The organism is Stenotrophomonas sp. STEN083 (genome assembly GCF_056759195.1).
Window position 1 is genome coordinate 1 of sequence record NZ_JBRRCU010000036.1, and the last position, 42,079, is coordinate 42,079.

The 42,079-nt window shown below is 63.9% G+C and carries 36 protein-coding genes; 27 read left to right on the forward strand and 9 right to left on the reverse strand.

Annotated elements, in window-relative coordinates; all coding sequences use genetic code 11:
• Nucleotides 1–109: 109 nt before the first annotated feature.
• The 3 genes from ACVOK8_RS11865 to ACVOK8_RS11875 form a co-directional block, all read right to left on the reverse strand.
• A complete protein-coding gene (locus ACVOK8_RS11865; protein ID WP_481566979.1) occupies nucleotides 110–421 on the reverse strand; it encodes an H-NS histone family protein in 312 nt (103 codons plus the stop codon).
• 399 nt (nucleotides 422–820) lie between these two features.
• The gene (locus ACVOK8_RS11870; protein ID WP_481566980.1) at nucleotides 821–1,561 is read right to left on the reverse strand and encodes a GntR family transcriptional regulator; all 741 of its coding nucleotides are present in this window, start codon (nucleotides 1,559–1,561) and stop codon (nucleotides 821–823) included.
• Between the two features lie 16 nt (nucleotides 1,562–1,577).
• Nucleotides 1,578–2,822, reverse strand: a complete 1,245-nt coding sequence (locus tag ACVOK8_RS11875; protein WP_481566981.1) for an acetyl-CoA hydrolase/transferase family protein — start codon at nucleotides 2,820–2,822, stop codon at nucleotides 1,578–1,580.
• 134 nt (nucleotides 2,823–2,956) lie between these two features.
• On the opposite strand from ACVOK8_RS11875, the gene ACVOK8_RS11880 reads away from it, so the two are divergent.
• Genes ACVOK8_RS11880 through ACVOK8_RS11900 form a run of 5 tightly spaced genes read left to right on the forward strand, consistent with a single transcriptional unit; the run spans nucleotide 2,957 to nucleotide 9,749 of the window.
• Nucleotides 2,957–4,315 (forward strand): MmgE/PrpD family protein, encoded by a 1,359-nt coding sequence (locus ACVOK8_RS11880; protein WP_481566982.1) that lies wholly within the window; start codon nucleotides 2,957–2,959, stop codon nucleotides 4,313–4,315.
• Entirely contained in the window at nucleotides 4,315–5,706 is a 1,392-nt protein-coding gene (locus ACVOK8_RS11885; RefSeq protein ID WP_481566983.1) for an MmgE/PrpD family protein, read from the forward strand. The genes ACVOK8_RS11880 and ACVOK8_RS11885 overlap by 1 nt, the downstream gene beginning before the upstream one ends.
• Nucleotides 5,703–7,100: a phenylacetate--CoA ligase family protein gene (locus ACVOK8_RS11890; RefSeq protein ID WP_481566984.1), complete on the forward strand. Its 1,398-nt coding sequence runs from the start codon at nucleotides 5,703–5,705 to the stop codon at nucleotides 7,098–7,100. The genes ACVOK8_RS11885 and ACVOK8_RS11890 overlap by 4 nt, the downstream gene beginning before the upstream one ends.
• A 10-nt stretch (nucleotides 7,101–7,110) precedes the next feature.
• Complete coding sequence (locus ACVOK8_RS11895) at nucleotides 7,111–8,508, forward strand: amidase (RefSeq protein ID WP_481566985.1); 1,398 nt, start codon at nucleotides 7,111–7,113, stop codon at nucleotides 8,506–8,508.
• The gene (locus ACVOK8_RS11900) at nucleotides 8,505–9,749 is read left to right on the forward strand and encodes a CaiB/BaiF CoA transferase family protein (protein WP_481566986.1); all 1,245 of its coding nucleotides are present in this window, start codon (nucleotides 8,505–8,507) and stop codon (nucleotides 9,747–9,749) included. The genes ACVOK8_RS11895 and ACVOK8_RS11900 overlap by 4 nt, the downstream gene beginning before the upstream one ends.
• Before the next feature lie 413 nt (nucleotides 9,750–10,162).
• Here ACVOK8_RS11900 and trmL read toward each other — a convergent pair whose 3' ends face one another.
• Both trmL and ACVOK8_RS11910 read right to left on the reverse strand, forming a co-directional pair.
• Nucleotides 10,163–10,642 carry a tRNA (uridine(34)/cytosine(34)/5-carboxymethylaminomethyluridine(34)-2'-O)-methyltransferase TrmL gene (gene trmL / locus ACVOK8_RS11905; protein ID WP_481512403.1) on the reverse strand — a complete coding sequence of 160 codons (480 nt, stop codon included), beginning with the start codon at nucleotides 10,640–10,642 and terminating at the stop codon, nucleotides 10,163–10,165.
• A 37-nt stretch (nucleotides 10,643–10,679) separates the two neighbouring features.
• Nucleotides 10,680–11,084 (reverse strand): hypothetical protein, encoded by a 405-nt coding sequence (locus tag ACVOK8_RS11910; RefSeq protein ID WP_481553608.1) that lies wholly within the window; start codon nucleotides 11,082–11,084, stop codon nucleotides 10,680–10,682.
• 351 nt (nucleotides 11,085–11,435) lie between these two features.
• Between ACVOK8_RS11910 and ACVOK8_RS11915 the strand changes: the two genes are divergently transcribed.
• From ACVOK8_RS11915 to ACVOK8_RS11935, 5 genes are all read left to right on the forward strand, one after another.
• Nucleotides 11,436–14,291, forward strand: a complete 2,856-nt coding sequence (locus tag ACVOK8_RS11915) for a M16 family metallopeptidase (RefSeq protein ID WP_481566987.1) — start codon at nucleotides 11,436–11,438, stop codon at nucleotides 14,289–14,291.
• Nucleotides 14,292–14,542: 251 nt separating this feature from the next.
• Complete coding sequence (locus ACVOK8_RS11920) at nucleotides 14,543–14,860, forward strand: DUF4156 domain-containing protein (protein WP_481566988.1); 318 nt, start codon at nucleotides 14,543–14,545, stop codon at nucleotides 14,858–14,860.
• Nucleotides 14,861–14,981: 121 nt separating this feature from the next.
• Nucleotides 14,982–15,998 carry a 3-oxoacyl-ACP synthase III gene (locus tag ACVOK8_RS11925; protein WP_296252970.1) on the forward strand — a complete coding sequence of 339 codons (1,017 nt, stop codon included), beginning with the start codon at nucleotides 14,982–14,984 and terminating at the stop codon, nucleotides 15,996–15,998.
• 240 nt (nucleotides 15,999–16,238) lie between these two features.
• Nucleotides 16,239–17,132 carry an alpha/beta fold hydrolase gene (locus ACVOK8_RS11930; protein WP_481566989.1) on the forward strand — a complete coding sequence of 298 codons (894 nt, stop codon included), beginning with the start codon at nucleotides 16,239–16,241 and terminating at the stop codon, nucleotides 17,130–17,132.
• 551 nt (nucleotides 17,133–17,683) lie between these two features.
• The gene (locus ACVOK8_RS11935; RefSeq protein WP_481566990.1) at nucleotides 17,684–18,373 is read left to right on the forward strand and encodes a phospholipase D-like domain-containing protein; all 690 of its coding nucleotides are present in this window, start codon (nucleotides 17,684–17,686) and stop codon (nucleotides 18,371–18,373) included.
• A 240-nt stretch (nucleotides 18,374–18,613) separates the two neighbouring features.
• Here ACVOK8_RS11935 and ACVOK8_RS11940 read toward each other — a convergent pair whose 3' ends face one another.
• The gene (locus tag ACVOK8_RS11940; protein WP_481566991.1) at nucleotides 18,614–19,045 is read right to left on the reverse strand and encodes a YkgJ family cysteine cluster protein; all 432 of its coding nucleotides are present in this window, start codon (nucleotides 19,043–19,045) and stop codon (nucleotides 18,614–18,616) included.
• A gap of 104 nt (nucleotides 19,046–19,149) precedes the next feature.
• On the opposite strand from ACVOK8_RS11940, the gene oleC reads away from it, so the two are divergent.
• The 4 genes from oleC to ACVOK8_RS11960 all read left to right on the forward strand — a co-directional run bounded on the left by oleC (nucleotide 19,150) and on the right by ACVOK8_RS11960 (nucleotide 22,888).
• The gene (oleC, locus tag ACVOK8_RS11945) at nucleotides 19,150–20,793 is read left to right on the forward strand and encodes an olefin beta-lactone synthetase (RefSeq protein WP_481566992.1); all 1,644 of its coding nucleotides are present in this window, start codon (nucleotides 19,150–19,152) and stop codon (nucleotides 20,791–20,793) included.
• Nucleotides 20,794–21,082: 289 nt separating this feature from the next.
• A complete protein-coding gene (locus tag ACVOK8_RS11950) occupies nucleotides 21,083–21,469 on the forward strand; it encodes an endonuclease domain-containing protein (RefSeq protein WP_481566993.1) in 387 nt (128 codons plus the stop codon).
• 175 nt (nucleotides 21,470–21,644) lie between these two features.
• Nucleotides 21,645–22,631: a 2-alkyl-3-oxoalkanoate reductase gene (oleD, locus tag ACVOK8_RS11955; RefSeq protein ID WP_481566994.1), complete on the forward strand. Its 987-nt coding sequence runs from the start codon at nucleotides 21,645–21,647 to the stop codon at nucleotides 22,629–22,631.
• A 101-nt stretch (nucleotides 22,632–22,732) separates the two neighbouring features.
• Nucleotides 22,733–22,888 carry a DUF1328 domain-containing protein gene (locus tag ACVOK8_RS11960; protein WP_282269396.1) on the forward strand — a complete coding sequence of 52 codons (156 nt, stop codon included), beginning with the start codon at nucleotides 22,733–22,735 and terminating at the stop codon, nucleotides 22,886–22,888.
• 75 nt (nucleotides 22,889–22,963) lie between these two features.
• On the opposite strand, the gene ddlA is transcribed toward ACVOK8_RS11960, so the two are convergent.
• Nucleotides 22,964–24,067, reverse strand: coding sequence for a D-alanine--D-alanine ligase (ddlA, locus tag ACVOK8_RS11965; protein ID WP_481566995.1), 1,104 nt, complete (start codon nucleotides 24,065–24,067; stop codon nucleotides 22,964–22,966).
• A gap of 275 nt (nucleotides 24,068–24,342) precedes the next feature.
• Here ddlA and ACVOK8_RS11970 point away from each other — a divergent pair, with 275 nt between their 5' ends.
• Genes ACVOK8_RS11970 through ACVOK8_RS11980 form a run of 3 tightly spaced genes read left to right on the forward strand, consistent with a single transcriptional unit; the run spans nucleotide 24,343 to nucleotide 27,397 of the window.
• Complete coding sequence (locus ACVOK8_RS11970; RefSeq protein WP_282273235.1) at nucleotides 24,343–24,993, forward strand: ubiquinone biosynthesis accessory factor UbiJ; 651 nt, start codon at nucleotides 24,343–24,345, stop codon at nucleotides 24,991–24,993.
• A complete protein-coding gene (gene ubiB, locus ACVOK8_RS11975) occupies nucleotides 24,990–26,657 on the forward strand; it encodes a ubiquinone biosynthesis regulatory protein kinase UbiB (protein WP_481566996.1) in 1,668 nt (555 codons plus the stop codon). The genes ACVOK8_RS11970 and ubiB overlap by 4 nt, the downstream gene beginning before the upstream one ends.
• Nucleotides 26,654–27,397 (forward strand): pseudouridine synthase, encoded by a 744-nt coding sequence (locus tag ACVOK8_RS11980; protein WP_481566997.1) that lies wholly within the window; start codon nucleotides 26,654–26,656, stop codon nucleotides 27,395–27,397. The genes ubiB and ACVOK8_RS11980 overlap by 4 nt, the downstream gene beginning before the upstream one ends.
• A gap of 402 nt (nucleotides 27,398–27,799) precedes the next feature.
• On the opposite strand, the gene ACVOK8_RS11985 is transcribed toward ACVOK8_RS11980, so the two are convergent.
• Nucleotides 27,800–28,324, reverse strand: coding sequence for a DUF2059 domain-containing protein (locus ACVOK8_RS11985; RefSeq protein WP_481566998.1), 525 nt, complete (start codon nucleotides 28,322–28,324; stop codon nucleotides 27,800–27,802).
• 311 nt (nucleotides 28,325–28,635) lie between these two features.
• Here ACVOK8_RS11985 and ACVOK8_RS11990 point away from each other — a divergent pair, with 311 nt between their 5' ends.
• The 8 genes from ACVOK8_RS11990 (at nucleotide 28,636) to dcp (ending at nucleotide 39,413) form a co-directional block, all read left to right on the forward strand.
• The gene (locus ACVOK8_RS11990; protein WP_481566999.1) at nucleotides 28,636–29,697 is read left to right on the forward strand and encodes a HEAT repeat domain-containing protein; all 1,062 of its coding nucleotides are present in this window, start codon (nucleotides 28,636–28,638) and stop codon (nucleotides 29,695–29,697) included.
• Nucleotides 29,694–31,217 carry a glycosyltransferase family 2 protein gene (locus tag ACVOK8_RS11995; RefSeq protein WP_481567000.1) on the forward strand — a complete coding sequence of 508 codons (1,524 nt, stop codon included), beginning with the start codon at nucleotides 29,694–29,696 and terminating at the stop codon, nucleotides 31,215–31,217. Before ACVOK8_RS11990 ends, ACVOK8_RS11995 begins: the two co-directional genes overlap by 4 nt.
• 17 nt (nucleotides 31,218–31,234) lie before the next feature.
• Complete coding sequence (locus tag ACVOK8_RS12000) at nucleotides 31,235–32,512, forward strand: YaiO family outer membrane beta-barrel protein (RefSeq protein ID WP_481567001.1); 1,278 nt, start codon at nucleotides 31,235–31,237, stop codon at nucleotides 32,510–32,512.
• A gap of 14 nt (nucleotides 32,513–32,526) precedes the next feature.
• The gene (locus ACVOK8_RS12005; RefSeq protein WP_481567002.1) at nucleotides 32,527–34,887 is read left to right on the forward strand and encodes an LTA synthase family protein; all 2,361 of its coding nucleotides are present in this window, start codon (nucleotides 32,527–32,529) and stop codon (nucleotides 34,885–34,887) included.
• Complete coding sequence (locus tag ACVOK8_RS12010; RefSeq protein WP_481567003.1) at nucleotides 34,884–35,819, forward strand: hypothetical protein; 936 nt, start codon at nucleotides 34,884–34,886, stop codon at nucleotides 35,817–35,819. Before ACVOK8_RS12005 ends, ACVOK8_RS12010 begins: the two co-directional genes overlap by 4 nt.
• 268 nt (nucleotides 35,820–36,087) lie before the next feature.
• The gene (gene arfB, locus ACVOK8_RS12015) at nucleotides 36,088–36,519 is read left to right on the forward strand and encodes an alternative ribosome rescue aminoacyl-tRNA hydrolase ArfB (protein ID WP_481567004.1); all 432 of its coding nucleotides are present in this window, start codon (nucleotides 36,088–36,090) and stop codon (nucleotides 36,517–36,519) included.
• A 3-nt stretch (nucleotides 36,520–36,522) separates the two neighbouring features.
• Nucleotides 36,523–37,125, forward strand: a complete 603-nt coding sequence (locus ACVOK8_RS12020) for a 1-acyl-sn-glycerol-3-phosphate acyltransferase (RefSeq protein ID WP_481567005.1) — start codon at nucleotides 36,523–36,525, stop codon at nucleotides 37,123–37,125.
• Nucleotides 37,126–37,238: 113 nt separating this feature from the next.
• Nucleotides 37,239–39,413, forward strand: a complete 2,175-nt coding sequence (gene dcp, locus ACVOK8_RS12025) for a peptidyl-dipeptidase Dcp (RefSeq protein ID WP_481567006.1) — start codon at nucleotides 37,239–37,241, stop codon at nucleotides 39,411–39,413.
• A gap of 114 nt (nucleotides 39,414–39,527) precedes the next feature.
• Here dcp and ACVOK8_RS12030 read toward each other — a convergent pair whose 3' ends face one another.
• The gene (locus ACVOK8_RS12030; RefSeq protein ID WP_481567007.1) at nucleotides 39,528–39,854 is read right to left on the reverse strand and encodes a hypothetical protein; all 327 of its coding nucleotides are present in this window, start codon (nucleotides 39,852–39,854) and stop codon (nucleotides 39,528–39,530) included.
• A 161-nt stretch (nucleotides 39,855–40,015) separates the two neighbouring features.
• On the opposite strand from ACVOK8_RS12030, the gene ACVOK8_RS12035 reads away from it, so the two are divergent.
• Both ACVOK8_RS12035 and ACVOK8_RS12040 read left to right on the forward strand, forming a co-directional pair.
• Entirely contained in the window at nucleotides 40,016–41,080 is a 1,065-nt protein-coding gene (locus ACVOK8_RS12035; protein ID WP_481567008.1) for a linear amide C-N hydrolase, read from the forward strand.
• 52 nt (nucleotides 41,081–41,132) lie between these two features.
• Nucleotides 41,133–41,894 (forward strand): porin family protein, encoded by a 762-nt coding sequence (locus tag ACVOK8_RS12040; RefSeq protein WP_481567009.1) that lies wholly within the window; start codon nucleotides 41,133–41,135, stop codon nucleotides 41,892–41,894.
• Nucleotides 41,895–42,079: the final 185 nt, after the last annotated feature.

A 42,079-nucleotide genomic window follows, 5' to 3' on the forward strand; every position in this document is an offset into this window, starting at 1 on the left:
ACTATTTAAACCCACTGGGGGGGGGCGGCCCTCCGCCCAAAAAACCCGGGGCGGCGGGGGGGGGTACCGTCCCCAACCCCCACGCGCACCCCGGTTTTGCCGTTCTGACTCAGCCGGGCTTGAACAGCTTGCGCTTGCCGGTGAGTACCTTTTCCTTCGGGGTGAGCTTGGCCACGCCGGGGATCAGGAAGTCGGTGGCGGTCTGCCCGAAGCGGATCTTGGAGGCCAGCCAGAGCGGCATCTTGCCGCGGCCGGTCCAGGTGTTCCAGCGGTTCTCGGGGTCGCGGTACTTCGGTTTGACCTTCGGCCCCTTACGCTTGGCTGGCTTGCTCTTGGCTGCGACGGTATCTGCGCCGGGACCGAACAGTTCCTCGATCGTATAGCCGGTCTGCTTGGCCAATGCGGTGAGTTTGCGCCTCACCTTTTCTGCAGGTTGACGTTGGGTGAGCGCTTTGTGCCTGTCCTGTGCGGCGCGGATGAGAGTGTTCAGCTCTCGAAGATCAAGAGGGGTAAGGTCGATACTCATGGCGTAAGCGTCAGTTTTTGGCTGCGGGGTGTCAAGCCGAAGCCGTGGGTTGCCGGCGTTGTCAGCGCAGTCGTCGAGGTCCGGAACGCCGCCGAAGGGGGCGGGGCTGGCCGGCCCGCCGGGTATGTAGCCCTGCTGAGCGTAGCGCGCCCGCAGCTATTGGCGGTCTTTCTGAAATACACCGGATGCCGGCTCCCCTGGGCTGCCTAAATGGTGGCGACGGCGCACAAAAAACCCGATGGCAGCGCTCTGGCATCGGGTTTCGGCTGACGCAAAACGCAGGCTTGGCATCAATCAGCGGTGATTGCGCGAAAGCACCATCGAGTATGCAAACCGGCCCGGCGGATGCAGGCTGACCGCGATCAGGATCAGGCGGTCATTGGCATCGCGATAGCGGCGCTGCACGCGCATCGCCGGTTCGCTCTTCTTGATGTCCAGCAGCTTGGCGTCGGCTGCATCAAAGGAAGCCGCGTCGAATACCTGTTCTACTCGCGACAGCTTGGTCGGGTCGAGGAACTTGGCCAGTGCACGCGCAGCGCCGGTCACATCCAGCAATTTCTCGGTGGGTACGCCGGTGCGCACCGGGATCAGCATTTCGGTGACGGCGATCGGTTCGCGGGTCTGTTCTTCCAGGCGCAGGCAGTGCAGGCGCAGGTATTCCTTGCCTTCGTGGATGTCCAGGCGCTGCGCCATCGCATGGTCGGCCAGCTTGCGCTCGGCCTCCAGCACCTGCAGGCGGGTGCTGTTGCCGTACTGCATCAGCAGGTCGACTGTGTCGATCTCGTGTTCGTAGCGCATCGCCGAGTTCTGCGCGATCACCCGCGTGCCAGCGCCGGGGCGGCGCTGCACCAGGCCGGCGCTGATCAACTGCGCCAAGGCCGCGCGTGCGGTGTGGCGGCTGACGCTGAAACGCTCACATAGCTCCAGTTCGGTGGGTAGCAAGGTACCAACGGCGTACTCGCCCTTCTCGATTGCCGCCTGCAGTAGGTCGCCCAGTTCGGCATAGCGGGGCTTGCTGCGTCGCGTACCAGTCATATGTACAGATCCTTGTTCAAAGTCTGAGCGAGAGTTCCTGCCAGCTGCGCTGCAGGGGTTCACGGTGTTCGGGTGCGGCGATGGCGATCAGGGCCTGGGCCCGTGCATGGACGTCGAGGTGGCGTAGATCGGCTACGCCATGTTCGCTGACGATGCAGTCGGCATCTACGCGGGCAAGGCTTACGGGACCGGTGGGTAGCATCGGCACGATCCTGCTTTCGCCCTTCGGGGTACTGGCAGGGAGTGCAATGATGCCGCGACCAGCGGTCGATTGGCGAGCGCCTTGCAGGAAATCAGGCAGGCCGCCCACACCACTCAGTTGGCGTCCAGACAGGAACTCGCCGTTCACCTGGCCCAGCAGATCCACCGACAACGCGCTGTTGATGGCGGTCAGGCGCGGGATACCGGCCAGTACGTTGTGGTCGTGGGTATGGCCGACCTCGCGGAAACTGATGCTGCGCGGGGCGATGTCATACAGCGCCTGTGTACCCAGCGCGACGCCAGCCACCACGGCATCCGGTGCTGCCGACAGTGCGCCGGATTCGAGCAGGCCAAGCAGCCCGTCGGAGACCATGCCGCTGTGGATGCGCAGGTTGCGCCGCTCGCGTACCGCGCGCAGCACCGCCGATTGCAGGCGGCCCAGGCCGAGCTGCAGTGTCGCGCCATCCTCCACCAGGGTGGCAACCTGTGCCGCAACCGCATCCATTGCGGCATCGGCAGGCGGGTCGGGAATGGCCAGCAACGGCGCATCCTGCTCGATGGCGGCGGTGATCCGCGACAGCGGGATCGACGACCCACGCGTACGCGGCATGCGCGGGTTGATATGCGCGAGGATGCGGGTCGCGCGGGGCCAGGCCGCCGGGGTGAAGTCGCAGGCGATGCCCAGCGAACAGTTGCCGTCCTCGTCCGGCGGCGCCACCTGCACCAGCACGGTGTCGAAGGCCACCCCTTCGCGCAGCCAACGCCAGGTGGCGGTATAGGTCATCGGCAGGTAGTCGACGCGGCCCGCCAGCCACGAACTGCGCAGATCACTGCTCAGGAAGATCGTGCGCTGGCGTGCCTGCGGGTGCAGTCCGGCAAAATCGAAGGTGTTGACGGTGGGGATGTGCACGCCGGTGAAGCGCAGCCCGCCGCAGTGTTCGGCGCCACTGCGCAGCCAGTGTTCGAACAGCAGGGAATGGCCGGCACAGCCGGGCGCGAAGACGTCGGGTCCTTGCCCGAGGTAGTCGAAGAAAGTGTCGGCATCCAGAATTCGGGGCATGGGGCTGATTGCGGCGTTCGGGAGACGGATCATATGATATGTCCGGACAAAGTCGGTTATGCTCTTTTCACGCGGTTGCTGTTCCCACCACCCAAACCCGCTGTTGCGGGCCTGCACCGAGACCTCATCGCGCGATGACCACGCCTGTTGCCAGCCTTACCGAACAGCTCGCCCAGCGCCTGCAACGGCCGGTGGATGCCGCCGCCCGTGAGCGTGCCGCCTTGCTGTTGGTCGATTGGCTGGGCTGCGCCCTGGCTGCGTTGCGCTATCCGATTGCCGCCCAGCTGCAGTCGGTGGTGCAGGCGCAGGCTGGCGGCAATGTGGTGGCCCTGGGCGCTGGCCGCCGCAGTGCAGCCGACGCGCTGCTGCTCAATGCCGCGCTCGGTAATGTGCTGGAAATGGACGATGTGCACCGCGCTGCCATCCTGCATCCCGGCCCGGTCGTCATCCCGGTCGCGCTGGCTGCAGCACAGGCTGAAGGCGCGGATGCGACGGCGCTGCTCGATGCGATCGTGCGCGGCTACGAAGCGACCATCCGTATCGGCCGTGCGCTGGGCAAGGCGCATTACCGCTATTGGCATCCCACCTCGACTGCTGGCGCGTTTGGCGCGGCGGCTGCGGCTGCATCGGTGCTGCGCCTGCCAATCGAATCACTGGCCGACGCGCTGGGCAATGCCGGCAGCCGAACTGGCGGGCTATGGCAGATGCGCCACGAGCCGGTGCCGACCAAGTCATTGCACAACGCCGAAGCCGCACGCAGTGGCTGGCTGGCGGCGCAGTTGGCGCTGGCGGGCATGCGTGGGCCGCGCAGGATACTGGAAGGCGAGCAGGGTCTGTTTGCCGCCACCGCGCCGGATGCCGTGCCGGAACTGGTGGTTGCCGATGAGGACGATTGGCTGATCCACAGCACCAGCCTGAAGCCGTGGCCGGCCTGCCGCCATGCACATCCGGCAATCGATGCGATGCTGGAAGCGATGGTGCAGCTTGATGCTGCTGACGTCACGCAGATTGAACGCATCGAAGTACGCACCTATGCCGAGGCCCTGCGCTTCTGCGATCGCGCGCAGCCGCAGACCGAGTTGGAGGCCAAGTTCAGCCTGCAGCACGCGCTGGCCTCGATCCTGGTCAACGGCCGGCCGCAGCTTGAGCACTACACCAGCGAAGCCTGCAGCGATGGCGAGCTGGCGCCGTGGCGGCAGCGTATCGCGCTGATCGAGGATGCGTCCTGCAGCCAGCGTTTCCCAACGTACTACGGCGCCAACGTGCAGCTGTGTCTGGCCGATGGCCGCAGCGTGCAGGCCGAGCGCATCGATGCCTGGGGCGATCCGGAATGCCCGATGTCGGCCGACGACGTGCTGGCCAAGGCGCTGGCTTTGGCGCAATGGGGTGGCGTATCCGCAGGCTTGGCGCAACCCCTCTTTGGGCAGGTGCAGGCGCTGGCCAATGGCGGCAGTCTGGACGCCTTGAACGCCATGTTGGCGCGGGTGGCCTGATGCGATTGACTGAAGCGCTGTTGCAGCATGCAAGCACGCTGCGTTTTGAAGACCTTTCCGCCGAGGCGGTCGCGGTTACGAAGGTGTTCGTGATGGATTCGGCGGCCGTGGGGCTTTCTGGCTCCGGCCCGCAGGTACCGCTGACCCAGACGGTGCGGCGCAGCACCACCAGCTACGGCAGCGGCAATGCCGCACGAGTCTGGGTGACTGGCGAAACGTTGCCTGCAGCCAGCGCCGCGATGGTCAACGGCTACCAGATCCACAGCCAGGAATTTGACTGTGTGCATATGCCGGCGGTGGTGCATCCGCTGGCGGTGATTCAATCGGCCTTGATTGCCGCCGCTGAGCAGCGCGCAAACGTCGACGGCGTGGCGGTCGATGGCAAGGCATTGATCGCGGCGCTCAATGTTGCGGTCGATGTAGCTACCTTGATTGGCATCAGTGGCCGCGCGCCGATGCGCTTCTTCCGCCCTTCGATGTGTGGCGCACTCGGTGCAGCTGCAGGCATTGCCCATCTGCATGGTGCCGACGAAGAGCTGCTACGTCGCGCGCTCGGCCTGACTTACAGCCATCTGTCCGGCACCATGCAGGCACATGTGGAAGGTTCGCCGACGCTGGCCTTGCAGGTCGCGTTGAACGCGCGCGCAGCCTTGAGCTGCTGGGAGCTGGCGCACAATGGCTTCCCGGCGCCGCGTGAGATGCTGGAAGGGCCGTTCGGCTATCTGCCGCTGATCGAGGGCGAATTCGACGTCGGACCGTCGCTGCAGAAACTGGCCGCGCGCGAGGCGCAGGTGCTCACCGTAAGCCACAAGGTGTTCCCGACCGGCGGCGCCGCGCATGCCGCACAGGACATGCTGATGGAGCTGCGCCAGCAGCACGGTCTGAATCTGGACAACGTCGCCAGCATTGAACTGCAGGCGCCGCCGCTGGTGCGCCGCTTGGTCGGGCGCAGCTATCAGCCCGCAATGGAAACCAGCTACGCACGGCTGTGCCTGCCGTTCCTGCTGGGTACCGTGCTGCTCGATGGCAAGGTCGGCTTGTCCGCCTATGCGCCGGACAAGCTCGCCGATGCGCAGCTGGCCGCGTTCGCCAATCGGGTCAGTCTGGTGCCGAACGACTGCGACGATCCCAATGCGCTGGTGCCGCAATCGATGACGGTCACCCTGGGTGACGGCCGCGTGCTGCACAACCATCGCGATGCCGCCATCGGCTCGCCGCAACGGCCGCTGTCGCGCGCCCAGCAGCTTGAAAAGTTCCACCACTGCCTTGACCACGCCGCGCGTCCCTTCGACGCCGGCCACCGTGCTGCCCTGATCTCCCACTTCGACCATCTGCAGGACATCGACGATGTCAGGCAGCTGGTCGACCTGCTGATTGTCGAGACCCCATGACCTACGCCACCTATTTCGAATCCTTCGATGTCAAGGAGCTGCTCAAGCAGTTCCCGCTGGACCAGGCCTTCACCGACAAGTTCAAGAACATCAGCCGCGAGGAACTGCGCGCCGAGCAGAACGCAATGTTCCTGCGTTGCGTGGCCCGCGCCTGGCAGATTCCGTTCTATCAGCGCCTGTGGGGCAATGCCGGAATCACCCCGGGCGACATCCAGAGCCTGGACGACATCAGCAAGCTGCCGGTGTTCGGCAAGCACGAAATCATGGCCTCGGTCGAAGCCAATCCGCCGCTGGGCGATTTCCACGGATGGCAGGACGGCACCGAGGCTGGCAACAAGCCGCTGGTATTCCACACCACCTCCGGCACCACCGGTCGCCCGCAGCCGCTGGTGTTCTCACCGCATTCGCGCGAAGTGCAGAGCCTGCTGCTGGCGCGTCTCTATCGCTGGCAGGGCATGCAGCCCGGCGACGTGGTGCACTCGGTGTACGGCCACGGCATGATCAACGGCGGCCACTACGTGCGTGAGGCGGTGACGCATTACACGCAGGCACTGTTCTGTTCGGCCGGCACCGGCATCGAGATGCGTTCGGCGCAGCAGGTGCAGCTGATGAAGAACATGGGCGCCAACGTGATTGTTGGCTTTGCCGACTACATCAAGAAGCTGGCCGACGTGGCCCGCGAGAATGGCCTGGTGCCGGGCAAGGACATCCCGGTACGGATGATCTGCGGCCACTTGGGGCGCGAATCGCGCGAGTCGCTGTCGGCAGCCTGGGGCGGGGTCGAACTGTACGACTGGTATGGCGTGGGCGATACCGGCGCGATTGCCGGGCAGGGCCCGGACCAGGATGGCCTGTACCTGATGGAAGACGCGCAGTACGTCGAAATCCTCGACGTGGACAGCGGTGAACTGGTGGCCGATGGTGACACCGGCGACATGGTGGTCACCTGCCTGTACAAGGACGACATCTACCCGATCATCCGCTTCAATACCCATGACGTGACCCGTGTGCTGACCACGCCGTCACCGCTGGGCATGAACCTGCGCCGCATCGAAGGTTTCCTTGGCCGCAGCGACAACATGGTCAAGATCCGCGGCATCAATGTGTTTCCGCAGGCGATGGCACCGGTGTTGGAAGAACATGCATCGTTCGCCGGTGAGTTCATCTGCGTCGCCAGCCGCGACGAAGGTGGTCGCGATGACCTAGCTGTGCACGTGGAAACCCGTGGCGCGCTGGATGACGCGCAGCTGGCAGCGGAGTTCGCTGCGTTGCTGCGCCAGCGCCTCGGTGTTGAAATGAGCATCGTGCTGGCCGCCCCGGGCGCGCTGGCGGCATTGACCGGTATCGAGGTACGGCAGAAGCCGGTGCGCCTGATCGATAAACGTTTCGCTTGAGGAAGACCGCGTGAGCAAGGCCGATGCGCAGTTGTTGAGCATGGACATGACGGCGCAGGCAGCCTTGCTGGCGGCCGGCGATATCAGCTGCACGCAGCTGATCGAGCAGCAGCTGGCGGCCATTGCCGCCAGCCAGGTGCAGATCAACAGCTATATCCACATCGATGCGGAAGGCGCGTTGGCTGCGGCCGTGCAATCCCAGCAACGTCGCCAGCGTGGTTTGGCTCGCCCTTTGGAAGGCCTGTCGATCGCGGTCAAGGACAATATCGACGTCGCCGGCATGGTCACTACTGCCGGCATGGAAACCCGCCGTCATAGCGCGGCGGCCAGCACCGACAATCCGGCCGTGGCCGCATTGCGTGCAGCCGGCGCGGTGATTGTCGGCAAGCTCAACATGCACGAAGCGGCGATGGGCGCCGACAACGACAATCCGTTCTACGGCGCCTGCCACAACCCGCACAGGCACGGCTACACACCAGGCGGTTCCAGCGGTGGCAGTGGCGCAGCGGTAGCGGCGGGTTTGTGCGCAGCGGCGCTGGGCACCGACACCATGGGCTCGGTGCGCATCCCGGCCAGCTATTGCGGTGTGGTCGGGCTCAAACCGAGCTGGGGGGCAATCAGTACACGCGGCACAGTGGCCCTGTGCAGGCGGCTGGATCACATCGGCCCGTTGACGCGTTCGGCGCGCGACCTGCGCCTGTTGCTGCAGCTCATGTCCGGTTTCGATCCGGACTGCGCGCAATCACGTTTCGTTCAATACCTGCCCGCTGACAGGTCGGCGCTGCGCATCGGTGTGGTCGATCTGTTTGATGCCGCCGAGATCGCGCCCGATGTACAGACGGCGTTCGAGGATGGCCTGCGCGTGCTGGTCGGATTGGGCCATCAGCTGAAACCGCTGCCGGCACCGGCATTTGCGTCGGCACGTGCACGCCGCGCTGGTTTGTTGATGAGCGAAGCCGAACTGCTGGTCGAACACGCCGATGCCTGGGCCGGTGACCGCAGCAGGTTCTCGCCGTTGTTGAGCAAGATGATGTCCTGGGCGGAAGGGCGCAGCGCGGCCGAGTTTGCCGCTGCCTCACAGCTGGCTGATCGTGGCCAGGTGCAACTGCAGCAGTGGCTGGCGCGTTGCGACGTGCTGGTGATGCCGACTGCGCCGCAGCGTGCATTCCCGTTCGGTACGCCAGCTCCCGCCAGTCAGGCCGACCTGACCGCGTACGCGAACCTTGCTGGCAATCCAGCCTTGTCGGTACCGCTGCCGGTAGCGGCGGGCGAGTTGCCGGCAGGCATGCAGCTGATCGGCAATATAGGCGACGAACTCACGCTGATCGCGCTGGCAGAGGCCTTCCAGCAAGCCATTGGCTGGCAGCCCGTGCTGCCGCAGGCCTGCAGGACATGGTGGCCGAAATGAAGCTGCTCGATGGTGTTCGTGTTCTCGACCTGTCGCGCATCCTTGCCGGCCCTTGGGCCACGCAGGTGCTGGCCGATTTCGGTGCGGATGTGATCAAGATCGAGCGTCCCGGTGTGGGGGACGACACCCGCAGCTGGGGCCCGCCGTTTCTACAGGACGTTGAAGGGAATGACAGCAGTGAATCTGCGTATTACCTGTGCGCCAACCGGGGCAAACGTTCGGTCGCGATTGATTTCACCACCGACGAAGGCCAATTGCTGCTGCGCGAGCTGGTCGTGCGTTGCGATGTGCTGGTGGAGAACTACAAGGTCGGCGGCCTGAAGAAGTACGGGCTGGATTTCGCCAGCCTGCAGGCCATCAACCCGAAGCTGGTGTATTGCTCGATCACCGGCTACGGCCAGGATGGTCCTTATGCGCAGCGTGCTGGCTACGATGCGGCGATCCAGGCAATTGGCGGACTGATGAGCGTCACCGGCGAACCGGACGGTACGGCCGGTGCCGGCCCGCAGAAAGTAGGTGTGGCCGCGACCGATCTGATGACCGGCATGTATGCGGCCACTGCAATTCTGGCTGCGTTGCGTCATGCCGAACGCAGCGGCGTTGGTCAGCAGATTGATCTGGCGCTGCTGGATACCCAGGTCGCATGGCTGGCCAATCAGGCCTCCAACTATCTGATCGGCGGTGTGGTGCCGACCCGGCAGGGCACTGCGCATCCGAACATCGTGCCGTATCAGGTGATGTCGGCGGCCGATGGCTATTTCATGCTGGCGGTGGGCAATGACGGCCAGTTCGCACGCCTGTGCGAGGTGATCGGGGAGCCTGAGCTGGCGCGTGATCCGCGCTATTCCAGCAACAACGCACGGGTTGCGAACCGTGAGCTACTGGTGCCGCAGCTGCAGCAGGTGCTGAGCACGCGGCCGGCGGCCGAATGGTTGGCGGCGCTGGAGAAAGCGGTGGTACCGGCCAATCCGGTCAACCGCATCGATCAGGTGTTTGCCGATCCGCAGGTGCAGGCGCGTGGACTACGGATTGAATTGCCCCACGCCGGCGGTGGCAATGTGGCGATGGTGCGTAATCCGTTGAAGTTTTCGGCAACGCCCTTGCGCTATGAGCAGGCGGCGCCGGTGTTGGGGCAGCATACGGCTGAGGTGTTGGTAGAGGTGCTTGCCCTCGATGGTGAGCGGCTGCGTGAGTTGCGTGAGTCGGGTGTGGTTGGGCTTGCTGCGGAAGCTAAAAGCTAAAAGCTAAAAGCTAAAAGCTTTACCCCTCCCCAACCCTTCCCTTGGCTGCGCCAAAGGGAGGGAGCAGAGCGGTTCGCGGCGTCCCGACAGATTGCAGGCATGCTGCCCCTCCCTTTGGCGCAGCCAAGGGGAGGGTTGGGGAGGGGTGCTCTTGGCGATGGATCTTCAGCCAACGCATTGCCAGCTTCGCGGCTGACGCCGCTCCTACAAAAGCAGTCATGGTTCTGCAGCAGCGTTGGTAGTGCCGAGCCATGCTCGGCAGGGGCATTGCCGGTGCGCCATCAACGCTGTGGGAGCGGCATGAGCCGCGAAGCTGACAGCACCGGAATCACCGGCATGCCAGCAATCGGACAGATCCATGGCTTCGCGGCTGACGCCGCTCCCACAAAAATACAAAAGCAGATCGGCGCCAATCACGCCCCGCCAGGAAACCCCTGCTGCCGCCACGCCTCATACACCACCACGGCGACCGAGTTGGACAGGTTCAGGCTGCGGTTGTTGGGCTGCATCGGCAGGCGCAGGCGGTGGCCGTCGGGTAGCGAGTCAAGCAGATCCTGCGGCAGGCCGCGGGTTTCCGGGCCGAACAGGAAGGCATCACCATCGGCGAACTGCACGCTGTCATAGCGGACGCTGGAGCGGGTACTCAATGCAAACAAACGCTTCGGGGCGATGCGCGCCAAGGCGGTTTCCAGGTCCGGGTGGACCTGCATCTGTGCGTACTCGTGATAGTCCAGGCCGGCGCGCTTTAGCTGCTTGTCACTGAGGTCGAAACCCAAAGGCTCGATCAGGTGCAGCCGCGCGCCGGTGTTGGCGCAGAGCCGGATCACATTGCCGGTGTTCGGCGGGATCTCGGGCTGGTAAAGCACTACATCGAAAACAGGGGCAGAAGTCATCGGCGCAGTTTACGCCGGGTGTTGCGTCATGGCTGGCTTAGTTGGAAACCATGCCCTGCGCGACGACCTTGCCGATGGCTTCAGCAGCAGCTTCTGCAGCCATGGACTGCACCAGCTCCACGTCCGGGCGGACGGTGATGGCCGGCAGCGAGACCATCCAGTTGCCGGCACGGGTGCCGATGGCGACCGGGCTGGCGGAGGCAAGCTGGCTGGCGGTCTGTTCGGCCATCAGCTCGACGATCTGGCCGACGGTGGGGCGGACTTGCACGGCTGCCAGGGTCGGGATGTTGCTGCTGGCTTCGTGCTGGGCCTGCACCAGCTGATCAGCCGAAGGGCGAACCTGCACGGTGTCCAAAGTGACGATATCCGAAGCCTGGACCGAAGAAACAAAGCCGGTGCTGGCGACGAGGGCGATGGCAAGGGCGAGAGACTTGGCGTTCATGGCGGGACCTGTTTGGTGTGTGTGGGCAGTGGTGTGGTAGTAAGGTAGTACAGTGAATTTCGTAGTGCAAGAACTTTCTTTACTTTTTTTGATTTGTTCAGCATTCAGTCATTTATCGTCTGAAGTGATCTGGCTGCGATTAATAGGCAGCAGGATGCGTGCCAATCGCATCTGATTGATAAATAAAAGATTGTTGTTTATTGGAAGTGTCCGCTGTCCGGACACTCGCCGCGCCCGCAGCGACCGGACGGACACCGGTACAGCTGCTTCGTACCCATGACGCATGGCGTATGCCGTTGTGACGGCGCCCGGTTAGGATCAGCGTTCACCTTCATACCCAAGGGAAATGGAATGAACGCAGCTATGCCCCGTACCGCCTTGTTGACCCTGGCCCTGAGCGCCGCCCTCGGCGGATTTGTTGGCATGCCGCTGGTCGCGGAGGCCAAGCCGGCCGCCGCCGCTGCGTCGGTGGACATTCCGTATGAAGAGTTCACGCTGCCCAACGGCCTGCGCGTGGTGGTGCACACCGACCGCAAGGCACCGATCGTTGCGGTGAACATCTGGTACCACGTTGGTGCCAAGGACGAACCGGCCGGCCGCACCGGCTTCGCGCATCTGTTTGAACACTTGATGTTCCAGCGCAGCGAAAACCACGACGGCGAGTTCTTTGAACCCTTCAAGCAGGTCGGTGCCACCGACCAGAACGGCACCACCAATACCGACCGCACCAACTATTTCCAGAACGTGCCGACCACCGCGTTGGACATGGCGCTGTGGATGGAGTCGGACCGCATGGGTCATCTGGTCGGCGCCATCGATCAGGCCGCCTTGGATGAGCAGCGCGGCGTGGTGCAGAACGAAAAGCGCCAGGGCGAGAACCAGCCTTATGGCCAGGTCTGGGACAAGCTGACCCGCGCCATGTACCCGGCGGGTCACCCGTACCACCACGGCGTGATCGGCTCGATGAACGATCTCAACGCCGCCTCGCTGGACGACGTAAAGACCTGGTTCCAGACCTGGTACGGCCCGAACAATGCGGTGCTGGTGCTGGCCGGTGACATCGACGTGGCCACCGCCAAGGAAAAGGCCGCCAAATTCTTCGGCGACATCCCGGCTGGCCCGACCATGGCGCAGCCAGCGGTGAACGTTGCGCAGCGCGCAGCCACCACCCGCGAAGTGATGACCGACAAGGTGCCGCAGGCGCGCATCTACCGTGCCTGGAACGTGGCCCAGGTTGGCACCACCGATATTGATCAGCTCGACCTGTTCTCCTACGTGCTGGGCGGCGCCAAGTCCTCGCGTCTGGATCAGCGCCTGCTGCACAAGGACAAACTGGTCGACAACATCAGCGCGATGACCGATGCCTCGCAGCTCGGCTCCAACTTCCTGATCATGGCCACGGTCAAGCAGGGCGTGGACCCGGCCAAGGTCGAGGCGGCCATCGACGAAGAACTGAAGCGTCTGATCGCCGAAGGCCCGACCGCCGATGAGCTGGAGCGCGCCAAGGTGCAGTCACGCGCCGGTTTCGTGCGTGGCATCGAACGTATTGGTGGCTTCGGCGGCAAGGCCGACGCACTCGCACAGTGCGCCGTCTATGAAGGCAACCCGGGTTGCTTCCGCACCTCGCTGGCCAATGTGGACGCTGCTACCGCTGCAGACGTCAAGGCAGCCGGTGCCAAGTGGCTGGGCGTGGGCGACCACACCCTGGTGGTCGAGCCGGGCGAGCGCGTTGCCTTGGCCGAGCTGCCGTCGGTCAAGCCAGCGCCGTTCAACGTGCCGGCCGTGGACAGCAAGTACACCACCCTGCCGAGCCAGGTCGACCGCAGCGCCGGCGTGCCCAAGACCACCAGCTTCCCGGAACTGAAGTTCCCGCAGCTGCAGCGCGCCACGTTGAAGAACGGCACCCAGGTGGTGCTGGCTGAGCGCCATGATGTTCCGGTGGTGCAGTTCAGCTATGAGTTCCCGGGTGGCTTCACCGCCGACCGTGGCCGCAAGCCGGGCACCGCCAACTTCACCATGGGCATGCTGGACGAAGGCGCTGGCCAGCTCGGCTCGCTGGCCTTCGCCGATGCGGTGGAAAGCCTGGGTGCCAGCGTCAATGCCGGTGCGTCGTTGGACGGTTCCAGCGTGTACCTGTCGGCACTGAAGGAAAACCTCGCACCGTCGCTGGCGTTGTACGCCGACGTGGTGCGTGCACCGCGCTTCGAGCAGAGCGAGATCGACCGCATCAAGGCCACCTGGATTGCTGGCATCCAGCAGGAGAAGGCGCAGCCGAACGCGGTGGCGATGCGCGTGCTGCCGCCGCTGCTGTACGGCGCTGGCCACCCGTATGCGATTCCGTTCACCGGCAGCGGCAATGAAGCGGCCATCCGGTCGCTGACCCGCGACGACCTGACCTCCTTCCACAAGCAGTGGATTCGTCCGGAAGGCGCCACCCTGATCGTGGTCGGCGACACCACCTTGAAGGACCTCGTGCCCTTGCTGGAGCGCAGCTTCGGTGACTGGAAGGGCGAGGGCGCACGGCCGAAGGTGGAAGCCCTGACCAATGTTGATCGCCCGCAGGCAGCACGGGTGTTCCTGATCGACCAGCCGGGCGCGGTGCAGGCCAACCTGTTCGCCGGTCAAGTGGCGCCGTCAACGATGGACCCGGGCACCACCCGCTTCGACATTGCCAATGGCGTGCTGGGTGGCGACTTCACCTCGCGCCTGAACATGAACCTGCGTGAGGACAAGCATTGGTCCTATGGCGCGCGTTCGTCGGCCTCCAATGCACTGGGCCAGCGCCCGTGGATGGCGGTTGCACCGGTACAGATCGACAAGACCGGTGAAGCGATGAAGGAAATGAACGCCGAGATCAGCCAGTTCGCCAGCGGCCAGCGTCCGCCGACGGAGGCGGAGGTCAACCGCATCCGCAACATCCAGACGCTGAGCCTGCCGGGTGCCTATGAAACCGCATCGGCGGTGATGAGCACCATCGGTGGCATCGTGCGTTATGGCCGCCCGGACGATTATGTGTTCAAGCGCAAGGCCGAGATCGAAGCGATGACCCCGGCGCAGGTTGCCGAGGCCGCCAAGACCCTGGATCCGTCCAAGCTGACCTGGGTGGTGGTAGGCGACCTGAAGCAGACCGAAGCCCCCGTGCGCGCCCTGAAGCTGGGCGAAGTGACCGTGATCGACGCCGACGGCAAGCCGGTGGAGAAGAAGTAAGCGCTAGGGCGGAGCCCACCGCTTGTGCTTAAAGCCCCTCTCCCGTTTACGGGAGAGTTCAGCCCACCGCTTCAGCTTAAGCCCCTCTCCCGCCTGCGGGAGAGGGGTTGGGGTGAGGGCAGCTTTCCGCTGGCAAAGCCCCTTGCCGAGCATGGCTCGGCACTACAGGACGACGTCTCCCAATCCATGGGATCACCATCTGTTCATCCATTCCCGGCACAATCCCTGCTGATCTTCACAAGGAATAGTCCATGCGCGTTCTGCTTCTGTCCGCCCTGATCGCCAGCACCGCCGCCTGCACCTGGGTGCCGATTGAATCCAGCGGCAAGGCCGTACGCGTCCTGCCCGCCGGTCCGGTTGCGCCGGGCTGCGTAGCCAAGGGCGAGATCGTGGTGTCGGTAAAGAGCAAGGTTGGCTTCTACAACCGCAACCCGCTGCGCGTGCAGGAAGAACTGGAAACCCTGGCCCGCAACGAGGCCCCCAGTGCCGGCGCCAATGCCGTACAGGCCAGCGGTCTGCCGGCCGATGGCAGCCAGCGCTTTGCCGCCTTCCAGTGCCCGCCGCGCTGAGTTTCAGGCCGTCTTACGGTCCCGGCGGCTCCATACGCCGGGCCGCTGATTTGTAAAGATGCGGTAAAAAGGCGCAGGCGCTAGAATGGCGACCCCTTCGCCTGAGTCTTGGCGCTTTCTGATGCCTTTTCAAAACGTCTCGATCGCGGGACTGGCGCATATTGATGCGCCGCATACGCTGACCTCAAAGGAAATCAACGAGCGGCTCCAGCCCACGCTGGAACGCCTGGGCATTCGTGCCGACGTGCTTGGCGATATCGCCGGCATCCATGCGCGCCGCCTTTGGGACCAGGGTACACAGGCCTCGGACGCCGCCACCATGGCCGGCCGCAAGGCGCTGGAAGATGCCGGCATCACCGCCGACAAAGTTGGTCTGCTGATCAATACCTCGGTCAGCCGTGATTACCTGGAGCCGTCCACCGCTTCGATCGTGTCCGGCAACCTGGGCATCGGCGAAGCGTGCGTCACCTTCGACATCGCCAATGCCTGTCTTGCCTTCATCAATGGCATGGACATGGCGGCGCTGATGTTGGAGCGCGGCGACATCGACTATGCGTTGATCGTCGACGGCGAGACCTCCAACCTGGTCTATGAGAAGACCCTGGAGCGCATGATGTCCCCGGACATCACCGCCCAGCAGATGCGTGACGAAGTCGCCGCGCTGACCACCGGCTCCGGTGCGGCAGCAATGGTGATGGCGCGCTCGGAGCTGGTGCCGGACGCCCCGCGCTACAAGGGCGGCGTGACCCGTGCGGCCAACCAGTGGAACAAGCTGTGCGTGGGCAACCTGGACCGCATGGTCACCGACACCCGCATGCTGCTGATCGAAGGCATCAAGCTGGCCACCAAGACCTTTGAAGCCACGCGCGAAGCGCTGGGTTGGGCGGTGGAGGAGATCGACCAGTTCGTGATCCACCAGGTCAGCCAGCCGCATACCAATGCCTTCATCAAGGCCTTTGGCATCGACCCGAAGAAGGTGATGACCATCTTTGGCGAGCACGGCAACATCGGCCCGGCTTCGGTACCGATCGTGCTGAGCAAGCTGCGCCAGCTGGGCAAGCTCAAGAAGGGCGACCGTGTCGCACTGATGGGTATTGGTTCTGGCTTGAACTGCACGATGGCTGAGGTGGTCTGGTAAGTTCCGGCCTGGCCGCGAGCTTCCAGAACGCACGCTTTTCCTTCTCCCCTTGCGGGAGAAACAACGGGCCTGCCCCCGCGAAGGCGGGGGTGCCACGAGACAGTTCGGAAGAGGGGGCGCGTGCGCAGCACGCATGCGCCTGGAGTTCGAGCGGTAGTCCACGCTCCTCCGCTCCGACCAACCCTCTCCCCAACCCCTCTCCCGACGGGAGCGGGGCTTAGCAGCCGCAGGTGCAGCCCGATGAACAAACTCCCCGGTTACCCCAGCAAGACCCACCGCTTCGAAGTCCGCCCCGGCTTGTCGATGAACTACATCGATGAAGGCCCGCGCGATGGCGAGGTGGTGGTGATGCTGCACGGCAACCCGTCGTGGAGCTATCTGTGGCGCCACCTGGTCAACGGCCTGAGCGACAAATACCGCTGCATCGTGCCGGACCATATCGGCATGGGCCTGTCCGACAAGCCCGACGACAGCCGCTACGAATACACCCTGCAGTCGCGAGTGGATGATCTGGATGCGCTGCTCAAGCACCTGGGCATCACCGGTCCGGTGACCTTGGCCGTGCACGACTGGGGCGGCATGATCGGCTTCGGCTGGGCGCTGTCGCACCACGATCAGGTCAAGCGCTTGGTAATCACCAATACCGCCTCGTTCCCGTTGCCGCCGGAAAAGCCGATGCCGTGGCAGATCGCCATGGGCCGGCACTGGAAGCTGGGCGAATGGTTCATCCGTACCTTCAACGCGTTCTCCGCCGGTGCCTCATGGCTGGGCGTGAGCCGGCGCATGCCGGCGGATGTGCGTCGCGCCTATGTGTCGCCGTACAACAACTGGCACAACCGCATTTCCACCATCCGCTTCATGCAGGACATCCCGCTGTCGCCGGCCGACAAGGCATGGTCGCTGCTGGAGCGGGCGGCGCAAGCACTCCCATCGTTCGCCGATCGCCCGGTGTACATCGCCTGGGGCCTGCGTGACATCTGCTTCGATCATCACTTCCTGACCGGCTTCCGCAAGGCATTGCCGCAGGCCGAAGTGACCGAGTTCGAAGATGCCAACCACTATGTGTTGGAAGACAAGCACGAAGTGATCGTGCCGGCAGTGCGCGCCTTCCTGGAACGCAATCCGCTGGGGTGAGCCGGGGCTGGTGGCAGCGCGGGCACTTGTAGGAGCGGCGTCAGCCGCGAAGCAAGGGATAGATACGCTACGGCTACCTCTGCATCCTGCAAGCCGCTGCCTGGCGTTTCGCGCAAACCGCGCGCGATGCCTGCTTCTGCCCCCTCCCATGCGCCGAAGGCGGAGGGGAGGGTTGGGGAGGGGTGAGCTTTTGTGGCCTTTCCCATTGCACCAGCTTCGCGGCTGACGCCGCTCCTACAAAAGCCCTGAGCGCGCGCGATGCCTGCTTCTGCTCCCTCCCTTGCGCCGAAGGCGGAGGGGAGGGCTGGGGAGGGGTAGCTTTTGCGGCCGTTCTCTTTGCACCAGCTTCGCGGCCGACGCCGCTCCCACAAAAGCTCTGAGCGCGCGCGATGCCTGCTTCTGCCCCCTCCCTTTGCCGAAGGCAAGGGGAGGGCTGGGGAGGGGGGAGCTTTTGTGGCCTTTCCCATTGCACCAGCTTCGCGGCCGACGCCGCTCCTACAGGCACGCGTGGGTGTGCGAAGCTCTGTGCTTCTTTGCACAGGGAGTGAAGGATGGATTTCGACAGCCTGGACCGTCAGCTGCGTGACAGCGCGCAGGACCTCAGCTTGAGCAACGAGGAACGCTCCGCGCTACGCGAGCTGGGCGTGGAGTTGCCGCCCGACCGCCTGCGCTTCCTGCGCAATCGTGCCTTCGATATCGCCCGCGAGCAGATCAATGCCAATCCGGCTGAAGCGCTGCCGATGCTGAAGTGGGTTGAACAGGTGGTGCGCACCTTGGACGTCAACGCCGGCCCGGTCGAAACCCTGACCAGTACCTATTTCTCGCCGGGCGATGCCTGCATGCAGCGGCTGCGCGCGCTGTGCGCAGGAGCCAAGCAGACACTGGATATCTGTGTGTTCACCATTTCCGATGACCGTCTCAGTGGTGTCATCCTGGACGCGCACAAGCGCGGCGTGGTGGTGCGCATCATCAGTGACAACGACAAGGTCTACGACGATGGGAATGACATCCGTCGTCTGAATGATGCGGATATTCCGGTGCGTGTAGACCATAGCGAGTACCACATGCACCACAAGTTCGCGCTGTTCGACGGCAAGGTGCTGGCCAACGGCAGCTTCAACTGGACGCGCACTGCGACCGAACACAACGATGAGAATCTGGTGGTCAGCAATGACCGCAATCTGGTGCGCAGTTTTGCGCAGCAGTTCGAAGTGTTGTGGGGGCGTTACAAGGCGCTTTGAGGGGCGGGCTTTTGCTTCTTGCCTTTCGCTTCTGACTTTCTGCTTTTATGTCGTTGATTCATTTGCCGTCATTCCCGCGCAGGCGGGAATCGCTCTGGCTCTTGCTTCGGCTTCTGCCTTGGCTTTGCACAGAGCAACGGCGAAAAGCCAAAGCCAAAGCCAAAGCGATTCCCGCCTGCGCGGGAATGACGGCATGAAAACCACCACAACAGCCCAAAGCCCAAAACTACCCCACAACCCTCAAGCCGCGATCGGCGTATTCGGCGGCGAAGCCGGGCTGTTGCCATTGTCGTCCGGATGATCGTCATCATTGTCGGCATCGTCGCGCCAGCGCCAATCGGCCAGAGTCAGAGGCTCCATGCCGTGGGCGATGCGCGCGCGGTCACACTGCGAGCTGGCCTTGCCGTATTCCCAGGAGGCGTCCACCTCGCGGCATACGCTGGGCCGGTTCGGATGGATGGTGCAGCGTGAGTACACGCCGATCTCCGAGTCCAGGGCCACGCAGCGGATCGGGTCCGAGTAGGTGCCCTGCATGCACAACCGGTGCGGATCCAGACGCTGGGTCAGCTGGTGCGGCACGCCGCCTTCGGTGACTTCGTCCGATTCCATCCAGTGGAAGGCAACACGGTATTGGGTGCAGCAGGCGCCGCAGGTCAGGCAGGGATGGGGCATGGGAGACCGGCCTTGGCGGCAGGAATGGGACAAAAGGAAGGTGGGAAATTTTCCACGGTGACGGCTGGCGCGCAAGATTTTTCTGCATTGGCGACAATAGGAAGATGAACGAAACCTGCAATATCGCCGCGCGCCTGCCTGAGCTGGCGCGTGAACGGCCCGACCAGATCGCCATCCGTTGCCCCGGCAAGCCCGCCGCCAATGGCATGGCCGCCTACGACGTGACCCTGGATTACCGCACGCTGGATGCCCGCAGCGACGCCATTGCCGCTGGTTTGGCGGCCAACGGCATCGGCCGCGGCGTGCGCGCGGTGGTGATGGTGCGGCCGGGGCCGGAGTTCTTCCTGCTGATGTTCGCCCTGTTCAAGATCGGCGCGGTGCCGGTGCTGGTCGACCCCGGCATTGATAAGCGCGCGCTGAAGCAGTGTCTGGATGAAGCGCAGCCGCAGGCCTTCATCGGCATCCCCTTGGCGCAATTTGCGCGGGTTCTGCTCGGCTGGGCCAAGGCGGCAAAGCTCAAGGTCACCGTCGGCCGGCGCTGGGCCTGGGGGGGCATTACCTTGGCGAAGATCGAGGCCGACGGCGCCGGTGCGGGCAGTCAGCTGGCCGCCACCGCGCCGGACGATGTGGCCGCGATCCTGTTCACCAGCGGCTCCACCGGCGTGCCCAAGGGTGTGGTCTACCGCCATCGCCACTTCGTCGGCCAGGTGGAACTGCTGCGCAATGCGTTCGGCATGCAGCCCGGTGGCATCGACCTGCCGACTTTCCCGCCATTCGCCCTGTTCGACCCGGCGCTGGGCCTGACTTCGGTGATCCCGGACATGGACCCGACCCGGCCCGGCAGCGCCGATCCACGCAAGCTGCACGACGCCATCGCTCGCTTCGGCGTGACCCAGTTGTTTGGTTCGCCGGCCTTGATGCGGGTACTGGCCGAGCACGGCCAGCCGCTGCCAACGGTGACCCGTGCCACCTCGGCAGGTGCGCCAGTGCCGCCGGAGATCGTGTCCAAAATCCGTTCGCTGATGCCGGAAGACGGCCAGTTCTGGACGCCGTATGGCGCCACCGAATGCCTGCCGGTCGCGGTGATCGAAGGCCGTGAGCTGGTTGATACACGTGAGGCGACCGAGGCCGGTGCTGGCACCTGCGTTGGTCGCGTGGTCGCGCCGAATGTCGTGCGCATCATTGCCATCACCGACGAGCCGATTGCTGACTGGAATGGCGTGCGTGAGTTGCCGGCTGGTGAAGTGGGCGAGATCACCGTGGTCGGCCCGACCACCACCGACAGCTATTTCAATCGACCGCAGGCCACAGCCGCGGCCAAGATCCGCGAAGTACTGGCCGATGGCGGCGAGCGCATCGTGCATCGCATGGGCGATGTGGGTTGGTTCGATGCCGAAGGGCGCCTGTGGTTCTGCGGGCGCAAGACGCATCGTGTCGAGACGGCAGCGGGGCCGCTGTATACCGAGCAGGTGGAGCCGGTGTTCAACACCGTGGCCGGTGTGCGGCGCACGGCTTTGGTGGGTGTTGGTGCGTTGGGCCAGCAGGTGCCGGTGCTGTGTTACGAGCTGTTGCCGGATCAGCACTTCGCTGAAGTCGAAAAGCAGTTGCGGGTCATGGCATTGGGTCATCCGGGTTTTGCCAGCATTGAGTACTTCCTGCGTCATCCGGGCTTCCCGGTGGATATCCGCCACAACGCCAAGATAGGGCGCGAGAAGCTGGCGGTGTGGGCGCAGGCTCAGTTGAGTTGAGCTGGAAGGTTTGAAGCACTAGCAAGAGCAAGAGCACCCCTCCCAACCCTCCCCTTCGCTACGCGAAAGGGAGGGCTAAAGCTTTGCCCCCTCCCTTTGCCGCAGGCAAGAGGAGGGCTGGGGAGGGGGGCTTTGGCTCCCTCCCTTGCGCCGAAGGCGGAGGGGAGGGTTGGGGAGGGGTAAAGCGCAGTGTCGATTGAGTCTAAGGACAGCCCGAATCCAGCTATTCCCTGACAGGCTCCCATCGCTACCAATCGCAGGCTTTCCGTACCAAGAACGGAGAGCCGCAATGGACAAGCTGCGAAGGCGCGCCAGAGCCCTGCGCAACGCACCCACCGATGCCGAAGGCCGCCTGTGGCAGCAACTGCGCCGACGCCAGTTGGCGGGCTATCGCTTCCGCAGACAGATGCCCTTGGCCGGCTATATCGCCGACTTTGTCTGCCTGGAGGCGAAGCTGATCGTCGAGTTGGACGGTGGGCAGCATCTTGAGCAAGTTGCCTATGACCAGCGACGCACCGAAGTGCTGCAGGGCTTGGGCTTCCGGGTGCTGCGCTATTGGAATGACGAGGTGCTGCAGCGGATGCCAGCGGTGTTGGAGGACATTCTGCGGGCCTTGGCGCACAGCGAAGAGCACCCCTCCCAACCCTCCCCTTCGCTACGCGAAAGGGAGGGCTAAGGCTTTGCACCCTCCCTTTGCCGCAGGCAAGGGGAGGGCTGGGGAGGGGTAAAGCTCTCCGCCAACATCCCCGGCAAAGCACCCGCACACCACTACTGCGATACTGACGGACAAATCTCAATGCTTCCGCAGCAGCAGGTCGGCGCGGAAGCCCAGCAGCAGAGCGATCAAACGAATGAAGATTCTGGTTACCGGTGGTGGTGGTTTTCTCGGTCAGGCCTTGTGCCGCGGCCTGGTCGAACGCGGCCATCAGGTGCTGAGCTTCAATCGTGGTCATTACCCGTCTCTGCAGGAGATCGGCGTCGGCCAGATCCGCGGTGACCTGGCCGATGCCAATGCCGTGCATCACGCCGCCGCCAGTGTCGATGCCATCTTCCACAACGCCGCAAAGGCCGGTGCCTGGGGCAGCTACGACAGCTACTTCCAGGCCAATGTGGTCGGCACCCGCAATGTTCTGGCCGCCTGCAAGGCGCATGGCATAGGCCGCTTGGTCTATACCTCCACGCCCAGCGTTACCCACCGTGCCACCCATCCGGTCGAAGGCCTGGGTGCGGATGAAGTGCCTTACGGCGAGGACTTCCAGGCGCCGTATGCCGCCACCAAGACCATCGCCGAGCAGGAAGTGCTGGCCGCCAATGGCGCCGATCTGGCAACCATTGCCCTGCGTCCGCGCTTGATCTGGGGCCCGGGTGACAACCAGCTGGTGCCGCGCTTGGCCGAACGCGCGCGCGCCGGCCGTTTGCGCTTTGTCGGTGATGGCAACAACAAGGTGGATACCACCTTCATCGACAACGCCGCGCAGGCGCACTTCGATGCCTTCGATCATCTGGTAGTGGGGGCGGCCTGCGCTGGCAAGGCGTACTTCATTTCCAACGGCGAACCGCTGCCGATGCGCGAACTGCTCAACCGCCTGCTCGCCGCTGTTGGTGCGCCGGCAGTAGAGAAGTCGATCTCGTTCAAGACCGCGTACCGCATCGGCTCAGTCTGCGAAAAACTGTGGCCGCTGCTGCGTCTGTCCGGCGAACCGCCGATGACACGTTTTCTCGCCGAGCAGCTGTGCACGCCGCATTGGTATTCGATGGAGCCGGCACGTCGCGATTTCGGCTATGTGCCCAAGGTCTCGATCGAAGAAGGTCTGCGCCGGTTGGCGGCCGCTTCCTGAATGGACGGCGGCATCATCATCCGGCGCTAACGTTCCTCTCACCGTATCGCGACCGCCAATTGCCGAGGATGGACCCCTGACTCCAACAGAGGACCCAGCCCATGCTGCATTACGCCGTCGTTTTCTTCGTCATCGCCATCATTGCAGCCGTACTCGGCTTCAGTGGCATTGCCGGTGCGGCCAGCAATATCGCGTGGATCCTGTTCGTCGTCTTCCTGATCCTTGCGGTGGTGTCGATGTTCCGCAAGAAAGGCTGATCATTCCTGACGCCAGAAACAGAACGGCCCGCATCCTCCTGGAGGGTGCGGGCCGCGTCGTTTCAGTAGTTTCGATCAGGCCGAAGTGCTGATCGAGCTACGCAGGCCCTTGTCCGCAGCGTGGCGCTCCAGCGCCAGCTCGATCAGGCGGGTGATCAGCGCGGTATAGCCCAGTCCGCTTGCGCCCCACAGCTTGGGATACATGCTGATCTTGGTGAAGCCGGGCAGGGTGTTCAGTTCATTGATGACGACGTCGCCAGCCTCGGTAAGGAACACGTCCACGCGTGCCATGCCGATGCAGTCCAACGCCTGATAGGCGCGCACGGCGATCTCGCGGATGCGCTGCTGCGCATCGGCAGCGATATCGGCCGGAATCACCGTCTCCGCGCCGCTGGCGCTGATGTACTTGGTGTCGTAGGCGTAGAAGTCGTCATGCACCACCACTTCGCCGCAGACGCTGGCTTCGGGAACGTCATTGCCCAGCACCGCGCATTCGATCTCGCGGCCGACAATCGCCGATTCCACCAGCACCTTGTGGTCGAACGACAGCGCCAATGCCATCGCGGTGGCGAACTCTTCGGCGTTGCGCACCTTGCTCACGCCGACCGAGGAACCCTGATTGGCCGGCTTGACGAACAAGGGCAGGCCGAGCTGTGCGACCAGTGCAGCGTAGTCGGCGCGTGCAGCAGTGACATGGTTGAAGCAGGCAAACGGCGCCACCGCCAAGCCGGCATCGCGCAGCAGGCGCTTGGCCATGTCCTTGTCCATCGCCGCGGCTGCACCCAGCACGCCGGGGCCGGCGAAGGGCAGGTTCAAGGTGCGCAGCAGGCCCTGCAGGGTGCCGTCTTCACCGAGGGTGCCGTGCACGATGGGGAACACCACGTCCAGCTGCGGCACTTCGCGGCCATCGGCAGCCAGCAGCTGGCCGCGCTCGGCGCCGGGCAGTACCGACAGCACCGGGCCGGAGGTATCCAGCGCGATGCGCTTGGGATCATCGGCATTGAGCAGGAAGCCGGCCGCGTCGCACAGGTGCCACAGGCCCTGCTTGTCCACGCCGATCAGGCTGACGTCGAAACGTTCCTTGTCCAGCGCGTCGAAGATGTTCTTCGCCGACTGCAGCGAGACCTCGTGCTCGGCCGAACGACCGCCGAAGATGATGCCAACCCGGGTCTTGCCCATTGCCTGTGTGCTCCTGACGCTGTGTTTGGTGGTGTCTGCATAGCATGAACTCAAACGCCGCGATTCGGGAATAGGGTTTGGTGGTTGCTTTAAAGCGGGAACGGGCGGTAGGGATTCGCAATGTATTGATCGCGGCGACCAGCTGGCGAGGCTTGCCGCCGAAAGCGCGGATTCACGCGCAAGGCGCCGCTACATGAACAAATCCTGTGCTGGCGAGGCATCAGCTCCCCGCCGGCATCCAATCTCCAATCCCGCCCCTCCGGTAGAATGCCCGCATGCCTGCATCCCCCCTCAAAATGATCAAGCCGCTGGCCGGCCGTGCGCTGGAAGTGGCCTTGAACCGCGCGCTGGCGCTGGACCCGGATACCCGCACCGCGCTGGCCTCGCTGGATGGCCAACGCATCGCCCTGACCCTGGAGTCGCCATCGCTGGCGATGCAGATCGGGGTCGCCGGTGAACGCCTGACCGTGGGCCCGGTCGATCCCTCGTTGGAGCCCGACCTGGCCGTGCGCAGCACGCTGGGCGGGGTGCTGGCGCAGCTGCCCTTCCTCGCCAATGCACGGCGCGGCAACAGCGCGCCGGCTGGGCGGGTCAAGGTCTCCGGCGATGCCGAGCTGGCGCGCCGCCTGCAGCAGCTGGCCACCCGTTTTGATCCGGATTGGCAGCAGCCTTTTGTCAAAGCCTTTGGCGAGATCCTCGGCGTGCAGATCGCGCAGACCCTGCGTGCAGCCTTGCTGCAGGCCAGGCGCAGCGCCAAGGATCTGGCCGAGACCGCCGCCGAATACGTTACCGAGGAGTCGCGTGATGTCGTTGCCCGTGCCGAGCTGGATGCCTTCCATGATGATGTGGACGTGATCCGCGATGACGTCGAACGCATGGCCGCGCGCATCGCGCGCCTGCGTCAGCGCGCCGGAGGTGCCGCATGAAGGCCACCCGCGCCATGTTCCGTGCCAGCCGTATCGGCCGGGTGATTTTGCGTTACCGCCTGGATGACCTGCTCGATGGCACCCCGGTCGAGCGTTGGCTGAGCGTTGCCAAGCCGTTCGTACCGCGTGCAAGCGCCGATATCGCCTCGCAGTCGCGCGGTGCGCGTCTGCGCCTTGCGCTGCAGGAGCTGGGCCCGATCTTCGTCAAGTTCGGCCAGATCCTGTCCACCCGCCGCGATCTGGTGCCGCCGGATGTCGCCGCCGAGCTGACCTTGCTGCAGGACCGGGTCAAGCCGTTCGACGGCGAGCGCGCGCTGCAGATCGTCGAGCAGGCGTTGGGTCTGCCGATTACCGAAGCCTTCGCCAGCTTCGACACCACGCCGCTGGCCTCGGCCTCGATCGCGCAGGTGCATGCAGCAACGCTGGACGATGGTCGCCAGGTCGTCGTCAAGGTGCTGCGCCCGGATATCGAGAAACAGATCGCCGGTGACATCGCCCTGCTCAAGTCGCTGGCCGCATTGGTCGAGCGCACCCATCCGCGTGCCGACAAGATCCGCCCGCGCGAAGTGGTGGCCGAGATCGAAACCACCTTGGCCGCCGAGTTGGACCTGCAGCGCGAAGGCGCCAACGCCAGCGTGCTGCGCCGCTTCTGGGAAAACTCGGACGACCTGTACGTCCCGGAAGTGATCTGGAGCCACACCGCCGAGCGCGCGCTGACGTTGGAGCGGGTCTGGGGTATTCCTTCGGACGATATCGCCGCGCTGGACAAGGCCGGCATCGACCGCAAGGCGCTGGCCGCCAAGGGCGTGCGCGTGTTCTACACGCAGGTGTTCCGCGACAACTTCTTCCACGCCGATGCGCACGCCGGCAACATCTGGGTCGACATCGATCCGGCGCGCCGCGACAACCCGCGCTTCATCGCGCTGGACTTCGGCATCATGGGCCAGCTGTCGGAAGAGGATCAGTTCTACCTCGCCGAAAACTTCATGGCCATCTTCAACCGTGATTACCGCCGCATCGCCGAGCTGCACCTGCAGGCGCAGTGGATGCCGAACACGGTGCGCATCGACGAGCTGGAAGCAGCCGTGCGTGCGGTCTGCGAACCGTACTTCACCCGCCCGCTGTCGCAGATCTCGCTGGCCGAAGTGCTGATGAAATTGTTCCGCACCGCTCAGCGTTATCAGCTGACCCTGCAGCCGCAGCTGATCCTGCTGCAGAAGACGCTGTTGAACATCGAAGGCGTGGGCCGCCAGCTCGACCCCAACCTGGACATCTGGGAAGTGGCCAAGCCGGTGCTGGAGCGCATCCTGCGCGAGCGTTACAGCCCACGCCGCGCGCTGAAGGAGCTGCGCAAGCGCCTGCCAGAAATCATGACCCAGGCCCCCGACATGCCGGCCTTGCTGCACAGCTGGCTGCGCCAGCAGGTGGAAGGCAAGCATGAGCTGGCGATGCGCTCGCAGGACATCGTCAACCTCGAAGGCACGCTGCAGCGCATGCAGCGGCGCGTGGTTACTGCAGTTGCCGGTGTCGGTTTGATGGTGGTGTCGGCGCTGTTGTACGGCCTGCAAGCAGGCGGTCCTCAGTTCGCCTCGGTACCGCTGTGGTCGTGGGTGACGGGAGCAGTTGGTGCGATAGCGTTGGCTTCGGCGTGGTTGCGTCGATGAGTGATGTTGTCGATGAAGCCGTGGAAGCGCCGGTTGTTTTTGAACCGCTGCCGCTGCTGTACGAAGACCAGTGGCTGGCGGTGGTCAACAAGCCAGCGGGTTTGATGGTCCACGACAGCAAGCTGGCGCGTGGCGAAGATGACTTCCTTGCTGATCGCTTGCGCGAGCAGTTGGGCAAACCAATTTTTCTGATTCATCGCTTGGATCGCGCCACCAGCGGCTGCCTGCTGTTGGCCTTCGATCGCGAAAGCGCCAGCGTGCTGGGCAAGACATTGATGGGCGGCGAAGTGGAGAAGGATTACCTGGCGGTGTGTCGTGGTTGGCCGGCGGAGGATGCGTTCACCGTCGATCACGATCTGGATGGCGGCCCCGGCAAGCCGGTAAAGAAGCAGGCCATCACTCATTTCCAGAAACTGCTGGAAGGCGAGTTGCCGATTCCGTCGGCGGGCTTCCCGACCTCGCGTTATGCGCTGCTGCGTTGCCAGCCGCAGACCGGACGTTTCCGGCAGATCCGCCGGCACCTCAAGCACATGTTCCACCACATGATCGGCGACACCAGCCACGGCGATGGCCGGCACAACCGCACGTTCCGCATGCAGGGCGTGCACCGCATGCTGCTGCACGCCGAGCGTCTGGCCTTCCCGCATCCGCAGGATGGCCGCCGCATCGAGGTGCGCGCACCACTGGACCGCGAGTTCCAGAAGGCAATGGACCTGTTCAACTGGAAGCTACCAGCCTGAGGTAGTGACGAGCCATGCTCGGCAGGGGTTTTCCCAGCGAAAAACCACCCCTCCCCAACCCTCCCCTTGGCTTCGCCAAAGGGAGGGGGTGCAGTGCCGAGTCATGCTCGGCAGCAGCTTTCCCAGCGAAAAACCACCCCTCCCCAACCTTCCCCTTGGCTTCGCCAAAGGGAGGAGGCGTAGTGCCGAGCCATGCTCGGCAGGGGCTTTCCCGGGAACCCATCAACACTTGCGGGATTGTGGGAGCGGCATAAGCCGCGAAGCCCGCAAACCATCAGATTGCGGGAATGCCGGTGATTGCAACATTGGCAGCTTCGCGGCTTATGCCGCTCCTACAAAAACAGAGCAGCTTTACCGGTAAGGCCCCGTTGCCGAGCATGGCTCGGCACTACAGTTGGGTGCTTACTGGACTTCGCTGTTGATCTTTTCCAGATCTTTCTGCAGGTCTGCCATCAGCGGGGTCATCTTCTGCTGGATGGCGACCATCAGGTTCTGCATCAGCGCCGGGGTTTTGTCGAGCAGGCTCTGGCCGGCCGGACTCTCGTAGAACTCGGCCATCGCCAGTACGTCTTCCTTCGAGAACGATTGCTTGTACAGATCCACATACATCGGCCGCATCTGCGACCAGGCCAAGGCCTGACGCAAGGTCTGCGAGGTGCGCTGCTGGATGCGTTGCAGCCCCGCCTTCTGCTCCGGGGTCAGCGGTTGCTTCTGGGCGATCTCGGCAAACTGCTGTGCTTGCATCGCTTCCATCTGCGGCAGCATCGCGTCGAGCATGTTCTGGGCGCGGGATGCCGCCAGCAGGCGGTTGACGTCGGCATCGGTGGCGGGCGCTGCCCAGGCCGGTGCGATGCCGGCAAGCAGCAGGCTGGCGGCGACCAGCAAGGGAGCGCAACGGGTGCGGAGAGTTTGGCGGCAACGCTGCATGGATCGTCCTTGTGATGGGCAGGCTTCGAGCATAACCGGGGCACCGCCGTGGCCGAAGTCAGTTTTTTTGAATCTTCACTTGGCTGTGGTGTGGCGAGGAGCACAGTTTGCGGTGTAATAAATCACTGTTTTTAATGAAATATTTACATTAATAGGAGTGCTGCTAGCATAATCGCGTTACAGAAAACCTACTGAAATTGCGAAAAATAGAGACGTGAGTCACGTTTCTATCTATGCTTGGCACCAGGAGCTGTACCCAGGGGGGGTACGTGGCCTCGCAAGCCACCTGCCCGCAACAAGTAGGAACCGCGATGGACAGTCTGTTCGAGGGGCCGACCGTACTCGTGGTGGCCAGTTGGGTGGCTATTCTCACCCTGCTGTTGGCCACTGTATTGCTGTTGATCATCGTTTTTCTGCGGGTACGGGCGCAGCGCCGTGAAAAGCGCGACATCCTGGCTCGGCAGTATTGGAACGATGTTCTGCAGCGCGAACTTGCCGGCGAAACCGTGCCGGTGCACCGATTGCAACGCGATGAGGTCATAGGCTTCATCGAAGCCTGGAACAGCGTCTGCGAGAGCCTGCCGGAAGCGTCGGTACGGCGGCTGGCGCCGCTGGGTCATCGCGTCGGTCTGGAGGACGCGGCGCAACGCATGTTGCGCGGCAGCTACCACGACCGCGCCATGACCATCATTGCCTTGGGCCATCTGCGCGACCGGCATCTATACGACCTGCTGGCCAAATTCCTCAACGACCGCAGCCCCATCGTCTCGCTGTGCGCAGCGCGTGCATTGGCGCAGGTGGATCCACCGCGTGCCATGTCCGCCTTTGTGCCGATGATTACCGAGCGCGAAGATTGGGTGCCAGGCAGCGTGGCGCGGATCCTGGCCGAGAACGAGGACGGCAGCGCCGCCCGCGAGATCAGCAACGCGCTGTTACGCGCCAATGCCGATTCCACCGTGAAGCTGGTCCGCTTCCTTGCCGATATCGATCCGCAGCGTGCAGCGGTGGTGGTGCGGCAATTGCTGGAAGGGCATGTGGATGACCACATCATCTCGGTGTGCCTGCAGTTGATCAGCGATCGCCAGGATCGCGAGCGGGTGATTGGTTTCCTCACGGCATCGCGTTGGCATGTGCGCATGCATGCGGCGGCGGCGCTGGGACGCATCGGCGAACGCAGTGATGCGACACGACTGGAAGGCCTGCTTTCGGACAGCGTCTGGTGGGTGCGCTACCGCACCGCGCAGGCCTTGTTCGGCTTGCCGGGCATGGGGGCCGATGCCCTGCGTGAGGTGCAGTCGCGGCAGAGTGATGGCTATGGGCGCGACATCATCGAACAGGTGCTGTCCGAGAACGCGATGAGGAGTGCGACATGAACGCTTATTGGCAGATGCTGGTGAGCTACGTGCAGCAGATTCCCTGGGTGAGTATCGCCGACTCGCTGCAGTGGTTCTTCATGGCCTATTTTGTCGCGATCAACCTGGCCTACCTGCTGCTGAATTACATTTCGGCCTACCAGATCGTGCGCTACATGCGCGAGTACCGGGCCAACTATTTGCCGGCTGGTCTGCGCGATTACCAGCCGCCGGTGAGCATCATCCTGCCCGCCTACAACGAAGAAACCTCGGTGGTTTCCTCGGTGCGCTCGCTGCTCAAGACCAGCTACCCGGCGTTCGAGATCGTGGTCGTCAACGACGGCTCCAGCGACCGTACCCGCGATGCACTGATCGAGGCGTTTGGACTGGTGCGGGTGCCCGAGGCCTATCGCACCCGCCTGCAGACCGAGCCGGTGCACGGGGTATATGCCTCGGCAAGTTGTCCGCGCGTGCGCATGGTCGACAAGGCCAATGGCGGCAAGGCCGATGCGATCAATGCTGGTATCAACTGCGTGCGCTATCCGCTGTTCTGCGTGGTCGATGCCGACAGCATCCTGCAGCCGGAAAGCCTGTCGCGGGTGGTACGGCCGTTCCTGGAAGACAGCCGTGTGGTCGCCAGCGGTGGCGTGGTGCGTGTGCTCAATGGCTGCACGGTGCGCGACGGCATGCTCGACAAGATCGGCCTGCCCAACCGTTGGCTGCCCAGTTTCCAGTTGGTGGAGTACCTGCGTGCGTTCCTGTTCGGGCGCATGGGCTGGTCGCCGATGAACGCGCTGCTGATCATCTCCGGTGCCTTCGGTGTGTTCTACAAGGAGCGGGTGATCGCCATCGGCGGCTACCGGACCGACACCGTCGGCGAGGACATGGATCTGGTGATCCGCCTGCACCGCAATCTGCGCGAAGAAAAACGCGACTACCGCATCGTGTTCGTACCTGATCCAGTGTGCTGGACCGAGGCGCCCACTGATCTGGCATCACTGCGTAACCAGCGCATGCGCTGGCAGCGCGGTCTGGCCGAAAGCCTGTGGACCAATATCGGCATGTTGTTCAATCGCCGTAGCGGTGCAGCGGGTTGGGTCGCGTTCCCGTTCATGCTGTTCTTCGAGTTTCTCGGCCCGATCATCGAGGTGGTGGGCTATGTCTCGATGATCGTGCTGGCCCTGTGCGGGCTGGTGCAGCTGGACGTGTTCCTGATCTTCCTTGCCGCAGCAGTCGGCATGGGCATCCTGCTCTCGGTCAACGCGATGCTGCTGGAGGAACTTTCTTTCGGCCTGTACTCGCGGCCAATGCAGCAGCTGCGTTTGTTCGTGGTGGCGATCCTGGAGAACTTCGGCTATCGCCAGCTGAACTCCATCTGGCGTTTCTCGGCCACCATCCGCTGGATGTTCACCCGTCGCAAGCGGCATAGCTGGGGGCGCATCAGCCGTGATGGCTCCTGGCAGCAGAGCCAAAAAGAAGAAGTACCGATGGCGGTGGCAGTGGCATCGTCGGTGATCAGCGAATCGAGTATCAACAAATGATTTCCAGGAACCGTTCCATGACCCAGCACCATTCCCTTCGTGCTCCTCGCCATGTGCTGTCGCGTTGCCTGTTGCTCGCGTTGGCCGCTGCGCCTTTGTTGGCGTTCGCCCAGGAAGCGCCGGACAGCGTAACCCTGCAGCTGCAGCAGATCCGTGAGCAGTCCGACGCCAACAATCGAGCAGCAACGATTGCCCGCTACAGCGCACTGCTGGCTGAGCATCCTGGCAATGGCGATGTGCTGTTGGCGCGTGGCCGCACCTACGCCTGGGACGGCCAGTACGCTGCCGCCGAGGCCGATCTGCAGCAGGTGGTGAAAAACAGCCCGACCTATGCCGATGCCTGGTCGGCACTGGGCGATATGTACCGTTGGAGTGACCGCCCGCAGCAGGCCGCAGATGCTTACTCGCGCTGGGTTGAGCTGGCGCCGCAGGACCCGGCCGCGCGCATCGCACGTGGCCGTGAACTGCGTGCGCTGGGCCAGACCGCTGCAGCGCGTGCCGATTTCGACGCCGCCGCCACGCTGGGCGCGGATCCAAAGGAAATCGCCGATCTTCGCCTGAGCCTGTTGCCGCGCATGGCCAACCCGGATGCGGTGGCGGCCGATGGCTACCGTTGGGGTGCAAGCCTTGGTTGGGATCACACCCGCTTCAGCGGTGACCGCCAGAGCTGGAACGACAACGACCTGACCCTGCGGCGCTACTTCCCGCGCGGCTCGCTGGGTCTGGAACTGCTGCGCGCCGATCACTTCAACACGTCGGACACCGCTTGGGCGCTGGACGGCTACGCACCGCTATGGTCGCGCGCCTATGCGAACCTGCGTTACCAGCGTGGCCCGTCCAGCGGTGTGCTGCCCAAGCAGAGCTGGCGCGTGGAAGTGTTCCAGGGCGTGGGCAATGGCTGGGAACTGTCGGCCAGCGTCGACCAGTTGCGCTTCTCCGACACCACCGAGTTCTACGGCGTCGGCGTCGGCCGCTACGTCGGAAACTGGTATGGACGCTACAAACTGCAGCACGTGCCGGGTGTCGGTTCGGGCAGCTGGAGCCATCGCGTGTTGCTGCGCAATTACTACAAGGGCGATGCCGACGATTATCTGGAAGTCAGCGTCAGCAGCGGCCGCAGCACCGACCTGGATCGCTTCGGCGGCGTGGTGCGTGACAACAACGCCGCCATTGGCGTTGCGTGGCGGCATCAGGTCACACCCAACTGGGGCTTCAAGCTGGGCGCCGGTTATGCCGACGACGACAGCGGCTTCGATGAGCAGCGCCTGTCCGGTTCCATCTATACGCGCTGGTAAGGGAGCAGCTGACGATGATTTCAACGCATGACGGCGGCGCCTGGGCGCGCTTCTCTTCGGCATTCCCGGTGCTGCTGCTTGCGCAGGCGGTGCTGGTCACAATGGCGGTCAGCAATGGTGTTGCAGGTGCCGGCGGCAGCTTGCAGACCAGCGCAATTGTCGGCATTGCCGGAGCCCAGGCCCTGCTGATGCTGCTGCGCTCGGTGCCGATCCTGGTGTTGCTGTCGCTGCCCATGCTGGCAATCAAGCGGGCCTTGCCGCGCTACATTGCCTTGGGCGTGCTGTGGTCGCTGTTCATTGTGGTGCAGGTGTTGCTCGACCAGTATTTCCAGGTCGCGCATGTGCCGCTGGGGGCGGATCTGTTCGGCTACAGCCTTGCCGAGATCCGCACCACGCTGGCTGATGGCGCACCGCTTGGTCTGCGCGGGGTGCTGGCGATGGCCTTGCCGCTGCTGGTGTTGTGGCTGGGCCTGCTATGGCTGGCGCGGCGTGATGCACGCGGCTCCACGGTGTGGAGCACGGTGTTGCTGGTGGCCGGTGGCCTCGCTTGGATCCTGCCGCTGCCCAGTGGTGCGGTGGCCTTGAAGGACGTTGCCTCGCGCGATCTGGCCTGCAACAAGCTGGCCTGGTTCAGTGGCGATGTATGGCGCTGGTTCAAGGGCGAGTCGGATGTGGCGGTCGTTCCCAGCGCCGTCGCCAGCGATGAAGCCCCGCTGGATCCGAACTACCCGTTCCTGCACCCGGAGCAGACCCCGGATGCCTTGGGCCCCAATTTCTCGCCGACCAGCGATGGCCGACCGCCGAATGTCGTGTTGATCGTGGTCGAAGGCCTGGGCCGCTCGTTCTCCGGTCCGCAGGCATCGCTGGGCAGCTTCACTCCGTTCCTCGATGAGCTGGCCGGGCGCAGCCTGTACTTCGATAACTTCCTCGCCAACCAGGGCCGCACCTTCGGTGTGCTGCCGACCCTGATTGGTTCGGCACCGTTTGCCGACGAGGGCTTTACCGGCCTTGGTGATCGCATGCCGGCGCATCCCGGTTTGTTCAGCGTGCTGCGCCAGCAGGGCTATAACACCGCCTTCTACAACGGCACCGACACCAACTTCGACAACGAGCGCGCTTACATGCAGGGCCAGCAGGTGCAGACGCTGGTCGACATGAACAATTTCGGTGATGGCTATCAACGCAATCCGTTCAGTGCCTGGGGGTACCCGGACAAGGAACTGATCTCGCGCGTGCTGGCCGAAAACGACAAAGTGCAGGCGCCGTTCCTGACCGCGATCCAGACCATCTCGATGCACACCAGCTACGAGTTCCCGGATCAGGATGTGTACCGCAAGCAGTTCGAACAGCGCTTGCAGCAGCTGCAGGTGCCCGAGGCCGAGCGCGCCAGCTATCGCGCCAGCACTGATATCTACGCCACCATCCTGTACACCGACGAGCAGCTGCGCCGCTACTTCGCCTCGGTGGAAACGACTCCGTGGTATGCCAACACCATCTTCGTCATCACCGGCGACCACCGCTTGCCGGAGATTCCGATGGGCGAGCATGTGGACCGTTACCACGTGCCCTTGATCGTGTTCTCGCCGCTGCTCAAGCAGCCCAAGCGCATCCGCGCAGTGTCCTCGCAGCTGGACGTGACGCCGTCGCTGATCGCACTGCTGTCCAATACCTATGGCTTGAAGCGCCCGGCGCAGACGCCGTGGCTGGGCACCGGCCTGGACATGGCCGAGAGCTTCCGCAGCAATAAACAGTTCCCCTTGAAGCAGACCAAGACCAGCGCGCCGGAATACCTGGCCGGGCGTTGGTGGCTGCATGACGGCAAGTTGTATGAACTGCAGGACGGCATGCACCTGGCCGAAACCGATGACGCCAGCGTGCGTGCCTGGGCCCTGCAGCGGCTGCAGCGTTACACCCAGGCCAATGCGATTTTCATGCAGAAGAACGCGCTGACGCCGGAAGGTGCGACGCCGAAGCTGGTCGCGTACAGCGCGCCTGCGGCTGCTGCCGAAGTGGCTGCGGCACCGGTGGCGCACGGCTTGTCGCTGGCCTCGGCTGAGGTTGCCGCCGTAGCCGATGGCGTACAGCTGACGGCGGTGTTCAGTAGCGGCGACCCAAAGCCCAGCCGGGTGTTCGTGCCGCTGGCGGTGATGTCCAGCGAGGACGGCCGCGAGCTGCAGGAAGTGTATGGGCAGGCCATGCAGCTGCCGCCGGGCGGCAGCCAGCAGGTGCAGTTGCAGCTGCGCCTGCCGCAGGACTGTGGTGGCCGTTGCTATGTGTCGGTGTTCCCATCCGATCCTGACAATGGCAAGGCAGTTGGGCAGGGCCGCTACCGCCTGCCGGTGGATGCCGCAGCAAGCGTGGAGAAATCGCAATGAGCCGGATGTTCGGCCTTGGCCTGTTGGCCGCGTTGTTTGTAGCGCCAATGGCGCAGGCGGCAGCAGCCAGTCGCGCGATCTGGACCTGGGAAGCCGAGTCGTACGCGATGATCGAGGACCCGGTGGTTGCCGATGAGGCGGTGGCGTATCTGAAGTCGCAGCGCATCGACACCGTGTATCTGTATGCCGACGCCTACAAGGACCGCAACCTCATCGTCGAGAAGCCGGAGCTGTACCGCGCCTTCATCGAGCGCCTGCACGGCAAGAACATGAAGGTCTACGCCTTGCTGGGTTCCTGGTACCTGAGCACGCAGAAGTACGTATTGCCGGAGCACCGCAAGGAGGCCGAGGCGATGTTCCGCCGGGTGGTGGACTACAACGCCTCGGTGCCGGAAGCTGCGCGCTTTGATGGCGCGAATCTGGACATCGAGCCGCATATCCTCGACGAGTGGGACGACGACACGCGTGCGGACCTGCTGATTGGTTTCCTGGACATGAGCGCGGCGGTGATGCGCATCAAGCAGGAGAGCGGCGCCACCTTGGCGGTTGGCCCGGCGATTCCGTTCTGGCTGGATGGCATCGAGGTGGACTGGAATGGTCGCCATCGCCCGGTCAGCGAGCACACCATCAAGATCTACGACTACGTCGCCTTGATGGACTACCGCGACAAGGCCGAGGGCAGGGACAGCATCCTGTCGCACGCCGCCAGTGAGATCGCCTATGCCAACGAAGTCGGCAAGAAGGTGGTGATCGGGCTGGAGGTCTCGTCCAACGACATCGACAAGGTCACCTTCCATGAAGAAGGGCCCAAGGTGTTCGAGCAGGAAGTGCGCAAGGTGGAGCGTGCGCTGCGCAACGAGCCCTCGTTTGACGGCTTCGCGATCCATCACTACCGCGCCTACCGGCGCTGGGCGGGGCAGTACTGGGAGTGATGAATGGAACCCTCCCTTTTGCGCAGGCTGTGCTCCCTCCCTTTTGCGAAGCAAAGGGGAGGGTTGGGGAGGGGTGCTTCTAAAGTCCCTGGCGCCCAGCAAAGCTCAACCCACTAGCTGCTGTACTCAGAACCAGCGCAGGCACTCAAAGTCAGCCGCGAAAGGCACCCCTCCCCAACCCTCCCCTGCGCTGCGCGCAAGGGAGGGGGCAACAGCGGCGCCTTGTCGGGGAGGCAGCTAAAACCGCAACAGCCCTTACAATGCGCCGATGGCGACGGAGCAGATTGAAATCTCGGAACAGTTGGCGATACCGGAAACGGAGATCGTCGAGCGTTTCGTGCGCGCGTCCGGCGCCGGTGGGCAGAACGTCAACAAGGTCTCCACCGCAGTGGAACTGCGTTTCGACATCGCCGGTTCGCCGTCCCTGCCTGAACCCCTGCGCGAGCGCCTGCTCGCCCGCCGCGACCGCCGGGTGACCAGCGAAGGCGTGCTGGTGATCGACGCGCAGCGTTTCCGCACCCAGGACCGCAACCGCCAGGATGCGCGCGAACGTCTTGCCAGCTTCATCCAGGCCAGCCTGAGCGTGCCCAAGCCACGGGTGGCGACCAAGCCCTCGTACGGCTCCAAGCTGCGCCGGTTGGATCAGAAAAAGGAACGCGCGCAGGTCAAGCGCGGCCGTTCCACACGTAATTGGGAGTAGTGCTTGAGCAACACACCGCCGACCATTCCGGCTATTCCCGCTGCCATGCCGCAGCGCAAGGGCGCCGCCTTCAGCCGTTGGCTGGGCCGCAGCGTGCTGCGCCTGGGTGGCTGGCAGATCCGTGGACCCATCCCGGACCTGGCCAAGGCAGTGGTGATCGCCGCACCGCATTCGTCCAACTGGGATGGCCTGTGGGGCCTGGCGGCAAAGATGGCGCTGGGTCTGGAAGCGCGCATCCTCGGCAAGGACAAGCTGTTCTGGTGGCCCTTGAGCGTGGTGCTGCGGCGGATGGGCGTGGTGCCGTTGGATCGCAGTTCGCCGCAGGGCACGGTCGGTCAGGCGGTGGCGATGATCCGCGACAGCGAGCAGATCTGGTATGCGCTGGCGCCGGAAGGCACGCGCAAGCAGGTGACTGAATGGAAGGGCGGTTTCCTGAAGATCGCGCGCATGGCCGATGTGCCGGTCATCCCTACGTATTTCCATTATCCGGAGCGGGTGATCGGCTTCGGCCCGGTGTTCCACACCAGCGGTGACGACGTGGCCGACATGGCCGCCATCCGCCAGTGGTACCGGCAGTGGCAGGGCAAGAACCACAGCTCCAGCTGAGCGCCCAGCCGACATATCCGGCGCCGGCCGGCGCCACCATCGGCACATGTTGCCAACGCGGGAACGGAGTAGGGTAAAGGGCTGTTCGAAGCCCGTTCCCAAGGAGCCGTTTCATGTCGCGTACCGTTGTTCTGGCCGCCGCCATCAGCCTTGCGCTGGCCGCCTGTTCTGGCAAGGAGTCCACTGCCCCCGTGACCGCCAATGCACCTGCGGAGGCCGCCAAGCCGGGCGATGCCTCCACCAACCCGTTCATGACTGTCAGCTCGCTGCCGTTCCAGGCGCCGGCCTTCGACAAGATCAAGGACAGCGATTACCTGCCGGCCTTCGAAGAAGGCATGCGCCAGCAGCTGGCGGAGATCAAGCAGATCACCGACAACACCCAGCCGGCCACCTTCGACAACACCTTGCTGCCGATGGAAAAATCCGGCGCCATCCTGGACCGCGTCAGCCGCGTGTTCTTCAGTGTGGTGCAGGCCGATACCAACCCGGAGCGGCAGAAGATCCAGGAAGACGTGGTGCCCAAGCTGGCCGCGCACAGCGATGCCATCCGCCTGGATGCCAAGCTGTTCGAGCGCATCAAGGCCATCTATGACGCGCGTGCCGAAGCCGGGCTTGATGCCGAGCAGCTGCGCGTGGTCGAGGAAACCTATAAGGGCTTCGTCAAGGCCGGTGCCGAGCTCAGCGATACCGACAAGGAAACGCTGAAGCAGTACAACGCCGAAGAAGCCACCCTGTCCAACGACTTCCACAACAAGCTGGTCGCGGCCACCGCCGCCGGCGCGGTGGTCATCGATGACAAGGCGCAGCTGGCCGGCCTGTCCGATGGCGACATCGCCGCCGCCGAAGACGCTGCCAAGGGGCGCAAGCTGGACGGCAAGTGGGTGCTGAGCCTGCAGAACACCACCCAGCAGCCGGCACTCGGCTCGCTGCAGGACCGCGAGGTGCGCGCCAAGGTATTGCAGGCCTCGGAAACCCGCACCGAGCACGGTGATGCCAACGACACCCGCGCCATCATCCAGCGCCTGGCCCAGTTGCGTGCGGCCAAGGCCAAGTTGCTCGGCTTCCCGAACTACGCTGCCTACAACCTCACCGACCAGATGGCGCAGACCCCGGCCAACGCGCTCAAGCTGCTGACCGACACCGTGCCGGCGGCCACCGCCAAGGCACGCGGCGAGCTGGCCGAGATCCAGAAGGTGATCGACGCACAACATGCTGCTTCAAAGACCGGCGGCTTCAAGGCCAGCGCATCGGATTGGGACTTCTACGCCGAGCAGGTGCGCAAGGCCAAGTACGACCTGGACGAGTCGCAGATCAAGCCCTACTTCGAGATGGACAACGTGCTGCAGAACGGCGTCTTCTACGCCGCCAACCAGCTCTACGGCCTGACCTTCAAGGAGCGCAAGGACCTGCCGGTGTATCACCCGGACGTGCGCGTATTTGAAGTCACCGACGCCAACGGTCAGCCGCTGGCGCTGTTCTACGCCGACTTCTTCAAGCGCGACAGCAAGTCCGGTGGCGCCTGGATGGACGTGTTCGTCGAACAGGACGGCCTGACCGGCACCAAGCCGGTGGTCTACAACGTCAGCAACTTCACCAAGCCTGCCGCCGGCCAGCCCGCGCTGCTGAGCTGGGACGACGTGACCACCATGTTCCACGAGTTCGGCCACGCCCTGCATGGCATGTTCTCCAACACCAAGTACCCGAGCGTGGCCGGCACTGGCGTGCCGCGTGACTTCGTCGAGTTCCCGTCGCAGTTCAACGAGCACTGGGCTTCGGACCCGAAGGTGTTCGCCAACTACGCCAAGCACTACCAGACCAAGGCAGCGATGCCGCAGGATCTGGTCGACAAGATCGCCAAGGCCAAGACCTTCAACCAGGGCTATATGACCACCGAATACCTGTCGGCGGCGCTGCTGGATCTGGCCTGGCATACGCAGGGCGCTGACGCACCGCTGCAGGACGTGGACAAGTTCGAAGCCGATGCGCTGAAGCGCTACAAGGTGGACCTGGCCCAGGTGCCGCCGCGTTACCGCAGCAGCTACTTCGACCATATCTGGGGTGGCGGTTACTCGGCCGGTTACTACGCCTACTTCTGGGCGGAGATGATCGACCATGACGCCTTCGAGTGGTTCAAGGAAAACGGCGGCCTGACCCGTGAGAACGGCCAAGTCTTCCGCGACAAGATCCTGTCGATCGGCAATACCCGTGACCTGGCAACGGCCTATCGCGATTTCCGCGGCAAGGACCCGAGCGTCGAGCCGCTGCTGCACAACCGCGGTTTGAAGTAAGCGCGCTTGAAACAAGCGCTCGCGATTGTGAGCGTGTGAAACGACGAACGGCAGGGGAAACCCTGCCGTTCGTGTTTGTGCGCGTGCTGTGCTGCAAGTTGCAGCGCGCTGGCTTTACTCGCAACGCACCTTGGTGATGACGTTGTTGGCATCGGTGTAGACGCGCAGGCGATCCTGGCGGATATCGCGGGAGACGATGGTGGTCGGGCTGATCGGATTGACCAGGCCTGCACCGCTCTCCGTCTTCAGGCGACGCACGGTGGCTTCGTCATTGACCGTGCCTACGGCCCATTGCACGGCTGCATCACTGCAGCGGCCGAAGTTTGGGTCGTCGCTGACCGGCGGTGCACTCAGGCAACCGCTCAGGGCGATGCTCAACAGGCCGCCGACCAGCAAGGGGCGGAGGATGGCGGCGGTGTGATGCAGTGTGATGTGAGGCATGGGGCAGTTCCTCCGTTCGAATATGTGCGGAGCATAGCAGCGCTCAATTGTCTGATTGCTGTTTTTCAGGACTGCCAACCCTGTCGCGATAGGACAATGAATGGCTGCTAGGATCAATCTGATTGAATCACTGACCTGATCAAGCCAAGGAAGCTCGCCCCATGAAATCAGCCAAGCGATCCATTATTGCTGCCTGTGCCACCGTACTGTTTGGCATGGCCGGCATGCAGCAGCAAGCCGATGCCTGCACCCGTTTTGTCTATCACGGCGCTGGCAACGAGATATTCACCGGTCGTTCGATGGACTACAAGATCGACACCGGCACGCATCTGTGGATGTTCCCACGCGGCATGCAGCGCACTGGCGAGACCGGCCCGGACACGCTGAAGTGGACCTCGCGCTACGGCAGCGTCATTGCCAGCGCCTACGACATCTCCACCACCGACGGCATGAACGAAGCCGGCCTGGTCGCCAACCTGCTGTGGTTGGCCGAGTCCGAATATCCCGAGCGCAACAGCGGCAAGCCCGGCCTGGCCATCTCGGTGTGGACGCAGTACATGCTCGACAACTTCGCCACCGTCGAGGAAGCGGTGAAGGTATTGAGCGCGGAGCCCTTCACCCTGGTCAGCGATGCAGCGCCCGGCGAGCAGCGCCTTGCCACCTTGCACCTGTCCATCTCCGATGCCAGTGGTGACAGCGCCATCATCGAGTACATCAAGGGCAAGCAGGTCATCCATCACAGCCGCGACTACAAGGTGATGACCAACTCGCCGATCTTCGAAGAGCAGCTGGCGTTGGAAAGCTATTGGCGGCAGATCGGCGGCACGGTGATGTTGCCGGGCACCAATCGCGCCTCGGACCGCTTCGCACGTGCGGCCTTCTATATCGATGCCATCCCCAAGTCGACCGACCCGGTGGAATCCACCGCCAGCGTGTTCGGTGTGATCCGTAATGTATCGGTGCCGTACGGCATCACCACCCCGGACCAGCCGAATATCTCCTCGACCCGCTGGCGCACGGTGTCGGACCATTCGCGCATGCGTTACTACTTCGAATCGGCGCTGGCCACCAATGTGTTCTGGGTGGATCTGAAGAAGATCGATTTCAGTGCAGGCGGCGGCAAGGTGAAGCGTCTGGACCTTGGCAACCAGCAGCGCACCATCTACGCAGGTGAAGCCAACGCCCAGTTCAAGGACGCCAAGCCGTTCCGTTTCCTGGGCATCTAAGGCGAGCAATCGGCGTGCCTGCGCTGGTGGGCACGCACCATCTGGAGCTTCAATGAAAACCCGATTCACCCGCAAAAGCCTGTGCCTGCTGTTGGCAATGGGCGGCGTGCCGCTTGCGCACGCGCAGAGCAATGACAACGACGACAGCTGGCGCTTCCAGGCCACCCCTTACGTGTGGATGAGCGGCATGGAAGGCCAGGTGAGGCCATTCCGCAGCGCACCGATGGCGGACGTGCACAAGTCGTTCTCCGAGCTGATGGATAACCTCGATGCCGCCGCCTTCATCACCGGCACCGCGCGCCGTGGCAACTTCGTGCTGCAGGCCGATTTCACCCATGCATCCACCTCGGATTCGACACCGCTGCCGATTGGCGTGGCAGCGAACGTGAAAGTGAAGCAGACCTCGGCAACGGTGACTGCGGGTTACGCCTGGCTGGCGAACGAGCGCACCGGCATCGACCTGTTGGCCGGCGCGCGTTACTGGGACATCAATGCAGCGGTGAACGTGCCAGGCCTGGGATCGGCGCGTTCGGATTCCACCTTCGTCGACCCGATTGCCGGCGTGCGTTGGCGACAGACGCTGAGCCCGCGCTGGAGCAGCATTGCCTATGTGGATGTAGGCGGTTTTGGTGTGGGTTCGGATTCGACTTGGCAGCTGCTGGCGCTGGCCAACTACCAGGCAACGGACAAGCTGTTCGTATCGATGGGTTACCGCCATCAGAGCCTGGATCACCGCGACAAGGGCAAGCGCCTGGACGTGTCCCTGTCCGGCCCGATGTTGGGCGTGACCTACCGTTTCGGCGCAGGGCAGTAGCTTTAGTCCCCTCCCTTTCGCGCAGCGAAGGGGAGGGCTAGGGAGGGGTAGCTTTTAACCATGTAGTGGGGGGGGGGGGGGGGGGGGGGGGGGGGCGGCCGCGGCGAAGCCCCGGAAGCCGCGGGGCGACAACGCCGGAGGAGACCCCGGAGCGCGACACCGGGCGCGGGGGAAGCCCCACGGAC

Bases quoted from the DNA above. Each gene is read 5' to 3' on its own strand.
- ACVOK8_RS11990 (WP_481566999.1), top strand. From the start codon at position 28,636: ATGGACAGTCTGTTCGAGGGGCCGACCGTACTCGTGGTGGCCAGTTGG.
- ACVOK8_RS12005 (WP_481567002.1), top strand. From the start codon at position 32,527: ATGATTTCAACGCATGACGGCGGCGCCTGGGCGCGCTTCTCTTCGGCA.
- ACVOK8_RS11985 (WP_481566998.1), bottom strand. From the start codon at position 28,324: ATGCAGCGTTGCCGCCAAACTCTCCGCACCCGTTGCGCTCCCTTGCTG.
- ACVOK8_RS11970 (WP_282273235.1), top strand. From the start codon at position 24,343: ATGCCTGCATCCCCCCTCAAAATGATCAAGCCGCTGGCCGGCCGTGCG.
- ACVOK8_RS11935 (WP_481566990.1), top strand. From the start codon at position 17,684: ATGGATTTCGACAGCCTGGACCGTCAGCTGCGTGACAGCGCGCAGGAC.
- ACVOK8_RS11960 (WP_282269396.1), top strand. From the start codon at position 22,733: ATGCTGCATTACGCCGTCGTTTTCTTCGTCATCGCCATCATTGCAGCC.
- ACVOK8_RS11980 (WP_481566997.1), top strand. From the start codon at position 26,654: ATGAGTGATGTTGTCGATGAAGCCGTGGAAGCGCCGGTTGTTTTTGAA.
- ACVOK8_RS11875 (WP_481566981.1), bottom strand. From the start codon at position 2,822: ATGCCCCGAATTCTGGATGCCGACACTTTCTTCGACTACCTCGGGCAA.
- ACVOK8_RS11870 (WP_481566980.1), bottom strand. From the start codon at position 1,561: ATGACTGGTACGCGACGCAGCAAGCCCCGCTATGCCGAACTGGGCGAC.
- ACVOK8_RS11915 (WP_481566987.1), top strand. From the start codon at position 11,436: ATGAACGCAGCTATGCCCCGTACCGCCTTGTTGACCCTGGCCCTGAGC.
- ACVOK8_RS11925 (WP_296252970.1), top strand. From the start codon at position 14,982: ATGCCTTTTCAAAACGTCTCGATCGCGGGACTGGCGCATATTGATGCG.
- ACVOK8_RS11885 (WP_481566983.1), top strand. From the start codon at position 4,315: ATGCGATTGACTGAAGCGCTGTTGCAGCATGCAAGCACGCTGCGTTTT.
- ACVOK8_RS12010 (WP_481567003.1), top strand. From the start codon at position 34,884: ATGAGCCGGATGTTCGGCCTTGGCCTGTTGGCCGCGTTGTTTGTAGCG.
- ACVOK8_RS11920 (WP_481566988.1), top strand. From the start codon at position 14,543: ATGCGCGTTCTGCTTCTGTCCGCCCTGATCGCCAGCACCGCCGCCTGC.
- ACVOK8_RS11880 (WP_481566982.1), top strand. From the start codon at position 2,957: ATGACCACGCCTGTTGCCAGCCTTACCGAACAGCTCGCCCAGCGCCTG.
- ACVOK8_RS12030 (WP_481567007.1), bottom strand. From the start codon at position 39,854: ATGCCTCACATCACACTGCATCACACCGCCGCCATCCTCCGCCCCTTG.
- ACVOK8_RS11940 (WP_481566991.1), bottom strand. From the start codon at position 19,045: ATGCCCCATCCCTGCCTGACCTGCGGCGCCTGCTGCACCCAATACCGT.
- ACVOK8_RS11995 (WP_481567000.1), top strand. From the start codon at position 29,694: ATGAACGCTTATTGGCAGATGCTGGTGAGCTACGTGCAGCAGATTCCC.
- ACVOK8_RS12040 (WP_481567009.1), top strand. From the start codon at position 41,133: ATGAAAACCCGATTCACCCGCAAAAGCCTGTGCCTGCTGTTGGCAATG.
- ACVOK8_RS11900 (WP_481566986.1), top strand. From the start codon at position 8,505: ATGAAGCTGCTCGATGGTGTTCGTGTTCTCGACCTGTCGCGCATCCTT.
- ACVOK8_RS12035 (WP_481567008.1), top strand. From the start codon at position 40,016: ATGAAATCAGCCAAGCGATCCATTATTGCTGCCTGTGCCACCGTACTG.
- arfB (WP_481567004.1), top strand. From the start codon at position 36,088: ATGGCGACGGAGCAGATTGAAATCTCGGAACAGTTGGCGATACCGGAA.
- ddlA (WP_481566995.1), bottom strand. From the start codon at position 24,067: ATGGGCAAGACCCGGGTTGGCATCATCTTCGGCGGTCGTTCGGCCGAG.
- ACVOK8_RS12000 (WP_481567001.1), top strand. From the start codon at position 31,235: ATGACCCAGCACCATTCCCTTCGTGCTCCTCGCCATGTGCTGTCGCGT.
- ACVOK8_RS11930 (WP_481566989.1), top strand. From the start codon at position 16,239: ATGAACAAACTCCCCGGTTACCCCAGCAAGACCCACCGCTTCGAAGTC.
- ACVOK8_RS11890 (WP_481566984.1), top strand. From the start codon at position 5,703: ATGACCTACGCCACCTATTTCGAATCCTTCGATGTCAAGGAGCTGCTC.
- oleD (WP_481566994.1), top strand. From the start codon at position 21,645: ATGAAGATTCTGGTTACCGGTGGTGGTGGTTTTCTCGGTCAGGCCTTG.
- trmL (WP_481512403.1), bottom strand. From the start codon at position 10,642: ATGACTTCTGCCCCTGTTTTCGATGTAGTGCTTTACCAGCCCGAGATC.
- oleC (WP_481566992.1), top strand. From the start codon at position 19,150: ATGAACGAAACCTGCAATATCGCCGCGCGCCTGCCTGAGCTGGCGCGT.
- dcp (WP_481567006.1), top strand. From the start codon at position 37,239: ATGTCGCGTACCGTTGTTCTGGCCGCCGCCATCAGCCTTGCGCTGGCC.
- ubiB (WP_481566996.1), top strand. From the start codon at position 24,990: ATGAAGGCCACCCGCGCCATGTTCCGTGCCAGCCGTATCGGCCGGGTG.
- ACVOK8_RS11950 (WP_481566993.1), top strand. From the start codon at position 21,083: ATGGACAAGCTGCGAAGGCGCGCCAGAGCCCTGCGCAACGCACCCACC.
- ACVOK8_RS11910 (WP_481553608.1), bottom strand. From the start codon at position 11,084: ATGAACGCCAAGTCTCTCGCCCTTGCCATCGCCCTCGTCGCCAGCACC.